Annotated in this window: 47 protein-coding genes and 2 tRNA genes (2 of these 49 cut by a window edge); 28 read left to right on the top strand and 21 right to left on the bottom strand. The window is 44.0% G+C overall.

All coding sequences use genetic code 11. The features are described 5' to 3' along the window. Both ACRD7A_RS06000 and elbB read left to right on the top strand, forming a co-directional pair. Positions 1-2,078, top strand: the 3' portion of a protein-coding gene (locus ACRD7A_RS06000) for a M16 family metallopeptidase (protein WP_430810229.1). Its footprint begins 736 nt before the window's first position; 2,078 of the gene's 2,814 nt are visible here — the last part of the coding sequence; its start codon lies beyond the left edge, outside the window; it ends in the stop codon at positions 2,076-2,078. A 210-nt stretch (positions 2,079-2,288) separates the two neighbouring features. Beyond that, entirely contained in the window at positions 2,289-2,945 is a 657-nt protein-coding gene (gene elbB / locus ACRD7A_RS05995) for an isoprenoid biosynthesis glyoxalase ElbB (protein WP_430810228.1), read from the top strand. 225 nt (positions 2,946-3,170) lie between these two features. Here elbB and ACRD7A_RS05990 read toward each other — a convergent pair whose 3' ends face one another. From ACRD7A_RS05990 to ACRD7A_RS05980, 3 genes are all read right to left on the bottom strand, one after another. Further along, positions 3,171-5,360, bottom strand: coding sequence for a glutamine synthetase III family protein (locus ACRD7A_RS05990; protein WP_430810227.1), 2,190 nt, complete (start codon positions 5,358-5,360; stop codon positions 3,171-3,173). Between the two features lie 301 nt (positions 5,361-5,661). Beyond that, on the bottom strand, positions 5,662-7,032 hold the full coding sequence (locus ACRD7A_RS05985; protein ID WP_430810226.1) for a dipeptidase: 1,371 nt from the start codon (positions 7,030-7,032) through the stop codon (positions 5,662-5,664). 177 nt (positions 7,033-7,209) lie between these two features. Further along, complete coding sequence (locus ACRD7A_RS05980) at positions 7,210-7,983, bottom strand: YebC/PmpR family DNA-binding transcriptional regulator (protein ID WP_430810225.1); 774 nt, start codon at positions 7,981-7,983, stop codon at positions 7,210-7,212. Between the two features lie 111 nt (positions 7,984-8,094). Here ACRD7A_RS05980 and ACRD7A_RS05975 point away from each other — a divergent pair, with 111 nt between their 5' ends. Next, positions 8,095-8,349, top strand: a complete 255-nt coding sequence (locus ACRD7A_RS05975; protein ID WP_430810224.1) for a hypothetical protein — start codon at positions 8,095-8,097, stop codon at positions 8,347-8,349. A 43-nt stretch (positions 8,350-8,392) separates the two neighbouring features. Here the strand turns inward: ACRD7A_RS05975 and ACRD7A_RS05970 are convergent, their stop codons facing one another. The 4 genes from ACRD7A_RS05970 to ACRD7A_RS05955 all read right to left on the bottom strand — a co-directional run bounded on the left by ACRD7A_RS05970 (position 8,393) and on the right by ACRD7A_RS05955 (position 12,418). Next, on the bottom strand, positions 8,393-9,850 hold the full coding sequence (locus ACRD7A_RS05970) for a sensor histidine kinase (protein WP_430810223.1): 1,458 nt from the start codon (positions 9,848-9,850) through the stop codon (positions 8,393-8,395). A 159-nt stretch (positions 9,851-10,009) separates the two neighbouring features. Continuing rightward, complete coding sequence (locus ACRD7A_RS05965; RefSeq protein ID WP_430810222.1) at positions 10,010-10,501, bottom strand: flavodoxin; 492 nt, start codon at positions 10,499-10,501, stop codon at positions 10,010-10,012. 50 nt (positions 10,502-10,551) lie between these two features. After that, entirely contained in the window at positions 10,552-11,196 is a 645-nt protein-coding gene (locus ACRD7A_RS05960) for an O-methyltransferase (RefSeq protein WP_430810221.1), read from the bottom strand. 1 nt (position 11,197) lies between these two features. Then, the gene (locus ACRD7A_RS05955; protein WP_430810220.1) at positions 11,198-12,418 is read right to left on the bottom strand and encodes a M16 family metallopeptidase; all 1,221 of its coding nucleotides are present in this window, start codon (positions 12,416-12,418) and stop codon (positions 11,198-11,200) included. A 179-nt stretch (positions 12,419-12,597) separates the two neighbouring features. Between ACRD7A_RS05955 and ACRD7A_RS05950 the strand changes: the two genes are divergently transcribed. Both ACRD7A_RS05950 and ACRD7A_RS05945 read left to right on the top strand, forming a co-directional pair. Continuing rightward, positions 12,598-12,673 (top strand) — tRNA-Phe (locus ACRD7A_RS05950). Positions 12,674-12,782: 109 nt separating this feature from the next. After that, positions 12,783-12,855, top strand: a tRNA-Phe gene (locus ACRD7A_RS05945). A gap of 115 nt (positions 12,856-12,970) precedes the next feature. Here the strand turns inward: ACRD7A_RS05945 and ACRD7A_RS05940 are convergent. Then, positions 12,971-13,177 (bottom strand): transposase, encoded by a 207-nt coding sequence (locus tag ACRD7A_RS05940; protein WP_430810219.1) that lies wholly within the window; start codon positions 13,175-13,177, stop codon positions 12,971-12,973. A 368-nt stretch (positions 13,178-13,545) separates the two neighbouring features. Next, positions 13,546-15,018, bottom strand: a complete 1,473-nt coding sequence (locus ACRD7A_RS05935) for a cobyric acid synthase (RefSeq protein ID WP_430810218.1) — start codon at positions 15,016-15,018, stop codon at positions 13,546-13,548. 154 nt (positions 15,019-15,172) lie between these two features. Between ACRD7A_RS05935 and ACRD7A_RS05930 the strand changes: the two genes are divergently transcribed. Both ACRD7A_RS05930 and ACRD7A_RS05925 read left to right on the top strand, forming a co-directional pair. Then, positions 15,173-16,153 (top strand): DUF3667 domain-containing protein, encoded by a 981-nt coding sequence (locus ACRD7A_RS05930; protein WP_430810217.1) that lies wholly within the window; start codon positions 15,173-15,175, stop codon positions 16,151-16,153. A gap of 99 nt (positions 16,154-16,252) precedes the next feature. Beyond that, a complete protein-coding gene (locus tag ACRD7A_RS05925) occupies positions 16,253-16,837 on the top strand; it encodes a DUF3109 family protein (protein WP_430810216.1) in 585 nt (194 codons plus the stop codon). Positions 16,838-16,872: 35 nt separating this feature from the next. Here the strand turns inward: ACRD7A_RS05925 and ACRD7A_RS05920 are convergent, their stop codons facing one another. Next, positions 16,873-17,871 carry an SRPBCC family protein gene (locus ACRD7A_RS05920; RefSeq protein WP_430810215.1) on the bottom strand — a complete coding sequence of 333 codons (999 nt, stop codon included), beginning with the start codon at positions 17,869-17,871 and terminating at the stop codon, positions 16,873-16,875. Positions 17,872-17,938: 67 nt separating this feature from the next. Beyond that, a complete protein-coding gene (locus ACRD7A_RS05915; RefSeq protein WP_430810214.1) occupies positions 17,939-19,345 on the bottom strand; it encodes a glycoside hydrolase family 10-like protein in 1,407 nt (468 codons plus the stop codon). Positions 19,346-19,602: 257 nt separating this feature from the next. On the opposite strand from ACRD7A_RS05915, the gene ACRD7A_RS05910 reads away from it, so the two are divergent. The 5 genes from ACRD7A_RS05910 (at position 19,603) to ACRD7A_RS05890 (ending at position 28,728) form a co-directional block, all read left to right on the top strand. Next, entirely contained in the window at positions 19,603-23,931 is a 4,329-nt protein-coding gene (locus ACRD7A_RS05910) for a response regulator (RefSeq protein WP_430810213.1), read from the top strand. A gap of 5 nt (positions 23,932-23,936) precedes the next feature. After that, positions 23,937-25,502 (top strand): LamG-like jellyroll fold domain-containing protein, encoded by a 1,566-nt coding sequence (locus ACRD7A_RS05905; RefSeq protein WP_430810212.1) that lies wholly within the window; start codon positions 23,937-23,939, stop codon positions 25,500-25,502. A 98-nt stretch (positions 25,503-25,600) separates the two neighbouring features. Beyond that, positions 25,601-26,185 carry an RNA polymerase sigma-70 factor gene (locus tag ACRD7A_RS05900; RefSeq protein ID WP_430810211.1) on the top strand — a complete coding sequence of 195 codons (585 nt, stop codon included), beginning with the start codon at positions 25,601-25,603 and terminating at the stop codon, positions 26,183-26,185. A gap of 22 nt (positions 26,186-26,207) precedes the next feature. Next, complete coding sequence (locus ACRD7A_RS05895; protein ID WP_430810210.1) at positions 26,208-27,176, top strand: FecR family protein; 969 nt, start codon at positions 26,208-26,210, stop codon at positions 27,174-27,176. Between the two features lie 178 nt (positions 27,177-27,354). After that, on the top strand, positions 27,355-28,728 hold the full coding sequence (locus tag ACRD7A_RS05890) for a carboxypeptidase-like regulatory domain-containing protein (RefSeq protein WP_430810209.1): 1,374 nt from the start codon (positions 27,355-27,357) through the stop codon (positions 28,726-28,728). A gap of 98 nt (positions 28,729-28,826) precedes the next feature. Here the strand turns inward: ACRD7A_RS05890 and ACRD7A_RS05885 are convergent, their stop codons facing one another. After that, complete coding sequence (locus ACRD7A_RS05885; protein WP_430810208.1) at positions 28,827-29,066, bottom strand: acyl carrier protein; 240 nt, start codon at positions 29,064-29,066, stop codon at positions 28,827-28,829. 198 nt (positions 29,067-29,264) lie between these two features. Between ACRD7A_RS05885 and ACRD7A_RS05880 the strand changes: the two genes are divergently transcribed. Both ACRD7A_RS05880 and ACRD7A_RS05875 read left to right on the top strand, forming a co-directional pair. Continuing rightward, a complete protein-coding gene (locus ACRD7A_RS05880; RefSeq protein ID WP_430810207.1) occupies positions 29,265-30,434 on the top strand; it encodes a BamA/TamA family outer membrane protein in 1,170 nt (389 codons plus the stop codon). 225 nt (positions 30,435-30,659) lie between these two features. After that, the gene (locus ACRD7A_RS05875; protein WP_430810206.1) at positions 30,660-31,193 is read left to right on the top strand and encodes a DUF4494 domain-containing protein; all 534 of its coding nucleotides are present in this window, start codon (positions 30,660-30,662) and stop codon (positions 31,191-31,193) included. 116 nt (positions 31,194-31,309) lie between these two features. Here ACRD7A_RS05875 and ACRD7A_RS05870 read toward each other — a convergent pair whose 3' ends face one another. Continuing rightward, entirely contained in the window at positions 31,310-32,530 is a 1,221-nt protein-coding gene (locus ACRD7A_RS05870; protein ID WP_430810205.1) for a transaldolase family protein, read from the bottom strand. A gap of 162 nt (positions 32,531-32,692) precedes the next feature. Here ACRD7A_RS05870 and ACRD7A_RS05865 point away from each other — a divergent pair, with 162 nt between their 5' ends. The 11 genes from ACRD7A_RS05865 (at position 32,693) to ACRD7A_RS05815 (ending at position 44,755) form a co-directional block, all read left to right on the top strand. Next, positions 32,693-33,919: an L-serine ammonia-lyase gene (locus ACRD7A_RS05865; protein ID WP_430810204.1), complete on the top strand. Its 1,227-nt coding sequence runs from the start codon at positions 32,693-32,695 to the stop codon at positions 33,917-33,919. A gap of 164 nt (positions 33,920-34,083) precedes the next feature. After that, complete coding sequence (locus tag ACRD7A_RS05860; RefSeq protein ID WP_430810203.1) at positions 34,084-34,524, top strand: NfeD family protein; 441 nt, start codon at positions 34,084-34,086, stop codon at positions 34,522-34,524. Positions 34,525-34,556: 32 nt separating this feature from the next. After that, positions 34,557-35,477: an SPFH domain-containing protein gene (locus ACRD7A_RS05855; protein ID WP_430810202.1), complete on the top strand. Its 921-nt coding sequence runs from the start codon at positions 34,557-34,559 to the stop codon at positions 35,475-35,477. A 124-nt stretch (positions 35,478-35,601) separates the two neighbouring features. Then, complete coding sequence (locus tag ACRD7A_RS05850) at positions 35,602-36,891, top strand: SUMF1/EgtB/PvdO family nonheme iron enzyme (RefSeq protein WP_430810201.1); 1,290 nt, start codon at positions 35,602-35,604, stop codon at positions 36,889-36,891. Positions 36,892-36,896: 5 nt separating this feature from the next. Continuing rightward, on the top strand, positions 36,897-38,198 hold the full coding sequence (locus ACRD7A_RS05845; protein WP_430810200.1) for a Gfo/Idh/MocA family protein: 1,302 nt from the start codon (positions 36,897-36,899) through the stop codon (positions 38,196-38,198). Positions 38,199-38,437: 239 nt separating this feature from the next. Then, complete coding sequence (gene gpmI, locus ACRD7A_RS05840) at positions 38,438-39,967, top strand: 2,3-bisphosphoglycerate-independent phosphoglycerate mutase (protein WP_430810199.1); 1,530 nt, start codon at positions 38,438-38,440, stop codon at positions 39,965-39,967. A 112-nt stretch (positions 39,968-40,079) separates the two neighbouring features. Next, positions 40,080-40,745, top strand: coding sequence for a ferredoxin--NADP reductase (locus ACRD7A_RS05835; RefSeq protein ID WP_430810198.1), 666 nt, complete (start codon positions 40,080-40,082; stop codon positions 40,743-40,745). A gap of 2 nt (positions 40,746-40,747) precedes the next feature. Further along, positions 40,748-41,791, top strand: a complete 1,044-nt coding sequence (gene rlmN / locus ACRD7A_RS05830; RefSeq protein ID WP_430810197.1) for a dual-specificity RNA methyltransferase RlmN — start codon at positions 40,748-40,750, stop codon at positions 41,789-41,791. A 316-nt stretch (positions 41,792-42,107) separates the two neighbouring features. Next, on the top strand, positions 42,108-42,428 hold the full coding sequence (locus ACRD7A_RS05825; protein WP_430810196.1) for a single-stranded DNA-binding protein: 321 nt from the start codon (positions 42,108-42,110) through the stop codon (positions 42,426-42,428). 208 nt (positions 42,429-42,636) lie between these two features. Beyond that, a complete protein-coding gene (locus ACRD7A_RS05820) occupies positions 42,637-43,482 on the top strand; it encodes an outer membrane protein assembly factor BamD (protein WP_430810195.1) in 846 nt (281 codons plus the stop codon). A 379-nt stretch (positions 43,483-43,861) separates the two neighbouring features. After that, positions 43,862-44,755 carry a radical SAM protein gene (locus ACRD7A_RS05815; protein ID WP_430810194.1) on the top strand — a complete coding sequence of 298 codons (894 nt, stop codon included), beginning with the start codon at positions 43,862-43,864 and terminating at the stop codon, positions 44,753-44,755. Positions 44,756-44,762: 7 nt separating this feature from the next. Here ACRD7A_RS05815 and ACRD7A_RS05810 read toward each other — a convergent pair whose 3' ends face one another. The 3 genes from ACRD7A_RS05810 to ACRD7A_RS05800 form a co-directional block, all read right to left on the bottom strand. Further along, positions 44,763-45,917, bottom strand: coding sequence for an MFS transporter (locus tag ACRD7A_RS05810; protein WP_430810193.1), 1,155 nt, complete (start codon positions 45,915-45,917; stop codon positions 44,763-44,765). Positions 45,918-45,986: 69 nt separating this feature from the next. Continuing rightward, the gene (locus ACRD7A_RS05805) at positions 45,987-46,361 is read right to left on the bottom strand and encodes a DUF3127 domain-containing protein (RefSeq protein ID WP_430810192.1); all 375 of its coding nucleotides are present in this window, start codon (positions 46,359-46,361) and stop codon (positions 45,987-45,989) included. 11 nt (positions 46,362-46,372) lie between these two features. Further along, positions 46,373-46,828 carry a peptidylprolyl isomerase gene (locus ACRD7A_RS05800; RefSeq protein ID WP_430810191.1) on the bottom strand — a complete coding sequence of 152 codons (456 nt, stop codon included), beginning with the start codon at positions 46,826-46,828 and terminating at the stop codon, positions 46,373-46,375. Positions 46,829-47,146: 318 nt separating this feature from the next. Between ACRD7A_RS05800 and ACRD7A_RS05795 the strand changes: the two genes are divergently transcribed. After that, positions 47,147-47,770, top strand: coding sequence for a hypothetical protein (locus ACRD7A_RS05795; protein ID WP_430810190.1), 624 nt, complete (start codon positions 47,147-47,149; stop codon positions 47,768-47,770). Between the two features lie 70 nt (positions 47,771-47,840). Here ACRD7A_RS05795 and ACRD7A_RS05790 read toward each other — a convergent pair whose 3' ends face one another. The 5 genes from ACRD7A_RS05790 to ACRD7A_RS05770 form a co-directional block, all read right to left on the bottom strand. After that, positions 47,841-48,818 (bottom strand): PorP/SprF family type IX secretion system membrane protein, encoded by a 978-nt coding sequence (locus ACRD7A_RS05790; protein WP_430810189.1) that lies wholly within the window; start codon positions 48,816-48,818, stop codon positions 47,841-47,843. Between the two features lie 19 nt (positions 48,819-48,837). Continuing rightward, a complete protein-coding gene (locus ACRD7A_RS05785) occupies positions 48,838-49,743 on the bottom strand; it encodes a T9SS type B sorting domain-containing protein (protein WP_430810188.1) in 906 nt (301 codons plus the stop codon). Between the two features lie 76 nt (positions 49,744-49,819). Beyond that, positions 49,820-50,827 carry a PorP/SprF family type IX secretion system membrane protein gene (locus ACRD7A_RS05780; protein WP_430810187.1) on the bottom strand — a complete coding sequence of 336 codons (1,008 nt, stop codon included), beginning with the start codon at positions 50,825-50,827 and terminating at the stop codon, positions 49,820-49,822. A 4-nt stretch (positions 50,828-50,831) separates the two neighbouring features. Further along, complete coding sequence (locus ACRD7A_RS05775) at positions 50,832-55,373, bottom strand: T9SS type B sorting domain-containing protein (protein ID WP_430810186.1); 4,542 nt, start codon at positions 55,371-55,373, stop codon at positions 50,832-50,834. A gap of 728 nt (positions 55,374-56,101) precedes the next feature. Next, positions 56,102-56,545 carry a hypothetical protein gene (locus ACRD7A_RS05770; RefSeq protein ID WP_430810185.1) on the bottom strand — a complete coding sequence of 148 codons (444 nt, stop codon included), beginning with the start codon at positions 56,543-56,545 and terminating at the stop codon, positions 56,102-56,104. A gap of 306 nt (positions 56,546-56,851) precedes the next feature. Here ACRD7A_RS05770 and ACRD7A_RS05765 point away from each other — a divergent pair, with 306 nt between their 5' ends. Next, a complete protein-coding gene (locus ACRD7A_RS05765; RefSeq protein WP_430810184.1) occupies positions 56,852-57,130 on the top strand; it encodes a hypothetical protein in 279 nt (92 codons plus the stop codon). Between the two features lie 383 nt (positions 57,131-57,513). Continuing rightward, positions 57,514-57,671, top strand: the start of a protein-coding gene (locus ACRD7A_RS05760; RefSeq protein ID WP_430810183.1) for a porin family protein. Its footprint extends 1,033 nt past the window's final position; 158 of the gene's 1,191 nt are visible here — the first part of the coding sequence; the start codon lies at positions 57,514-57,516; its stop codon lies off the right edge, out of view.

The following is a 57,671-nucleotide window of genomic DNA, read 5'->3' as shown; positions in this document are numbered from 1 at the left end:
TTTCGAAGATACCGGCGATTAGCAACCCCAAGAAACGTTACGAAGTGAACGTGGAACCCAAGGATGAGACGACTTTTCAACTCGCTCTCGACAAGGAAAATCCACAATCAAGCGTAGCCATGTACATCCGCCATAAAGCAGAATCTGCGGACGACAAGAATTACAATACCCTGCTTACCAATTATATGAGGAGCCTCATTCGCAGCATGGCTGCCAACCGCATTAACGAACTACTGCAAAAAGGCAATCCTCCTTTTATCAATGCCTCGATAGGGTTTTCTGACTATCCTCGCACCGTAAGCATGCTGAGCATTAACACAACGGCCAAGGAAAATGAAGAAGCCAAGGCTTTTGAAGCCATATTAACCGAAGTAGAGCGCATCAAACGCTTTGGTTTTACATCCGGAGAACTGGAACGTGCCCAAACAGCGATGCTCCTTAATTTCGAGAATTACTATAAGCAGCGCGATAAAATTAATCACGACAGCTACTGTCGCGAAATTGCAGAATTGTATCTTGAAAACGTACCCACGCCAGGCATCGAATACGAATATGAATTTGCGAAGCAGGTTATCCCTTCCATCACAACGGATGAGCTGAAAGCCTATTTTAATAAGATGTACACGGATGAAAACCGGGTGATCATTGTAAGTGGACCAGAAAAAGAAGGCATTACACATCTTGATAAGGACAAAGCCTTCGCCATAGTAAATGCAGTAGAAAGCAATACTGCCATTGACGCCTATATTGATGAAGTAGTAAACACCTCGCTGGTAGAAGAGTTACCCGTAGAAGGCAAGGTGATATCGGAACGTGAGCTACCCGAGCTGGATGCCGTTGAATGGACCCTTAACAACAACACAAAAGTGGTATATCGCTTTGCCGATTACAATAAAAATCAGGTAGCCATGACCAGCTACAGCAAGGGTGGATCGTCATTGTACGATGTTAAAGACCTACCATCGGCAAGTATGGCAGCTGATTTCATTCCAGCCTCAGGAATTGGCAACTATGATGCCATATCCCTACAAAAAGCCCTGAGTGGCAAGAGTGTGTCTGTTGACTTTAACATTGGAGGCCTCTCTGAGTCAATTAATGGGAAATGTCGCACTCAGGATTTTGAAACCATGATGCAGTTGGCTTATCTGCATTTTGAGCAGCCCCGCTTTGATGAGGAGGCTCACAATGCGCTAATGGCACGTTACAAGGCCTATGTGGCTAATATGGGTGATAATCCTAAAAAAATTATGCAGGATAGCATCAGCCAGATACGCTCTAACTATCACGAGCGCAACCTGATTTTTGATACTGAATACCTGAATAGGGTATCCTTTGATCGCATGCAAGCCATTTACAAGGAGCGCTTTAGTAATGCGGCCGACTTCACTTTTTTCATTGTGGGCGATATCGATAAAGAGACAGCCAAAAGCATAGCATGCAAATATTTGGGTGCCATTAACTCGGAGGAAACACGCGAAAACTGGGTGGATAACAATGTTGAAGGTCCTGAAGGCCTTACGCAAAAAACCATACCGTTAAAGCTTACAGAACCTAAAGCTACCGTATCGATCTTCTATAATAGCGACCTTGACTATACACCACAAAATCGCATTGGCATGTCGGTACTAAGTTCGGTTTTAAGACTGCGCTACACCGAAAGCATCCGCGAAAAGGAAGGTGGCACCTACGGAGTTGCCGTACAATCATCCACCAGTCACTACCCGGATGCTGAAGGCATTTTGGCCATTCAATTCGACTGTGACCCGGAACGTGCTAGCGAACTTATTCCCCTGGTTTATGCCGAAATTGATAAGCTGATGAAGGAGGGGGCTACCCGCGAGGATTTGGATAAGACACGCAAGAACATGCTGAAGAGCCGAGCCGAGAGCAAAGAGCACAATGCCTACTGGATGAATAACATCCGTGGCTATTACATCGATGGTACTAACATGGCGCTGACTGAAAATTACGAAGACGTAATCGAAAGCATCGATGCCAAGAGCACCAAAAAACTGGCCAAGAAATTCTTCAAGAAAGCCGATAAGATAGAGGTGGTATTTGTTCCGCAAGAGGACTAATCACCATCATTGAAATTGGAAAAGGCAGCCGAAGAGGTTGCCTTTTTTTATGGACGCACCTCGCACAAAGCTATCCTATTTTTTGCCATCCTCAATGCTGAAAGGAATTCACCCCTCTGAGGGTAAAGCAGAATAGTAAGCCATGGTGCGAAAATTTATTTAACTCCCGTATTTTTAATAAATTTATTAGCTCAACAAACTACCATTGATATGACAACAAAAAAACAAATTGCCGTCATCCTTTCGGGATGTGGTGTTTACGATGGGGCTGAGATTCACGAATCGGTATTAACCCTGCTTGCCATTGCCAGGCAAGGTGCTGAATACACCCTTTTTGCCCCCGATATAGAGCAGCACCACGTAATCAATCATCTCACGGGCGAACCCACAGATGAAAAACGAAATGTATTGATTGAAGCGGCTCGCATTGCCCGCGGTCAAATCAAGGCTCTAAGTACCTACAAGGCAGGTGACTTTGATGCCCTGATGCTGCCCGGCGGATTCGGAGCCGCCAAAAACCTGAGCACCGTGGCCTTTGATGGCCCCAACTGCACCATCGATGCTGATACAGAACACGCGGTTAAAACCACCCATGCTGCCGGTAAACCCATTGGTGCCCTGTGCATTGCCCCCGCTGTTATCACTAAAATACTTGGAGATATAACTGTAACCATCGGACAGGATGAAGGCACGGCACAAGCGATCGAGGCCATGGGTGGAAATCATGTCACCACCGATCATGGCGAGGTGATTGTGGATGAGTCCAACAAAGTAGCCACCACCCCCTGCTACATGCTGGATGCCAATATACTTCAGATTGCTGAGGGGGCCGAAAAAGTAACACAGGCAGTATTACAAATGGCCTGATGAGAAATCTTTAATTATACCTAATCCCCTTAAAGGATCAGGTACAATTCCCGGATCTAAAAATAAATAATTCAACTGTGCTGCAGTTGTTATTTCGGGATTATGCTACACAATTAGGCAGAAGAGGCATGTTTTAAAGTTTAGACGAAACTTTTGGGTATTATTCAAAAAAAAGGTTGCAGCAGGGCTGCAACCTTTTTTAGTTGTAGATTTTTTTATTTCGATCTATCTAAAGAATAATAGTTCGCGATATTTTGGTAATGGCCACATTTCATTGTCCACAATCAGCTCCAGCTTATCGATGTGATAACGGATATCATCCAGATAAGGACGCACCTCACGATCGTAGGCATAGGCCTTTTCAGTCTCCGACTCAATTACATTACAACGCTTACGAGCCTCAATCATCTCGCTCACCTTTGCTTTGATGGCCGATACATGTGAGGATATTTTTCTAATAAGTACTCTACGTGATCCTGTCAGCTCCTCAAACTCCTGCTCATCGAAGATATCACGCATACCCTGTACATTTTGTATCAATTGGGTTTGGTACTGTATGGCCGTAGGCACAATGTGGTTAATGGCCAAATCACCCAGCACACGCGCCTCAATCTGTACCTTTTTCATAAATTTCTCCATCTCCACCTCAGCACGAGCCTCCAGCTCACGCTCCGTAAGGATTCCTGTATCGACCATGATTTTCTTATTTGCAGGATCCAAATATTTCGAGATGGCCTCAGGTACAGAGGTAATATTGGTCAGACCACGCTTAGCCGCTTCCTCTGTCCAGTTTGTCGAGTATCCATCACCATTAAAGCGCACCGGACTCGATTCAAGAATCAGCTTTTTAAGGGTTTGGAAAATGGCCTCATCCTTTTTAACACCCTCCTCAATCAAGGCATCTACATCTCTTTTAAACTCCTCGAGCTGAGTAGTCATGGCGGCACTTAAAACGGTCAGGGGCGCTGCACAGTTGGTCATAGAGCCTACAGCACGAAACTCAAAACGGTTACCCGTGAAGGCGAAAGGTGAAGTTCGGTTACGATCTGTATTGTCCAATAGAATCTCAGGGATGCGTCCAATACCCAATTTAAGAGCTGTCTTCTCGTCCGGCGTCATCTTCTGATCAGTAATGCGCTCGGCCAGGTTATCGAACATATCCTCAATCTGAGATCCCGTAAAAACAGAAATAATGGCCGGAGGTGCCTCGTGGGCGCCTAATCGGTGACTATTAGAAGCCGTTGAGATAGATGCACGAAGCAGATCCTGGCTGCGATATACCGCAGCGATGGCATTCACCACAAAGGTTAAGAATTGCAAGTTGCTTTTGGGGTTTTTACCCGGTGAAAACAATACTACTCCTTTATCGGTTTGAAGGGACCAGTTATTGTGCTTACCCGATCCATTAATGCCGGCAAATGGCTTTTCATGCAGTATCACTTCAAATTTATGATGACGGGCTACCCGCTTCATCACATCCATCAGCAGTTGATTATGATCGTTGGCAAGGTTGGCTTCTTCGTAAATCGGTGCTAACTCAAACTGATTGGGTGCCACCTCATTATGGCGGGTCTTTACCGGTATACCCAGCTTATGACACTCTATCTCCAACTCAATCATATAATTGGTAACCCGCTCGGGTATCGATCCAAAATAATGATCATCTAACTGCTGATCTTTGGCTGATGAGTGCCCCATCAGGGTGCGGCCGGTCACCATAAGGTCGGGACGCGCCTGAAATAAGGCGGTATCAATCAGGAAATACTCTTGCTCCCAGCCCAGGTTGGTATGCACCTTACGCACATCTTTATCAAAATACTGCGCTACCCCCACAGCTGCCTTATCCACAGCCTGCAGAGCTTTCAGCAAAGGTGTTTTATAATCTAATGCTTCGCCCGTGTAAGAGATAAATACGGTGGGAATACATAAAGTGGTACCGATAATAAAGGCCGGCGATGAAACATCCCACGCCGTATATCCTCGAGCCTCAAAGGTTTGGCGAATCCCTCCTGAGGGGAAAGACGAGGCATCAGGCTCCTGCTGTGCCAACAGTTTGCCCGAAAATGATTCAATCATGCTGCCATTATCACCATAGTCAAGAAAACGGTCGTGCTTTTCGGCAGTACCATCTGTTAATGGCTGAAACCAGTGCGTGTAATGAGTTGCCCCGCGCTCCATGGCCCATGCCTTCATGCCTGAAGCCACACTATCGGCTACCTTACGGTCGATGGTATCTCCCTTATCAATGGCCACCATTACAGCTTTATAGGCATCCTGTGATAAATACCTGGACATCGATTCTTTATTAAATACCAGCTCTCCGTAGTAATCGGTTACTTTTGCCGAGGGAAAACTCACTTCTCTTGCCTCCCTGTTCATCAGTTCAGACAATGCCTGAAATCTTAATTTAGCCATAACGTTTCTGTTTTTATTGAGTTAGCGCTAGCAAAAATATGAATTTTATATTTTAACCGCCACACATTAGGGAGTTAATTGTAAAAATAATTGCTTTTTAACAAAACAACCCTCCAATAATCAGGGTTAACTCAGTATAATAACAAATCAAACGTTTATAACCCCTAAAAACAAGAAGTGATAACAAAAAAAAGACCTTTAAATAAAAAAGAACCTAACTACATAAGCAGAAAGGCTCTTTTTATATCTCACATTCGATCGCCACTCTGTACGATTCAAATGACGCTATGGCGTTCAGTGTTTATTTTCCTAATTCAGCAAAGTACTTATAAAAATAGGGTATGGTGTTGATACCATTATAAAACTGCTCAAGCGGGAAATTTTCATTGGGTGAGTGGATAGCATCAGCCTCCAGACCAAAGCCCATCAACACAGACTTAACACCCAGTATGCGCTCAAAATCAGAGATAATAGGAATAGAACCTCCGCTTCGCACAGGCACCGGACGATCGCCATAAACCGTTTCACAGGCTTTTTCGGCAGCCTTATAGGCCGGTAAATCAATCGGGCAACCATAGGCTTGACCACCATGTAAATGCTTCACCTTCACCTTAACACTCTTAGGCGCAATAGACTCAAAATGCTTGCAGAACAATTCTGCCAGTTTCTTATGATCCTGATCAGGCACCAGGCGCGATGATATTTTCGCATAGGCTTTGGAAGGCAATACGGTTTTTGCACCCTCGCCTGTGTAGCCTCCCCAAATACCACAAACATCGAATGACGGACGAATACCTGTGCGTTCATTGGTGGTGAATCCTTTCTCACCAGCCAGTTCTTCCACATCAAGTGCTTCTTTGTAGGCTTTCTCACTGTAGGGTGCTTTGGCCATTAAGGCACGCTCGTCGGCTGACACTTCCACCACATCATCGTAGAAACCGGGCACAGTAATATGACCGTTCTCATCCACCATTTCGGTAATCATCTTGGCCAGTACATTTATGGGGTTGGCCACAGCACCACCAAACAAACCTGAATGAAGGTCGCGATTAGGTCCGGTCACTTCAACCTCCCAATAGCAAAGACCACGCAAACCAGTCGTAATCGTTGGTACATCAGGGGCAATCATGCCGGTATCTGAAACCAGAATAACATCAGATTTCAGCAATTCCTTATTATCCTGACAGAACTTAGGCAGACTAGGCGAGCCTATTTCTTCTTCGCCTTCTATGAGGAATTTCACATTACATTTTAGCTGATTGGTTTTCACCAGGTATTCAAAAGCCTTGGTATGCATAAATCCCTGTCCTTTATCATCATCAGCACCACGGGCATAAATTTTACCATCGCGTACCTCAGGCTCAAAAGGAGGCGATTTCCACAGCTCCAATGGCTCGGCCGGCTGCACATCGTAATGCGCGTAAACCAAAACAGTGGGATACGAAGGATCGATCATCTTCTCGGCATAAACCACCGGATTACCCTCGGTCTCCATAATCTCAGCCTTATCAGCCCCTCCTGCCAAAATCAATTTCTTCCATGCCTCAGCACAACGGTACATATCATCTTTATGTTCGGGCTTAGAGCTAATGGAAGGAATACGAATTAACTCAAACAACTCATCCAGAAAACGCTGTTTATTGTCTTCTATGTATTGTTTTAAATCTTGCATAATATTTGGTTATTTATTGTGTTTCTGATTGAAAAATACACATCTCATCGGCCATAAGCAAGGATATATCTCATACTTTACAGCATTACTATCATTTATTGATGAAACTCATTACAATAAAAAACGCGACAACCCGAATTGTTCAGATTGCCGCGCTATATAACTTAGAGTAATATCTTATTTAATGTTATTAAAAACATTGGTCACATCATCGTCCTCTTCAAATTTAGCCAACAGCTTATCGATTTCAACCATCTGCTCCGGACTAAGCTCCTTCGTATCCTGCGGAATGCGCTCAAACTCAGCATTCTCAATTTTGAAATCATTATCTTCCAGATACTTCTGAATAGGTCCAAAACCTTCAAAATCACCGTAGATCATAATAAAGCCATCCTCTTCAAAGATCTCCTGCACACCCAAATCAATAAGCTCCAGCTCCAGCTCCTCCAGGTCAAGGCCCTCCTTCATTTCCACTTTGAAGTTGCACTTATGCTCAAACATATAGTCCACACAACCACTGGTTCCCAGCGATCCGCCATACTTATTAAAATAAGATCTTACATTGGCCACGGTACGTGTGGTATTATCTGTTGCCGTTTCTACCATAAAAGCCGTTCCAAAGGGTCCGTAGCCTTCATACACTACCTCCTTATAATCCGCTGTATCTTTGCTGGTTGCTTTTTTTATGGCGCGTTCAACATTATCTTTAGGCATATTAGCTGCCTTGGCATTTTGGATTAACACACGTAAACGTGAGTTACTCGCCGGGTCGGGACCACTTTCTTTCACACACATGGTTATTTGCTTCCCGATCTTTGTAAATGTTTTGGCCATTGTACCCCAACGCTTCAGCTTGGTGGCCTTTCTGTATTCAAATGCGCGTCCCATTTCTTTATTTAATTCATTATAATATCCCACAAATTTATAAGGGATTTTTGATTTATCTATCATTCGTCCTATTTTATCCTAAAAATTGCCGGCAAAAAAGGACGATGAGCGGCATGTAAAATTTTTAATACACTATTATTTATTATTTTTGTACCCGGTAATCACTGGGCGTAAATGGCAAAAAAACAAAAGAAAAGCAAACAAAAAGTTATCTCACGCGAACAGGCCTTACTACGTAAACACAAGGCCACTTTTCTGCTTAATGATAAAGAAAATGATGCGGTAAATATTTATTGCAAAAAGTATAAAATTGCCAATAAATCGAAATTTATGCGCGAAGCAGTGATGCGTGTGGTAATGGAGCAGTTTCTGGATGATTATCCTACACTTTTTGGCAAGCGCGACCTGGATCGTTTAATTTCTGATTAAAAAACAAAGTACCATTGCTTAATCCCTACTCACCCCTGCCCGACTAATCTGCCAGGGGGAAGCCAAGTTTTGTTTCAAAATACTTACCGGGCATTGAGTCCACGATCACCCAACCTTCCATCTTACGCATGAGATTATTAACAACAAACAGGCCCAATCCAGAGCCTCCCAAAGCTTTACGGGTGGTATAAAAAGGCTTAAGCACCTGCTTCAGAACCTTAGTTGATGCTCCCAATCCATTATCCCAAAAGCTAATATGCACCATTGCCCCTTTTTGCTCAATATTAATCTTTATACGGGGTGTAAAATCTCTTTCCTGCATACTCTTAGCCTGCAAAGACTGAATACTATTAATGAGAATATTAACAAATATCTGCTCCAACTCATAAGACCTGCCCATAACCAACACATCGGCTTGCTGATTAAGCACCAGCACCAGCCCTGTAAGTTCCTGATAGCTCACATCCTCAAGCACAATATTCAACACCTTTTTAAGCTCCAGACATTCATAAGGAGTTTCCGAAAAGGTAGAAAATTCCATAATCTCATTAACAACATCCTGCATGCGTACTATCTGACACTGTATCTCTTCTGACTTCTGTACAAAATCATCATTCGTCAAAACTCCCTTCTTCCCCCGGTCAAAAAACTCATTAAGCTCGCTGCTAAGTTGCAACAAAGGCTGGTTTAACTCATAAAAGATACCGGAGGCGATATCACCCAGGGATTCAAGCCGGGTCTTACGAAGAAGCCTTAACTCAAGCGATCGGCTTGTGGCGAACTCTTCTTGCATCTGTTTTTGAAGATTCTGCTTCTGATCTTCAAGGCTTTGCTGCACGTCAATAAACTGTGTCAAATCCTTTACTACTATCAGATAAACCTTCCTACTGCGATAATCAACAGGAATCAGATTCAGCAGGAAAGTATGGTTTTTATCGCCCTTAAATTGACATAGCACAGCTCGCGTATTAACCCCAGAGTTAATCATCTTACTGTACTCAAATTCTTCGGGCGACAGCTCATTGGTTTTAATGACATCCTGAATAAGGATGGGCTTGGCTATAATTCTGTGATCGAGAAAAAAATCTATAAAAGAACGGTTGAGCTGCAGTATCTCCCCTTCTTTATTAGCCATTGCCACAGGGTAGGGCAACTTATCGATGGGAACCATAGCCCCTTCAACCTGCCCAAGGGGCAAAAAACCTGTAAACTCAATATCCTCTTCGCTACGTTTAAATCGACAATTTACGACCCAAACGCCCTCATCGCCACATACCATCATGTCTATGAAATGACGCTCCCGGCTTGATATTACAAACTGATGAAACGCAGAAACAACGGCTGCCGGCAATAAATCCATCAGTTCATCGCCCGACGGCATAAGCCCCTGAGCAACAAACCTACCCTTTGACTGAAGCACCTCACCTTTGCCAGTCAGGCAATAACTAAAGGCCTCATGCTGCGATGAAACTTCATTGAAGACCTGCTCATCAAGATACATAATAGCACCTGTTAATTCGTTGTACTATTAAATGTAAGGCAAAATGAACAATCACACTTAAAAAATTGACTTAGAGCTGATTTGATAAGACCATCGCCACGATATTAATGACAAAGCGCTTGCTTACACTCGAAAGATGCACTCTTTCAGCATGATACTTCATGATAAACTTAATTGCGCTACCCATTTCTCAATCCGTGCATCACTTAAATCCGGCTCATTATCCTCATCGAGTGCGAGGCCAACAAGCTGGTCACCAACCTGCGCCTCCGACTCAGAAAAGTCATACCCCTCAACGGAAGTATGACCAATCACCTTCCAGCCCTTTCCTTTGAGCAGATGATACAACTTTCCCATACCATTACAAAAAGTATCGGGGTAAGTATGCTGATCGCCAAGGCCAAAGAGTGCAAATGTTTTATCGGACATATCCAGCGATAACAGAAGGTCGACAAATAGCTCGAAATCATCCTGCAAGTTACCCACCCCCCACGTGGAGGTGCCCAAAATAATATGATCGTATTTCATTATCTGCTCAATACTCAGATCATTAACTGCCAAACAATCAGCACCCGGCAGCGCACGATGTATTTTATCGGCCACAAATTGTGTATTACCTGTAGACGAACCATAGAAAATAGCTGTTTTCATACCTATCAATTTCGTTGATGAGAAGTAAACACGGCTTAGTTTAAAAAGTTTTATTTCTTACGAATCACGGATATACCATCCCGAAACGGCAGAATAACCGTCTCTACCCGATCATCAGCCTTTACCCTATCGTTAAAAGCCTGAATTTCCTTTGTATAAGTGTCATTTTCCGGCACACCCCCCACTACTTTACCGTCCCAAAGGATGTTATCGGCCAGGATGTAAGCACCCCGATTCAGCTTATCAAACACCAAATCGTAATAACGGCAATATTGCCGCTTATCACCATCCATAAATACCAGGTCATATTTCGTATCTAGCTGCGGTATAATATCCAGGGCGTTACCAATGTGCAGCTTTATCTTGTCGGCCATGCCTGCCTTATCGATAAACGACTGAATAAACTCTTCATTCTCATCATTAATCTCAATGGTATCAATCGTCGCATCCTCCCTGCTCAAACCCATACACATACTCAGCGCTGAGTAACCAGTGAAAGCACCAATCTCCAAAATGCGACGGGGGTTGATCATCCTACAGAACATCTTCAGTATTTGTCCCTGCAGATGACCACTTAACATACGGGGCTGCAACATTTTAATATGGGTCTGCCGATTCAGCTCCTTCAATACAGCCGGTTCATCGTCAATATGATTAAGAATATATTGTTCAAGATCGATTGAAATATTAGTCATGCTACTGATAAATTAGGTACGATAGTTGATTGGGGTTAAGAATCTCATTGGCCACTTCCAGTATGTCGGTGGCTGTTATCTCGTCAATTTTCTGATAGATGGTCTCCAGCGGATCCACCTGATTGTACAGCATAAAACTCTTACCCATCGACAGCATTAAATTTTCACGATTATCTGACGAAATAGTAATCTGCCCTTTGAGCTGACGGGCTGCCTTATGTAATTGCAGGGCTCCTAAAGATTTGTTTCGCAATACCCGCATTTCCTTATCGATAATATCAAAAGAGCGTATCAGATTCTCTTCGTCGGTTCCAAAATAGATAGTAAAAATACCGGTCCCATAGTAAGGTGTATAACTCGATTCTACATTATAAGCAATCCCATTCTTCTCCCGAAGCGCCATGTTAAGGCGGGAATTCATGCCCGGGCCACCTAACAGATTATTCAACAGATGCAGATGCAGCCGCTTATTGCTATTAAAATCATAAGCTACATTGCCGATGATCACATGGCTCTGATGCGTATCTTTTTCGATAGTTTGTGACTCGGGTAAATATCCAACCACCGCAGGACGAGTATAAGAGCGTCGGTTTTCCGGCACATCACCAAAGTACTTTTCGGCCCACTTTACAATTTTCTTAAACGAAGCATTTCCCACTGAGCAAAACACCATTTGATCTGTATTATAGTTGGTGTGCATAAACTGACGTATCATTTTTTCGTCAAAAGTTTTCAGCTTCTGTTCGGTGCCAAGAATATTGCGCCCCATCGGATCGTTTTTGAAGAGCATCTCCTCAAACTCATCGAAAATAAACTCGGCCGGACTGTCTTTATACGAGTTTATCTCATCCACAATCACCTCTTTTTCCTTAGCCAACTCTTTGGGCGGAAAGGTGGAGTTAAAGGTAATATCATGGATCAACTCTATGGCACGCTCATAGTCCTGCTTCAGAAAAGAGGCATATATACATGTTTCTTCTTTGGTGGTGTAGGCATTTAACTCCCCGCCCACATCATCAAGACGACTTAGCACGTGATAAGCCTTCCGCTTTTTAGTACCCTTAAAAATGACATGCTCGATAAAATGTGCCATGCCATGTTCTTCCTCCTTCTCGTCGCGTGAACCGGTATTTATAATCAGGCCACAGTATCCAACTGCTGACTTATCCTGTTTATGAATGACGCGAATACCATTTGACAAAGTGAATATCTGATAATCCATTATTTTTTTTTGAAGCTGCAAAAATACTAAACATCAGGCAAATTAACACTGCTCACAAAAAAAAGCGTCATTAAAATTTGAAAAATGTTTTTGCAGTCTAAAATCTTTGCCTATATTTGCAACCGCAATTCGGAAGGATTGCTGCTAAAAGTCCCGATACGCGGGGTGTTGCGAAGATTGGTGCCATAGCTCAGTTGGTAGAGCAACGGACTGAAAATCCGTGTGTCCCTGGTTCGATTCCAGGTGGCACCACCAGTCGTAAGGCTGATTTTAGGGTTTAGTAATAACCTGTGGGGACAGGTTATTCATCTAAAAGGGTAAAGGGTTATTGTTTATGTTATTTTTACTCCGGTAAAAGTAACTCGGTGCCATAGCTCAGTTGGTAGAGCAACGGACTGAAAATCCGTGTGTCCCTGGTTCGATTCCAGGTGGCACCACAAAAAGGGAAGGATGAAAATCTTTCCCTTTTTTTATGCCTTAATTTTACCGCATGCATCTTAATTCTGAACCCAATTCTGAACCCGAAGGGTGGATCAGGTGCAAATTCTGGGTCTACGCATAAATTTTACAGAGACGGTAGAGGAAAAAGTTGACATCTTTAACACCTCTGAATTGTCTTCTGAAGTCTTTGATTTTAGCATTAAATGATTCAGCCGCCGCATTGGTGCTTCTTCCATTGAAGTAGTTGATGATTGTTTCATGATGCGTTTCAAAGGTGCGGCGTATGGTAGCAAAGGCGTCAAATCGGATCAGATGCAAATTCTGGGTCTACGCATAAATTTTGCAGAGACGGTAGAGGAAAAAGTTGACATCCTTAACACCTCTGAATTGATCCCCATCCCACCGCCTATGGCAGCGTACTTCCCCTTGCCTTCAAGGGCAAAGGGAAGAATGTATACAGCGCTTATGAAGTAAATGCTTTTCTTAGACCTAGATGGACTTAAAAGTGAATAAGGAACAGTTCATGTATCAATTAATGAGAACCTTGAGTATGCGTCAGTAGATCTTAATTCTGAACCCGAAGGGTTCAAATATCTATAGCCACAGGTGACAACCTGTGGGTTCATTTAACAACATTCACCAATCCCGGAGTGGGTTGAATATCAGGCATAGGATCAGGTGCAAATTCATCCTATCCCCGCCTCCCTGCAAATGGCGTCCACATTAATATATTTACGCAAATGATCGGCCAAACGATTGTAAGATTGCTCTTTAAAATCACTATAGCCAAGTTTACTGCCCGACTTGTTAGTGTAGGGCGCTAGCAAATGATCAATGACTACCTGATTATCGAGGATTCCATGCATATAAGTACCCCAGCAGTGTACATTTAAGTAGGTTCCCTCAAAATGCCCGTCAAGCGTTTTCACCAGAGGTGTACTCACCAATCCTATATCACTTTGCCCCATGTGTATCTCATAGCCCTTACAGAGCTCAATATTATCCAGAAAGTAAAATTCTTGCTGCACTGTTTTCTTATGCACCTCTATGGTAGTTTCAATGGGCAACAAACCCATTCCGTTAGCCTCCTTATCACCCCCCTCAAGCTGATTTGGGTCATGAATACAGGTTCCCATCATTTGATAACCGCCGCAAATACCGATCACACTCTTTCCTTGCGCAATCAATTGATGTAAAAGATCCGGGATGCCTCGCTGAGCAATAAACTGTAAATCATGAATAGTACTTTTGGTTCCGGGCAATATCACAATATCAGCCTTTGCCAGCTCATGCTTACCGAGAGAGTAATAAAGATGAACACGCTCATCAAACTCTAAAGCATCAAAATCAGTAAAGTTAGAAATGTGGGGCAGCTGAACCACGGCCACATTCACCTTATCATCCACCGCCCTAGCATTACGCCCATCCAGGCTTACGGCATCTTCATCTTCTATGTAAATATCTGTAAAAAAGGGAACAACACCCACAACCGGAATACCACATAGCTCTTCTATCATACGTCGTCCATCAGCAAACAGGCGCGTATCACCCCTAAATTTATTAATAATAACACCCTTTATCAGCTTACGCTCATCAGGAGGCAATAACATAAGCGCTCCATACACACTGGCAAAAACACCACCCCGGTCAATGTCGGCCACCAGATAAACATCGGCACCCACACGCTTGGCCATGCGCATATTCACAATATCGCGCTGCTGCAGATTAAGCTCGGCAATGGCACCTGCCCCTTCCAACACAATGGGTGCATAACTTTTTGCCAAACGCCGAAAGGCAGCATAAGCCTCCTCGAACAAAAGCGCATTGCTGGGCTGCCGGTAATAATCAAGCGCCGCAAGCTTATCCACAGGCTTACCGTGAAGAACCAGCTGAGCCATGCCCTCTCCTCCCGGTTTCAGCAAAACAGGATTCATATCCACATGCGGAGTAATGCCGCAGGCCTCGGCCTGAGTAGCCTGAGCACGCCCAATTTCCAATCCCTCCGGTGTGGCATAGCTGTTCAGTGATAAGTTTTGTGCTTTGAAAGGTGCCGGCCGGTAGCCATCCTGCAACAGGATACGGCAGAATCCGGTATTGATAACACTCTTGCCCACATCGGAGCAAGTGCCTACAAACATAATGGGCTTGAGCTTTTTCATAAGCGAAAGGTGAAAATTTGACCAAATTTAGTAATTAATAGAAGGTGCAATACACTTTGGCAATGCTTAATATTTGAATTGCAAACACAACAGGATATTTGATAAAGTGTCAATAAGATTTATTTTTGCTTCAATTATAATCCTACCGAAAACTATGACTGAACCTAATCAACCCGTTGATGCCCCACTCATCACTTGCAAAAACTGTTATCAACAGTTTAACGGCAAGTTTTGCTCCAACTGCGGGCAATCAGTTAAAGAACTGGAGCGCCCCATTCGTTTTATGATTGCCGACTTTATGGGAACTGTTATCACTTTCGATACACGGTTGCTAAAAACCCTGGTAACTGTACTTTTTAAGCCCGGTCAACTTACGCTTGATTTTTTAGCTGGTAAACGTGCACGCTACATGCCTCCGTTTCGCTTTTATGTATTCATCAGCTTTGTTATGTTTTTGCTAATGTCGGTCGTAACCAACAATTCCATCAACAAAAACTACAAACAAACTAAAAACGCTAACCCTTTACCTACCAACAAAAAAGAATTATCAGCACTTGTAGACTCAGTCAAAACAGGTAAGGACTCAATATATGTGGCAGCACGAAAAAACATAAAGGCAGAGATGGATAGTTCCAGGCTGGACTCAGCTGATATTGATCAACTAATCGACAATGTTAAAAACACCATGGAGAATGATCAATCTAAGTATGCCCAAACAGCAAAGATGATCAAGGACTATCCTGAAGTGTATATCAACAAACTATATCAGTTCACTTCATGGTCCCTTTTCTTGTTCATGCCTATTTTTGCCTTCTTTTTGTGGATTAGCTTTTTCAGAACCCGAAAACTTTTCATTGGTCACTTGATCTTTGCCTTAAATATTCATTCATTCATCTTCACCGTCACTGCCATTGTAATTGCCGCTAACCTCATTTTCAAAAATCAATCACTAAGCTGGCTCGGATATCTATACATACTGGTTCCAGCCTACCAGATTGTGGGAGCAAAAAAACTTTACGATCGAAAATGGGTGAACACTTTTTTTAAAATGACGCTGGTTTGGATCATGTATAGTTTTGTATGGTTAATAGGCCTTATCGCACTGATAGCACTTACCTTTATGGGGCTTGTTTAGCCATAAACAAACAGTCAACATACTGTTACCTCAAAACGAATTGAAATGCCTTTCAGCTATTTTTCTATCTTTGCACCACTTTAATTATAATATGGGCCGATGATTCAAATTGATGATAAGATAATTAGCACTGATATATTTGAGAAACGCTTTGTCTGTAACCTCGACAAGTGCAAAGGAGACTGTTGTGTAGAAGGTGAATCGGGGGCTCCTCTGGAAGACGATGAGACCCAAATTCTAGAAGACATTTATCACATTGTTAAACCCTATCTGAGCGAAAAAGCGATTGCCGAAATTGAAAAGCACGGCAAATGGGTAGTGGATACGGATGGCGACAAGGTAACCCCCATCATCAATGGTCGCGAATGTGTTTATACATATTTTGACGAAAAAGGAATTTGTAAATGTGCCATCGATAAAGCCCATCAGGAAGGACTCATCGACTTTAAAAAGCCGGTTTCATGTCATCTCTACCCCATTCGTGTTGCCAAATATCCCGATTTCGAAGGCCTTAACTACCACACATGGCCCATCTGTCATCCGGCCCGTGAGTTGGGAAGTCATTTAGGAGTACCTGTTTATAAGTTTCTTAAAGAGCCTATCATACGCAAATACGGCGAAGCCTTCTACCGCGAAATGGAGGATGTTGAAAAAACATTAAAAGAACAAGGACTGCTCAAATAAGAGAGGCCGGGCTTTAGAGGCGGTAAAATACATTTTTACTTGATGGGGATGTAAATGGCCGTCTCCCAGTTGGCCGGGTCGGGTTCCTGACTGGGATCGTTCAGATAAATTTCAATGGGATCAACCTTTTTATTGAGCTTTAATTTTTGCGTACGCAAATACATAAAGGCGGCTGCCCATCCATTACCCAAATGCTCATAATCCCCTTTAAATGTAACCTTAACTGCCTTTATTTCAGGATAACGATCAGTATAAAAGCCCTCACCCGGGCGTATCACTGACGAAAGGGGAACGCCGGATGAGTAGGTACATTCCGGATCGCTAAAGTCAAACTTATGATAGATCGAAAAGGCACTGTCTACATTCAAAGCCTTGTCATCGCAGAAAGTGCTAATACGAGCAAAGGTAGCCTTCATTGATTCCCCCACATTGGCCATAGGGCAGGAAGCTTTAATAGCCAGAAAGTCAAAGGCATCTAGCGAGGTAACACCATCAATACGAACAGATGATGCAATATGCCCCTTCTCCAGCAAGTCTTTGAGCATTTTTAGGCCCCGCTCATAATCCATACCAATCCACGGCGCCACTTTTTTTGCCATAAATTTAAACAGAAAAGGCATTTTTCCTCTCATGCCCCAGGTCACTTCGCAACCCTCGCCCACAACATTAAAGCGCCAATACACTTCTGACCTGGATTTGAAAGGTTTCACAAAGCGTATTTCCTGATCGATAGACTCCGACTCGTTAAGATTCAAATGCTCAATCTCACCAATGCCTACCAGCTTACCTTCCCAGCGATTAACAGCGCCCACTCCTTTGCCGTCCTGCGTTACTTCCACTCGCGCACCCGGCTCCATGCACAACCATGGCGACCACAAAGGCCAGCTTGTAAAATCGGCAATCTGGGCATAGGCCTTTTGACGACTCACATTAATCTCAATTGATTTTTTTACATGATACGAGCCATCAATACTCATCAGCCAGATAATAATCAACAACACAATAATACCTATTACCAGCAACACAACACCCATAACCAATATCCTTTAAATTACTAAAAAACAAAAGGTAGTTAAGTTTAAACTAGCATTCAAGTAAAGATTAAAAGTTAATGCGCACCGGCTCACTGATGGGTCCTTCATTATTGTAGGCATCCACAGCCGCCACACGCACTAAAAAGACTTTTCTGCTGCCGGATGATTCACGTGGCAACTTATAACGATCGTCATACACCACATCGAAGATAAAGGATGGATCATCAATATTGAAGGCATCGAAGGGGCGATAACGGTAAATAATGTATTTGCGTACTGATGCATCTTTATCGCTACGCCATTTTAGCTTTCGCCGTCCGGCTCTCAGGCGCGTGATGGTCGCTTCATTGCGGGTTCCTTCAAGGGCTGTGCTCGATGGCACCAGCGCTTTTGCCCTGTAGTAGCGGTTAGCAAGACTATCCTGCAAGCCCATCAGATCGCGCTTAAAATGCTTATAGCTGAAATAAACACTTCCATTAAGGTTAGGATGGCTGCGCACCCTTTGCAGCTGACGGGGTATTTGATAGCGATCCTGCCAATCGGGCCTATCACTGCCAATTTTATAAATACCATGACCAATGTATACGGGCACTTCGCTATGGTTGGCACCCCACCAGGCTGACAAACTGTTGTAGTTGGCTGCCGTGTGAGAGGTTCCCCAATACAGCTGTGGTACCACATAATCAATCCATTTGCGCTCCATCCACAGAAGAATATCCGCATGCAAGCCATCGTAATTACTTGTGCCCGCCATCGACTCCGAGCCCCTTGGATCATCGGACTTATTGCGCCACACCCCAAACGGACTGATGCCAAAGGCCAGCCAGGGCTTGCTGGTTTTTATTGTGCTCCTGATGGATTGTACTGTTTCATTCACATTATGACGACGCCAGGCATTGATATCCTCAAAAGACTGTCCATATTTTTCAAAACAAACTGAATCAGGAAATACTTCTCCCTGAATAGGGTAAGGATAAAAATAATCATCCATGTGAATGCCATCAATATCATAATTTTCGATCAGCTCCTTCACCACCCGATTAATGTGCACATTGGCCTGAGGGTGCCCGGGATTGTAATACAGCTTACCTCCGTACTCCACAAACATATCCGGCCTTTGATGGTAGGGGTGCATCGGTGGCAGCGGATCCTTCTGGTTCAAAGCAGCACGATAGGGATTAATCCACGCATGGAGTTCAAGCCCCTGCTGATGAGCCTGCTCCAGCCAGTATTGCAAGGGATCATAACCCGGTCTTTTACCGGCCTCACCCGTCAGCACTTTCGACCAGGGCTCCAAACGTGATCGGTACAACACATCAGATGCCGGACGTACTTGTAAAAATATCGTATTTAGCCCCAATGCTTTGCAATGATTAATAATATTCCTAACCTCTTGCTTTTGCTCCTTAACCTTAAGGCCGGGTCTGCTGGGCCAGTCAATATTAGCCACGGTGGCCACCCAAACACCTCGCATTTCATGTTTTTCATACTGTGCAACGGACGTATGAAATACCATCATAAAAAGCCAAAGCATAATTGGGAATGAACGAAAATAAACCGGGCTTGAAGTGCTAATTGACATGATTAATTAAAATGTTTGTCAAATGTAATAAAGCATCCCCAAATAATATCACACAGCAGCACACGAATTTTTTAAAAAAAGCTCCGTTTTTTGAGGCGCTCAAAATGTTCTTATCTTTAATGCCCAATAATTGCGAAAACATACACTTCATGGCGCCATCCAAACTACGGGGAATGACCAATACTATTCAGAAAAAGGTTGTTGTTGCATTTGTCATTATTATCTTAATGATGTCGGTTGTATCCTTCCTGAGCATACGGGGCATTCGCCGCTTATCATTTGTTGTTGACAGCACAGAACAGGTAAATGCATTACAAAACCACATATACCATCTTCGTCTGAACGAAAAGCGCGCTATCATAGCGAGCGACACAGCCCTGATCCGTCAGGTAGACTCGTTAACCCTTCGCATCGGCAATCTACTGATGCAAATAGCACAGTCGAAAGCTAATCCGGAAACGAAGCGGCTACTAGCACCAATGACCGACCTAATCACCGCCTTTAATAAAGACTTTAAGCTGTATGCTTCCATGCAGCATTATTACAATCAACTAAATATTAAAACAGATAGCATATACACCTCCATTGAGGAAGAAGAGACAAAGCAACAGGCATTAATTGAGAAATGGCTCCTGGGAAACCGGAAAACACGAATGCTGGCATTAGATAATTACAAACGACTTCAAAACAACCTAAATGCCATACGGTCGCTCCAAAATAATATGGGTGCCACTAACGTAAGCAAGGCGCAGCGCGACTCCTTGGGAACCTGGTTCGACAACACCCTCAACCTCACTTTTACAGTGGAGAATAGAGCCAATAATATTGAGGCACGTGCCTACATGAAACAGTTTAGGGCCAAGCTACGGCAATATGAACACGCCATACTCCGTACCATTGATTTAGTAAATAATTCAGGTAATCTCCAACAAACACTGAGGCACTCAGCCATCACCCTCCAGTCAAATGCTGAGCGGGCCTCGGCCATCCAATCACAGATGCTTAGCAAGTGGGGCGAGTTGAGCCTGCAAATACTCATTATACTGGTCATAGTAGCCATACTTTCAGGCTTACTGGTACTGCGTTTCTTCGTTTTTACCATCACCTCCGACGAGCGAAAGCGTCTTCATGCAGAGAATGCCATTGAAGACAATCGCCGCCTGCTGGATGATATCATCAACAACTCCAAAGCCCTCATCTATGTAAAAGATTTGGAGGGGCGCTATTCAATGGTCAACCAAAACTGGTGCGATCAAGTGGGCCTAAAAGAGGAAGAAGTAATCGGCCAGAAAGCCGACAAGCTGTTTGCTCAAAAACCAGTGGAGCAGTGGCGCGAAGTAGATCTGCAGGTGATCAACAGCGGTACCCCGATCCATTATGAAGAGGAGATTGAGCTGCGTAATGGGAAACGCTATTTTTTATCAAATAAATTTCCCATACGCAACAAACGGGGTGAAATAAAAGCCATCTGTGGCATTTCAACTGACATAACAGAACTAAATAAAGCACTGCGCGAGCTGGAAAAAAGCCGCGAGAACTACCGTAATATTGTTACCAATGTGCCGGGAATTGTTTACACCGGGCTGATTGACGACAGTCGCACCATGCTTTTTTTAAGCAGTGGTTTTAGTAAGGTAACCGGCTTCGAAGCCGAAAATTTCCTCGACGGGGTACAATCGTTTACCAACCTCATCTGCGAAAATGATCGCGAGCGAGTGCTTGACACCATTAAACAGGCCGTTACGCGCAACCACTCTTACGAAGTGGAATATCGCATTGCCGACGTGCGGGGAGAAATGCGCTGGTTACACGAAAAGGGTATGTCGGTAAAGCAAAGCGATGGAGGCCATTATTTGCAAGGTGTGATGATTGATGTGACCGCCACAAAAGATGCCATATCGGAGGTGATGATGCGTGACCGCTTTCTGGAAGGCGTGGCTGAAGCCGTTAAGGAGCTGATTGCCAACCGTGATTCACAGGAGGCCATCCGTAAGTCGCTGCGCATTGTGGCTCAAAGTTCCATGGTCGACTTATCTTTTATCTTTCAAAATAATACAGTACTTGGCAATGAACCACCCCGTGCCACTCACATGTACGAATGGCAAAAAGATAAAATTCATCCTGTGGTGCGCGAAGGCCTGAAAGATATCCCATACAGCCAAATTGGATCCCGCTGGTTTCACTACCTGGCCGATAAAAAGGATGTTTACGGCTATCGCGATGAATTTGCAGAGGACGAACAATTTCTTTTTGAACAATTGGGACTGGAAAGCCTGCTGGTAGTTCCGGTATTTGCACGGGATACTTTTTGGGGCTTCATTGGCTTTGGGAACACCAATAAAGGTATGCCCTGGCTGGAATCTCATCGGGCCATCTTTAGGGCCTATACGGTAACACTGGGAATTGCCATTGCGAAAGAAAAGGATGCGGCACTGCTGAAAGAAGCCAAGGATGATGCAGAGGCGGCCACCCGGGCCAAGAGTGATTTCCTGGCGCGCATGAGCCACGAAATAAGAACACCCATGAATGCAATCGTCGGCTGGACACATCTGGCCATTGAAAAGGAGGTGAACCCCGGGCAAACCGACTATCTGCGAAAAATACAAGGCAGCTCTAAATCACTACTGGGCATTATCAACGACATACTGGATTTTTCCAAGATTGAAGCAGGTAAGCTGGGACTCGAAAAAATAAACTTTGACCTGGAGCAGGTATTCGACGATCTAAGTAATATGGTGGCTTATAAAGCCCACGAGAAAGGCCTAAATTTTATCTATGCGCTGCACGCCGATGTGCCACTCAATCTCATAGGCGATCCCTTGCGTGTATCCCAAATACTGGTTAACCTGGTTAATAACGCCATTAAATTTACCAATAGTGGTGAGATTATCACCAGCGTATTGGTGCTGCAAGAAGACGACCACGAGGTGGAACTCCTCTTTGAGGTAAAAGATACGGGCATTGGCATCAAAAAAGATCTGCAGGAATATCTCTTTGACTCATTCTCGCAGGCCGATGTATCAACCACCCGTAAGTATGGCGGCACCGGCCTGGGGCTGGCCATCTGCAAGCGACTGTCGGAACTGATGGGCGGCCGTATATGGGTCGAGAGCGAATATGGGCAGGGTAGCTCCTTCTTCTTTACCATGAAAGCCGGAAAGCAGAAGGTGCAAAAGCGCGACTTGCTGATACCACCGAGCGACCTGGAAAACAAACACGTACTGGTGCTCGATAATCATCCGGCTACTTCATCGACCATAAAAGACATGCTGGAGTTGCTCAAATTCAGGGTTTCACTGGTAAGACGCAATGATACTGCTGTCCTTCGGCTGCTCGAGAGTCAGCCATCCAAACCCATCGACCTGATAATAGCCGACTGGAGCATTCAGGGCAGTAAATTTAAACACGCAGCTCAGGAACTGTATGTTAACAACTCGCAAAAGATACCAATGCTGGTAATGGTAGGCGCCTTCGAGCAAGATGCAGAGCTACAGTCTTTCATCAGCAACGATGCCATAGGCTCCATTATCAAACCGATAAACATGTCCACTTTACACGATGCCTGCCTCGAAGCCTTTGGCAAGGAAAAGACAAAGGCGGCCTGGCGCAAGAAAGAGCCGGGTGTCTATCTCAATGAGTTAAGAGCACAACAGAATGTGAAAATATTATTGGTGGAAGACAACGAAACCAACAAGCAAATCGGCATTGAGCTACTGGAACTGGCTGGCGTTAGCGTGGATGTTGTATCAAACGGGAAAGAGGCCATTGCTGCCGTGAAAGATAGCGGCGCTAATTATTTCGACCTGGTGCTAATGGATATTCAAATGCCCATTATGGATGGATTTGACGCTACTAAGGGCATACAAGCCATGCCCGAGCACGCTGCATTACCCATCATTGCCATGACAGCCGATGCCATTGGTGGCATTAAGAAGAAATATCTTAATGCCGGCATGGTGGATATGATAGCCAAACCCATTGACCCCGAACAGGTGTATAAAAAAATTCTGAAATGGGTAGAAAAACGCCGGGGGACAAAAAGAAAAAAGCGAAAACCCATTGTTATTAATGAAACCGCCAAAATTGAGATTGGCCCCGTTAACCATACCTTGCCTAATATCAGAGGCATTGATGTGCATGACGGGGTGAAACGTTTTGCCAACCGGTGGGATTTTTTCAAACGCCTGCTACAACGCTTTTACTACGACCACCTCAATTTTGTATCGGAATTCAACAGCATGCGCGAAAATGAAAGGGAAGTGGCAGAACGAATGCTTCACTCCTTTAAAGGCATATCGGGCACCATATCGGCACCCCGCTTATACGACCTGGCCATTAAAACCGAACATGCGTTTAAGAACGAAGAGTCGGAATTTAATGAGCTATTTAAAGATTTATGCACTGAATTGGAAACTATTTTAAAGGAATTAAGTACAAATAAAGCAGTTGATGTTGAGGGATTTGAGAAACCAAAATAAATGGTATGAATGTTATAACAAAGCTACTGCTCACAGCCTTCCTGCTCACAATCCTGGCTGCCTGTGAGAATAAAGTATCGGTTAGTAAGCCTTTAATTGCTTATGCCTTTAACAATTCGTTAAAGAACACGGGAATGGTCAAAACGGCCATCTATGGCCCGCAAGCAGTAGCTTATGCACACTCATCAAAAGACACCTGCCTCGACCTGTCGCTTACAGCTCGTCACCGTCAGGCATTATCCATTAAGCTGAAAGATAATTTTTCACTCAACGACTATGCCGGCTACACCCTTGCATTTTGGGTACAAAAGCACCCTGAAGACCCGGAGGCCTACACCATCCTGTCGCATACTCGTTCTGACTCAACAGGCACTAGAGGCTGGACCATAGAAACACAAAGCAATGGAGCATGGGCTTGGATTCATAGTGACGGCGACAACACCTGGGAGTACAAACCCACAGCAAAACAGCGCATTAACGACGAACAGTGGCACCTTTTAGCTTTGACCAATGATTTTGCCAGACGCGAAACACGCCTTTACTACGATGGTAAAAACGTAGCTATCTACCATCTACCTGAAAGTGCATTACACATTAATACGCCTTTTATACACATTGGCACCAATGGACGGCAGCGTACACCCAAAGACCTTTTTAATGGTCGGATTGACGAGCTAAATATCTGGTCTAAAGTACTTGATGAAAACACAATACGATCACTATACAAGCAGCGCATTAATAAACCCTTCAGGCACAATAAAATAAAGAAGGAACTGAAGGTGATGAGCTGGAATCTTTGGGAGGGTGGTACACACGACGGACGCTACGTGGGACCGCAGCGCATCATCACACTCATTAAACAAGCCAACCCCGACCTGATTTTTCTTCAGGAGAGCGGCAGCACCGGCGTGCTCATTGCTGATGCGATCAACTACCGACTGTATCAGTGCAGCAATAACCTGTGTGTGCTCAGCCGTTTTCCCTTTGGCAACAGCCACCCATTATTTCAGGCCGATAAAAGCGGATGCATTGAACTACTGCTGGACGCTGACCACACCCTATTGGCATGCCCTATCAGCCTCAGCGAAGAACCGGATATGTCGGAATATATACAATCAGGATCAGCCCATGCCGACTCCATTGTGCTTAAAGAAACGGAGACTCGCGGCCGTGAGGCACAATTTATACTCAGCGAGCTGAAGCATCGGATTAAAGAGGCCAATAGCACGCCCATCATCATGGGGGGTAACTTCAGCAGTGGCTCCCACCTAGACTGGACAAGCGCCAATGCGCGTCACAACTACGGACTGAGTATAGCCTATCCCGTAAGCAAAATGATGGAAGAACAAGGCTTTAGTGACGCCTTCAGACTGCTCCACCCCGATGAAACTACACACTTTGGTTATACCCACTCGCCAAGGTTAAGTACCATTATGAAGAACAGAACCAGCTATATATACTTCAAGGGCGATAAGCTGCAGGCAAAAGATGCTGCCATCATCGACCAACACCCCAAAGGCTTCCCTTCTGACCACGCCGCTCTAATCACTACTTTCAAATGGCTGGATTAGATACTATTACACCACCAACACTAGGCAGCTCATAAAAAATATGTAAATTGGGTAAGGGAAAAATTCTTTCGAAATGTCCTTTAATAAACCCATTGCAGATGACCACACAGTCTGGCGGTAACATACAGGATGCAGTGCTTTTATCCAAGATTAAAGAAGGCGATGAACAGGCTTTCGAATTAGTCTTTAAGAATTACTATGCCCACCTGGTGCTGCTGGCCCAAAAGTACCTAATTGACAGAGACCTGTCGGAGAGCGTTGTACAAAGTGTTTTTGTTCAGATGTGGGAAAAAAGAAAAAAGTTAGATATTAGGTCTTTACGCGGCTTTTTGGTGGTAACAGTGCGCAATAGGTGTACCAACGAACTAAAACACCGGCAAGTAGTAAGAGCCTTTGAGAAAGAACAGGCCCATAATAACGATGCGATATTAATGTCTTTTAGCGAAAACGTATATCTGCAGCGCATCAACAAGGTAATTGACGAACTGCCCGAGCAGCGTCAAAAAATATTTAAGATGAGTCGTATGGATGGTCTCAAATACAGAGAGATTGCTGAAAAACTCAACATTTCGCCCAAAACAGTAGAAGTACAAATGGGCAAGGCGCTAAAATATTTACGCGAACAGTTACAGCCTTTAAAAAAGCAGCTGCTGGCAGGCATTACCCTGCTGTTATTGCTTTAATGTAACACTGAAGAAACGAGCCATGAAGAAGAACGATAACAATATTAACTGGCACCTATTGGCCAAAGATGTATCAGGGGAGCTGAGCAAGGCCGAACACGAGCAGCTACAGGATCAACTGGCGGACAATCCTAACATTGAGAAACAGATGAGAAAGCTGTGGGGTGATGCCCATTATGCCCAGGCACTACAAAGCATCGACACCAATGGCGCATGGGATAAGGTAAAGCCACAGCTAAGTTCAAAACAACCTCTGTTTCGCCGCATGACTATGGTGTCGGCTGCCGCCGCTGTGATAGTTTTATTGGTGGGCACCTTCTTTTTTACCCTGTACAACAACAGGCATACCATGAGCATTACTACAGCGCAGGCTACACAAACAATTACCCTGCCCGATGGCAGCAAGGTAGATCTGAACTATGGCAGCACATTGACTTACCCCAAAAAATTCAAGCGCACATCACGCATTGTTCAACTTGAGGGTGAGGCTTTCTTTGATGTGACACCCAACCCCAAACAGCCGTTTATCATCGAAACGAAACAGCTTAATATTCGAGTATTAGGTACTTCCTTTAATGTGAAAGCCTACAAAGGAGCCAATAACAGCGAGGTGTCGGTAGCCAGTGGTACAGTCCGTGTAGACTCGCGCATTAACGATGACAATATAATATTAACCGCCGGTGATGCCGTTAATTATTCAAACCACTCGAAAATTTTAACTAAACACAAACTGAAATCAGACAATTATCAAGCCTGGAAAACGCAAAAGCTCGAGTTTGACAATACAACCCTGCACGAGGTATTTCGCACCATAGAGTCTAGCTATCACATTACAATTCAGCTCAACGACGGCATTGATGCTGATGAAAAACTATTTAACGGTAACTTTAGTCAGCACTCGCTGGAGCACGTCTTGCAATCGGTTTGTACGACCTTTAATCTGGAATACACCAAACAAAACAAGGTATATTATATTCATCGTATGCACTAAATTAGTATCGTATATGCCTACAATTATTAAAAGAAAAAGGCTACCTTGTATAGCCTGAAATTATAGCTGATAACAACCCTATTCTATCCTGCGAATGAAAAAGCATATCATAAGTAAAACGTGTTGGTGCCTTTACTTCTTATGCTTTCTGCCCCTGTGTAAAGCACAAATAACTAGTGTGAGGATCGACTCTATTTCCATCGAAGCGCTCTTTGACACCCTCAGCAATAGAACCAATATTGCCATTGCCTATGATGTAAATGCCATTGCACACGATAGCCTGGTTAATGTAAATATTACGAATAAACATGCCCTGCACATAGTGCAAGAAGTACTTAAGCATCACAAGGTAGAGATCAGCTTTCTAAATGGACAAATCATCATTGGTGAAAAAGAAGCGCCGGAAATACAGAAAAAGTCACTGGTAATTACGGGTACCGTTTATGATGCACAGGATCATCAGCCATTGCCACTGGTCAACATAGCCGTTGCCGGCAAGCCGCTTGGATCGATTACTAACAGCCAGGGGCAGTACGAATTTAAGCTGCCACCCTCCTACACCGGGGAGGAGCTCACCTTTTCCTTTCTGGGCTACAACTCGCATACACTGACTATCCCCGGTAATGACTCACTTATTGAGGTTCATATGCACCCTACCTCCATCAGGCTGGCAGAAGTTGAAGTAAGCTATAAAGATCCCAATATCATAATTGACAAGGTACGCAGCCATCAGAGCCTTAATTACTTCGATGAACAAACCCTGCTGGAAGGATTTTTCCGTGAGACAATACAGCAGGATGGCCACTACGTTCAGGTATCAGAAGCCATTGTCCACATCCTGAAACCCGGATATATGCGCCCGGCCAACCTGGAACGTGTAAAGTTTATTAAAGGGCGTAAAAAGAACGACTTGCAGCAAATGAACTTCGTTGATTTTAAACTCGAAGGGGGTCCTTTTCAATTTTCACGCATCGATATTGCACGCTATCAGGACTTTTACCCAGATGATAATCAGTTATACAAATATGTCTACGATGGTATGGCAGTGTTAAACGACGAACTGGTTTATAAGATAAGATTCCGCCCTATCAACGATAATGGCGACTTGCTTTATAGTGGTATATTATATGTTCATACCCAACACTTCACCCTGCTCCGCAGTGAATTTCAACTCACACGAAAAGCGCTTAAAAGCAGTGGAAAAACACTCATCCGAAAAACATCAGGAAAAATAAAGGTAAAACCCCTACAAGCCACTTACTTCATTGACTATCGATCCCTTAACACAAAGTGGATTGTGAACCGTGTGAGAGGTGAAGTGGTGATTAAAATAAACGATAAAAGACAGCGTATTAACTCAGTGTTTACAGCAGTGAGCGAATTACTTATAAGCGATTGCGAAATCAATAAACAGTATAAGTTCAAGCCCTCTGAGCGCTACAAATCAAATTATGTGCTGTCCGATCAAATCACAGAAACTGACCAGGAGTTCTGGAAAGACTATAATATCATCCGGCCGGATGAAGCATTGGAAAGTGTATTCAAAAAATAAAAGGCTGTTTCCAAAAATTGTTGATGGGACGATAAAATGAGTGGTTTTAAAGTCTTCGTTTTGGAAACAACCTTGTGGGATTGGTCATTGAAAAAATCCTATGCACAGTGCTTCTGTAAGTAGTCTATGGTAGACTTAACAGAAGTTAATTGTGGTAACTCATCATTTTGGATGGCCACGTCAAAGCGTGTCTCTAGATAAAACAAGAAACAATTCATGTCCAACTCATCAACAAATAGTTCATCACGCAGCGAAGCCTCTTCACTAATCCGGTTCTTAGGCACGCCGGTTCTTCTTAAAACCTTGTATAAATTACGCCTAATCGCTTTAGCATTCATATCTATTTTGTTTTTGTTTCTCCTATGACAACTCTGAGTTTGTTCATACGTATTAAAAAATTGAATTTTTTTAAAAAAAGTTCAAGCCTAGAAAAACAAAAGCCTTAATCAACTGATCAGTAGACGATTAAAAAAGTGAGAATCTTTTCTTTTTTCTCACTAACTTTGACGCAGATAACGCCACTGAAATATTTAACTGTGAGAAAGCTGCTTTTTATTACCCTTATATTTATTACAGCTGCCCCGCTCAGCATCGCCCAGAAAGACACAATTGGCAATATCATACTCAACAATATTGATTCACTGCGCTTTGCCAAAGTAGAAAAACGGTCCTTCAAACTGTTACCCTATCTGGGGCCGTCTTACTCTCCCGAAACGCAGTTTTTACTATCAGGAGGCGGCTTAATTACTTTCAAGACCCATCAGGATAAACTGCTTAACCTATCGTCAGTGCCCTTCTCGGTGGGCTATAGCTCCAACGGCTCCTTTTCGGTGCGAGCCCTTAATGTAATCTACTGGAAAAAAGATAAAATACGTACAATTGGTGAGTTTCAGTTACGTAACATGCCCGATAATTACTTTGGCGTTGGATACAATAACGGCAATACCATTCCCAAATCAGACAGCACCACAGCATACACCCGCAATTACTGGCGCTTCTTCCAACGTGTGATGTTTCGCACAAGCCAACAACTCTTTGTAGGCGCTGTTATCGATATCAATCGCACACGAGCCTTCGACCTAAACCAAGGGATGCAGCAGGATGATGATGTGCTGCAGGATGGAACCGACATTTTTAACACGGGACTGGGTATTGAACTGAGTTACGACACACGTGATTTTGTACAAAATCCTTATAAAGGAATGTTTATCAGTGCTATTTTCACCGCCTACTCGCGCTTTTTGGGAGGCGACACGCGCTATAGTACTGTTGACCTGGATTACAGACAGTACAAGACCATTAAACGCGAACGCCGTACGCTGGCCTGGCAGGTGAAAGGCTGCTTTGCCCTTAGCGGCAGCATTCCATGGACCGATAAGTCAATGCTGGGCGGATTGGATAATATGCGTGGTTATACCATGGGACGCTTTAGGGATGATAACATGCTATTATCCACAGTTGAATACCGTCATATGTTTAAGCGAAAGAAACTAAATAAACGCGGAAACTACGACAGCCGCTGGGGCTATGCGCTATGGCTGGGTGCCGCATCGGTGGCGCCCTCTGTCAATGATTTTGAAAACTGGCTGCCCAATGCCGGCATTGGCCTGCGCACAGAACTACAACCCCGAATGAATGTGCGCGTTGACTATGGATGGGCGAAGGGAGAAAATGGGTTTTACGTTACTTTCACCGAGGTATTTTAAATAGCCAACAAGGCTAGCCCTAAAGTAGCTTATATTGAAGTATTCAGTATTAGGAGGATTCAAATCTCGTTAAAAAACCCCTCTCCTTACACTCATTAATAAACACTTAGGGGCAATTACATCGCCATCGATACAGCAACCCTTATTCTTTTCCATCGAATTAAACGATATGATTTTGGCAACAGGCTTTCTGTTTTATCTTTGTCCCATAAAAAATAAAATATCATGCAGAATTTATTTGAGTGCAAAGTAAAATACGAGAAAATAGATGAACAATCGGGCAAAGAAAAAAAGGTAAGTGAAACTTATCTTATTGATGCCGTCTCGTTTACCGAAGCCGAATCGCGCATCTACAAGGAGATGGAATCAATGATTCGGGGTGAGTTTATTGTCACCAATATACGCAAAGCCAATTATACCGAGATATTTGAAAACGAGGATGGAGATATGTGGTATAAGAGCAAAATATCTTATGCTTCGGTGGATGAGAAATCGGGTAAGGAAAAGAAAGTGAGTAACCAGATTTTAGTATTAGCCAGCAACGTTAAGGATGCTTTTGACAAAATACATGAGGGCATGCAAGGAATGACTGTTGATTTTGATATCAATATGATTGCCGAAAGCCCCATCCTTGATTTCTTCCCATATTTTAAAGGCGATGAAGTAAATGAGGAAATACCTGCTCACCTGAAACCCATGGGCACAAGTAACGAGGCGGCCACCGAAACTACTGATGAGACAGAGGAATACGAGGCCTAACTCGTAACCCGAAAGAGTTAGATGAAATTTAAGATTCACGCCAAGACCATAAAGTTCTGAGCCCTATTTTTCAGCACCTTATAGTCTTGGCATCTCATTTCAAAACTCCGCCCCTGTTAACTTAGCGCCTCCCTTATTTTAGCATCCAGCTGCATTTGATCTTCCATAAAAGCATAAAGACCAGCCATATTCAATAAGCTGTCAATACCCACCTGATACTGCTCCATTTTATCTGCCCAACGGCTATGAACAGGTATTTTACCATCCTGCCGCAAAAAGGCGTGTTCATTAGCACTCAGTACAGGAAAAATATCATGACAGCCGTAGTGATGAAACATATCAATCAGATTGGCCGGGCTATCAGGTACTTTTTTATGGGCATGTAAAGCCACTTCCTTCTCCCGGTTATGAATCTGCCACAGGTGCTTCAAGTTAAAGCGTTTAGTCAAATCCTTATCTGGCCCAAGGTCATTACTTTGAGTAAGCTGCACGTTGGGCTGTTTACATTCCTCTGCTGCTGCCTTCACCACAACACTTGGTACAGTAAGCACATCACAGCCACTCAATGTCAGCAACTGTTCAACCGTGCGGATGCTTGCGGCTATTAAACGGGTAGTAGCATAACCCCGGTCATTTACTTTTCGCATGCACAGCTGCGTTTCACGTGTTATCTTCTCACCAATTGTGCCTCCATCTCCAAGCTTATTATTCTCGAAATAGGCTCCAATACGCCCCACAAAAACATTGCAATAGGCAGGTCGTGCCACAAGGCTTGCGATCACATTTTGACGCACACTAAAACCAAGTGTCAGGTTAACAGGCACCCCGGCCTCGTGCAGTCGACGTGCCGCTATTAAACCTGCCGCAGTAAAAGGTACCTTTACAATAAAATGACTTGGGCATACTTTATGAAGACGCATACCGCCCTGATAGGTCCCCTCCACATCGTGCGCATAATCGGTGTGCAACTCCACACTTACTTTACTACCAAATATGTGCACCAACCGAAGACCATGAATCGCATTGATGGCAAAAGCAATCTCCCGCACCTGCGCTTCTCTGTCAAGATGCTTAGCGGCTTCAGCCAAAGGGACAAAAAGATGATCGTAGTCTCCCTTTTGCACCTCCTTATTTAAGAGGGTATTATTGGTGGTAAGAGCAGAAAACTCTGAACTCCACAAGGCCAGTGCCTGCGCGATATCGCCCGTATCCATCCACAGGTGACTGCCCTTTGACAAAAAGGCAGACCAATAAGCCGAGGGCTTGGCAACAGCATCCTCATCTTTAAACGTAGCGGCCAAATCGCAAATCAATAGATTGCTTATCAGATCATTCATAGTGCAAGGGTTTAATACTTATAAATGTATAGCATTATCTTAATGATTTCAAGCTGAGTGACGGGCAGTAAATAATGGTAAATATCTGTTAATTATGCTACTTTTGCTGATTGGTAGTCGTTTACCTCAACTAAGGTACACGACCCTTAAACAGTCATAGTTATGATGGAATCGATAAGAGAAATATTTAAGATCGGTAGTGGCCCATCGAGCAGCCACACCATGGGACCCAAAAAGGCCGCTGAAATGTTTATTGCGCGACAGCCCGGTGCCGCCGCCTATAAAGTAACTTTATTTGGCAGCCTGGCCGCCACAGGCAAAGGTCACCTTACCGATTATGCCATTGAGCAGGTATTTCAAAAGAAAAACCTGCCTCTGAGCGTTGAGTGGAAGCCCGACCAATTTTTGCCCCGGCATTCCAATGCGCTTACTTTTTATGCGTATAACGAGGAAGGAAAAGAGTTTGATCGCTGGACAGCCTACAGCATTGGTGGCGGAACCGTTATTGATGACTTTATTCAGGAAGAAACAAAAACGATTTACGAACTAACCACACTGAGCGACATACTGCTGTGGTGCGAGGAGAATGGCAAACAGCTGTGGGAATATGTTGAAGAAGTAGAAGGCCCCGAGATATGGCCTTTCCTGGCCAAGGTGTGGAAAGTAATGCGTGCAGCCATTAAAAAAGGACTTGACGAGGAAGGGGTACTGCCCGGCGCACTCAAGCTGCCGCGCAAAGCCGCATCGTACTACACCAAGGCTAAAACATTTAGCGGACGCATGGAACGACGCTCCATGATATTTGCCTATGCGCTGGCCGTATCGGAACAGAATGCTGCCGGAGGCACCATTGTAACAGCACCCACCTGCGGGGCAAGCGGAGTGCTACCGGCTGTTCTTAAGTTTGTTGAAAGCTATTATGCTACCTCAGACAAGAAAATTTTGAGAGCCCTGGCTACGGCCGGCTTAATTGGTAACCTGGTAAAGTACAACGCCTCCATATCGGGTGCTGAAGTGGGTTGCCAAGGTGAGGTGGGAACGGCCTGTGCCATGGCCTCAGCAGCGGCCACCCAACTATTTGGAGGTACTATTTACCAGGTTGAGTACTCGGCCGAAATGGGTCTTGAACACCATCTGGGACTGACCTGCGACCCCATTGCCGGGCTGGTGCAGATACCCTGCATCGAACGAAATGCCTTTGCTGCTGCACGCGCCCTTAACCACAACACTTATGTGCTTTTATCCGATGGACGCCATCGCATTACCTTTGATGAAGTGGTGAAAGCCATGAAGCAAACGGGGCATGACTTACCCAATATTTATAAGGAGACATCCACCGGCGGACTGGCAGTCTTTCACCAGGCACGCAATATCATGAAAAACTCCTAGCCTTTGAACTAATAAATAGGTTTTACTGGATAACTGAGTACATAAGTAATTACTCAGTTATCCGATAGCCACCGCAAAAAATATGGTGCTTTTTTATTACCGGCATTGGTTATGCAAGCAATAATCGCTACTTTTATTTCACCAAATCCATTACTTATTAACCCATGGAAGTACTATCCAATGTAGCGGTTATCTGGTTTATCGCCGGCGCCGCCCTGCTGCTCCTCGAATTTGTAATCCCCGGGGTATTCATCATATTCTTCGGAATTGGAGCATGGATTACAGCGCTATGTGTCTATCTCTTCGAGCCCTCTCTGGCTGTACAGTTTATCATTTTCAGTATGTCCTCGGTATTATCTCTTATCTTTCTGCGCTCCTACCTGCTCAAGAAGCTTTATCAAACAAGCCCTACGGTAGAAGACCCCGATGAAGAGTTTATAGGACATACCGGCGAATGTGTCGCAAAGATCGCTCCGGATGCCGATGGCAAAGTGGAATTTAAAGGCACTACCTGGTCTGCATCGGCCACCACCGAAATTGCAGCCGGCACCAAAGTGAAAATCATCAAAAAAGAAGGGCTCCTGCTATGTGTAGAGCCTTACTAAAAATCAAATAACCCCTAATTCAATTTCATCCTATGGAAGCACAAAGTATCGTTTTCATCATCATTGGCATTATTGTTTTTATCATCCTCTTGTCGTGTATAAAAATAGTGCCACAGCGCTCGGCCTATATCGTTGAGCGACTGGGAAAATACAACGGCACCCTCACGGCCGGTTTTCATTTTTTAATGCCCATCGTCGACAAGGTATCCTACAAACACACCCTAAAGGAAGCTGCTATTGATGTGGCCTCACAATCATGCATCACCAAAGACAACATCGCAGTTGAAGTAGACGGTGTACTCTACCTGCAAATCATCGATCCCAAAAAGGCATCGTATGGCATCGATAACTACGGCTTTGCGGCCATACAAATAGCCCAGACCACTATGCGTAGTGTTATTGGCCGCCTCGACCTGGATAAGACATTTGAAGAACGCGAAACTATTAACACCAGCATTGTTGAAGCGGTTGACAAAGCAAGTGATCCATGGGGCGTTAAAATAACCCGCTACGAGGTAAAGAACATCACGCCTCCGCAAAGCATTAAGGATGCCATGGAAAAGCAAATGCGTGCCGAGCGCGAGAAAAGAGCGATGATTGCCGAGTCGGAAGGTCAAAAACAAGCCAAAATAAATGTAGCTGAGGGTGATAAACAAGAACTTATTGCACGCTCGGAAGGTGAAAAGCAAAAACGCATAAACGAAGCAGAAGGTAAGGCGGCCGAGATTGAATTTGTTGCCAAAGCAACTGCCAAAGGTATTCGGGAGATAGCCTCTTCCATTAACGAAAAGGGTGGTATTGATGCCGTCAACCTGCGCGTAGCCGAGCAATACCTGAGTGAGTTTGGTAAACTGGCTCAAACTAACAACACCATGATTATTCCCTCAAATATGTCGGATATATCCAGCATCATTGCTACGGCAACATCCGTTTTAGATCAGACTAAAAAATAAATTTAACACTTTAGGTGATACCATGCGAGCTCTTCCGGGCTCGCTTTTTTGTTTCCACCAGAATAATAAAAGTTTTTGAAAGCTCAATTTCTTTCTTATCATTGCGCTAAAATTTCCACTGGATATGAAAAAGGGTGTCAGCTTCCTTATAATGCTAAGCATACTTGGCGTATTGCTTCGGTTTTTATTTATTAAAGCCGACCAATACACATCGACCGATACCTATTGTAACAGTTGCCATGCGCACGAGCATGCTCACCAGAGCTGGCGCGGATCCATGCACAACGACACCCTTCAATGCGCCCATGCCTCATGCGTAGACTGCCATCTTCCACCCAAGGGACAGAGGCATTATGCCGAAAAGGTAAAAGCAGGACTGCGCGACCTATACGCCTATCATTTTAAAGACACCAGCGAATACAGCTGGAAGCAACGCCGGGCAGATGATACCCATCCCTATACTTTTAAAACTTCGTGCATCGCCTGTCATCCCGAATTATTCCCGGCTGGGCTGAGTAAAAGTGGAGAACAGGCTCACTGGCATTACATGCAGCATCAAGATGAAATGCACTGCATACGCTGCCATACAAATACCGGACACGGCAAGCCGCAAAAGCCGGGAAGCAACCTGACCTTTATCACAAATCCGGAAAAAAAAGATACACTCTACCAGCAGGCAGCCACCATTACCGGCTTTACTGCCTTTACAGAAACCCTACCGGGCAGTGGCATTGCTTTTGACATGATTGCAGTGGACAGTCTGCAGGATGAAAGCCCTAATACCATTAAGCCCTTTTATATGGGTGCCAATGAAGTCAGCTGGGATGAATATCTCCTATTTTTATCCGAAACAGAGGCGGAAGGGCGAAGCGAAAATACAAAACTGGACGGTATTTCGGGCGCCACACCTCCCTGGGGTAATCCCGATCAAGGATGGGGACTTGGCCAGCGCCCTGCCATTACCATGACACACCATGCTGCTACAGTCTATTGCCAATGGCTATCAGCAAAAACAGGTAAAAAATACCGCTTACCCACCGAAGCCGAATGGGAATACGCTGCCACCAAAGCATTTGCCCAACTTAAACCAGACACGCAATATGTGAATACCAACGGTACATCAACCCTACCCCCACAGGCGGTGGAAGCCGATGGCATTGGTGCCCGCCACCTGTTTGGCAACGTCAAGGAATTCTGTAGCGATGTTTACAGTAAGGGCAGCAACGAATTTGTTATCAAAGGCGGATCGTTCAAGTCAGATCCAAATACCTTATCGCCCTCCATGCGAGAGCCAACCCAACATGATAACTGGCTAAAGACCGATCCGCAGATACCCAAAAGCATCTGGTGGTATTCCGACTGTAACGATGTGGGATTTAGGGTAGTATTAAGTTATCCGACAAACGTAAAATAATCATTATGAACAAGCATAATCGTCGCGATTTTATCAATAAAGGTCTGCTGGCCACCGGATTTAGCCTGGCTGCCGGCGCCCTCAGCTGTCGTCAATCTAACCGGGCAACGCCCCTGCCCTCATCGGCACCCGATGGCCCTGTACTGAAGGCCGGACTTATTGGCTGTGGTGCGAGGGGAACAGGCGCTGCCATAAATTTTCTGGATGCCGGACCTTCACTGGAACTGGTGGCTCTGGGCGATGTGTTTGAGGATAAACTACAGAACTGCCGCACCAACCTGAAAAAAGAAAGGGGTATTGAGATCGATTCAGAGAAATGCTTTGTGGGCTTTGATGCTTATGAAAAAGTGATTGATGCAGGCGTTGATATTGTGCTAATGGCGACACCTCCCTTTTTCAGGCCACAGCACTTTGAAGCAGCGGTGAAAGCCGGTAAGCATATTTTTATGGAAAAACCCATAGCTGTTGATCCTGCCGGTGTGCGTAGCATCCTCATTAACGGCATACGCTCGCAGGAGATGGGACTATCGGTAGTTACCGGCACCATCAAGCGGCACCAGGAAGATTATCTGGCCACCTATCAAAAAATACAGCAAGGAGCCATTGGCGAAATTACCGCAGGCAACTGCTATTATAACCAAGGCAAGCTATGGCATGTAAATCCCCATGCTGAATGGAGCGAAATGGAAGCCATGCTGCGCAATTGGGTCAATTGGTGTTGGCTATCGGGCGATCACATTGTAGAGCAGCATATTCACAATCTGGATCTGATGAACTGGTACATTGGCGCAACACCCGAAAAAGCAACGGGTTTTGGCAGCCGGCAACGACGAACAACGGGCGATCAATACGATAATTTCAGCGTAGATTATGTGTATCCCAACCGGGTGCATGTACACAGTATGTGCCGTCAGATTAACGGGTGCGACACCAATGTGAGCGACCATTTGCGGGGCACCAATGGCTACACCAATTGCGAAAACACCATCTTCAATCCGCAGGGTGAGGTGAGATGGAAATATCCACTGACGGAAGCACAGGAAAAAGATCGTTGGCACTTCTTCTGGCGCGCCTTTACTCAGGAACACATCGATCTGGTAAGTGCTATACGCAACAAAAAACCCATCAACGAAACCAAGCATATTGCCGAAGCCACCTTAACTGCAATCATGGGACGTGTATCGGCCTACAGTGGTAAAACAGTCAGTTGGGACGAAATGCTCAACAGTGACCTGAAGCTAGGGCCAAAGCACTTTGTGATGGGTGACATAGACATAGACAAGTCGGTACCCACACCGGGTAAGTAATAAACCAAAGAGCCGTTTCGCCTCACTTTGGCACGAAGCCTTGTTAACATTAGACTTTTTTAACGTTTCTCACTTTATGCCCCATAAACCATACGAGCCATTGCTTGTTTACTTTTAGATAGTTGAATAAGGTCAGACGACGCAGTCATTCCTTTTCATTTCCTGTTAAATTAGTTATTTTTGCGCCGTTTTAACAGACCATAATTGAGTCAATACACAAAAGTTTAAAATATTATCAGATGAGCAAGAAAACGATTTTGATTATCCTCGATGGATGGGGATACGGAGATCACTCTAAGGCAGACGGTATCTTCACCGGTGAAACACCCTATTTTGATAGCCTCGTAAAAAATTACCCTAACTCAAAGCTGCAAGCTTCGGGTGAGAACGTAGGATTGCCCGACGGTCAAATGGGAAATAGTGAGGTGGGACACCTGAATATTGGTGCCGGACGTGTTGTTTATCAGGATTTGGTTAAGATTAACCGTGCCTGTGCAGATGGCAGCATCGCTCAAAACCCCGAAGTGGTTAAGGCCTATTCTTATGCCAAAGAAAACGGTAAAAACATTCACTTCCTGGGCTTGCTCTCTAAAGGTGGCGTTCACTCCAGCCAGGAGCACCTGTATAAATTGCTGGACATCGCTAAAGAATATGGCATTGAAGAGCGTGCCTTTGTGCATGCTTTTATGGACGGACGCGACACCGACCCCAAGAGCGGGAAAGGCTTTATGGGAGAGTTACTTGAACACATGAAGCAGTCAGGTGGTCAGGTGGCATCAGTAATTGGTCGCTACTACGCCATGGATCGCGATAAGCGCTGGGAGCGTGTAAAAGAAGCCTATGACCTAATGGTAAAAGGCACCGGCACCGCTACTACCGACGTACTTTCTGCCATTGAGGCATCTTACAACGAAGGGGTAACTGACGAATTCATCAAGGCCATCAGCCATGTTGATGCCAATGGCAAGCAGGTAGGCACCATTCAGGAGGGCGATGTGGTGGTATTCTTTAACTTCCGCAACGACCGTGCCCGCGAAATCACGCAGGTGCTAACACAGCAGGATATGCCCGAAGAAGGTATGCACACCATTCCTTTGCATTACTGCACCATGACACCTTACGATGCCACTTTCAAAGGCATGCACATATTATTTGACAAGGATAATGTATCCAATACTATTGGTGAGGTGGTGGCCAACAACGGCCTTAAGCAGCTGCGCATTGCCGAAACTGAAAAATATGCACACGTTACCTTCTTCTTCTCCGGGGGTCGCGAAGCCGTTTACGAAGGCGAAGACCGCATTCTGGTGAACTCACCCAAGGTAGCTACCTATGACTTACAACCCGAGATGAGCGCCTATGAGGTGAAAGATAAGATCGTGGCTGAACTGAATCAGAACAAATATGATTTTATCGCACTTAACTATGCCAATGGCGATATGGTGGGACACACCGGCGAGTACGATGCCATTATGAAAGCGGTAAAGGCGGTTGATGAGTGCCTGGAGGCAACTGTTGAAGCGGCCAAGGCCAACGGTTACGAAGCCATTATTATTGCCGACCACGGAAATGCAGATAATGCCATTAATGCAGATGGATCGCCCAACACGGCACACTCTCTTAACCCGGTTCCGTTTATTTGGGTAACAGAGCGTGAAGGAACCGTAAAAGATGGTATCCTGGCCGATGTAGCCCCTTCATTGTTGCGTTTAATGGATGTTGAAAAACCCGCTGATATGACGGGTGAAGCATTGATCGAACTGAAATAAGCAGACAAGCATATTAATTTGAAACAAGGCAACTCTGACAAGGGTTGCCTTTGTTTTTTCGTGGCATGGCAAACAATCATCAGCAAGCGATGTTTCATACAAAACCAATACAATGAAGACGCAAAAACGCAGAACATTAAAAGCCACTAAAGTAATCAGCAACACCGTGCTAAACGATGGCGTACACTGCATTAAACTGGAACGTAACTTTAATTTTCAGGCCGGACAAGTAATCGCGCTGGCCTTGCATACCGATGATGAGCCTCGCCTCTACTCCATAGCCTCCGGACAAAATGATCCTTATTTGAGCATATTATTTGATGTGAAACCCATGGGAGAACTAACACCTCCCCTGTCGCAGATAGAAGCTGGCCAAACGGTTTACAGATCGGATCCTTTCGGCAAGTTTTTGTGCCAGGAAAAACCCGCTACCTGGATTGCCACAGGCACCGGCATCGCTCCGTTTATTGCCCTGGCCAAATCAGGCATGGCCAATGATATAACCTTGCTGCACGGCGCACGCACCCTTGATAAATTTTACTTTCAAGACTATTTTGAGCAAGAGCTGGGCGAGAACTACCTGCGTTTCTGCACCACAGAAAGCAGTGAGAAAGTAAACAGCGGTCGCCTCACCAATTATCTGCAGACGGCTGAAAACCTACCGACCAATAATAAATACTATCTTTGCGGTGGTTCAGAGATGGTGATTGATGTGCGGGAGATATTAATTGCCCGGGGCGTACCATTTGATAACATTGTAGCTGAAATATATTTTTAGAGATGAGCAAAGCGGCATTATACGGGAAAACACTCAGTGAGTTAAAAACGGTTGTGAGTGAATTGGGGCTACCGGCCTTCACAGCCAAGCAGATAGCCAACTGGCTGTATCAAAAACATGTGAGCACCATTGATGAGATGAGCAACCTATCGAAAAAAGCCCGCATACTGCTCAATGAAAAATATGAAATGGGCTTAACGCCGCCCCAATCTTATCAGGAATCGGTGGATGGCACCAAAAAATACCTGTTTCAGACCAACGACAAACAATTTATCGAGGCAGCCTATCTGCCCGAAGAGAAGCGCAATACACTGTGCTTATCATCGCAGGTGGGTTGCAAAATGGGCTGTCTCTTCTGCATGACTGCACGACAAGGCTTTCAGAAAAACCTGAGCACCGGCGAAATTCTAAATCAAATTGCCAGTCTGCCTGAACGTGATACCTTGACCAACCTGGTGTACATGGGCATGGGCGAACCCATGGATAACATCGATAATGTGATGAAAAGTCTGGAAATCATCACCTCCGACTGGGGTTATGGCTGGAGTCCGCGACGTATCAATGTATCCACCATTGGCGTAGTACCTGCCATGCGCCGCTTCATCGAAGAGTCAGAAGCCCACCTTGCCATCAGCCTGCACTCGCCCTTTAATGAAGAGCGAAAACAGTTAATGCCCATCGAAAATGTGTACACGGCCGAAAAAGTAGTAGCCGCACTGAAAGATTATGATTTTGGCCGCCAGCGTCGCATATCCTTCGAATACATCATGTTTAAAGGCGTGAACGATAGCCCACAGCACGTTAAAGGGATGTTACAATTGCTCAATGGCATAAAATGCCGTGTTAACCTGATTCATTTTCATCCCATACCCAACTCACCTCTGCAGGGCAGCGACTACAAGACCATGGAAATGTTCCGCGACAAGCTATCGCAGAAAGGGATTACCACCACCATCCGCAAATCGCGTGGTGAAGACATTTACGCGGCCTGCGGTCTGCTGTCTACAAAAAAACTAATAGCCGAAGAAGGACAAAAGGATCATTAGTAGAGCCTTCATGATATTTTACGGAACGGTTCTCTATTATAAGGCACTTATCTATGAACCGCTCCGTAAAGAGCTTATTAATAGGAAGCTTTCAAAACATACTACTATACGTCGAATGTATTCTTGAGCCTTATCGAATGACAAAATGATCAGTTGTCTACGCTGTCATCCGATAAGCATTGGAGTAAGGCCCAATAGAAAAGCCACCTTCACTACAACACTGATTATCACCAATCAACATCCTCATTTAGTTGACTTTAATTACAGCACTCAGTAACTTTATTGGAAATATTATTCCTAATTAAATCTGAGAAAGATGTTAAAATTATTTTTAAATGGCACAGTAGGCAACGATGCCAAAATAAAAGATGTGGGAAACCGAAAAGCCATCAATTTTGATGTGGCCGTTTCCATGGATTACAAAAACTCCAAGGGCGAAAAGGTAGAGCGCACTGAGTGGATCAGAGCCACGATGTGGCGTAACGAAAACCAGAGCACAAAAATCGCTGAGTTCCTGAAAAAAGGCAAAAAAGTACTGATTGAGGGAATACCCGGCAGCGAGGGTTATCAGTCGAAAGATGGCAGCATTAAAGCATCTACCCACGTTACCGTAAAAGATCTGGAGCTACTCAATTGACTTTACATTAAACACCCGTTACAAACAACGCGAAACACAGGCGACTTTGGGAAAATAGACCCAAATAGCTTTGGTACCCTCTACGAAACTCAGCTGCATTACTGTTATCAACTACCCAAAGTATAGCTTGTGTCTTTAGTGTAGTAGCCTTCATCGTGCGATAAGCTCAAAATTTCTTCTTATTTTTGAGTAGCAAATACTAATTACAATGAAGGCACTACTTGTTTTTACAACCTTAATCATTTTCACAGCAACAGCTTGTGGCCCCAACAAAGAAGAATTGGCTCGGGAAAAACTTGAAAGAGCCGAGCAACTGTTTGCCGGTAAAAAATTTAATGATGCGAAGCTGGAAATCGACTCCATAGAAGAGCTCTATCCTGGTCAAATTGAGTTTATCACAAGGGGGCAGGATCTGCTGCGACAGATTCGCATAGAAGAACAAAAGCAAAGCATGGCCTTCCTCGATAGCATGCTTCACCTAAAAGAAGCCGAGTTAAATCCGCTAATGAAAAATTTTATTATCTCGGATGATTACGGCAAGAAAAAGATCCTGATTCATAAGCGTCAGAAACCCGAGAACTCCTATGCACGCACCTACTTGCGGGCTCACCTTGATTTGGAGGGTAACTTTTATATATCAAGTCGTTATACCGGCACCGAGCGCATTTATCACGATCAAATAAAAGTATATTTTAGCGGTAACAATGTCTTAAGTGAAGTAGTACCTGAGGATGGTTTTAACAACCGCCATTTCGAAGACGGCGAAAACCATTGGGAGGTAATTAATTTTAAAGATGGCAAAGACAATGGGGTCATCGATTTTATTGCCAGCAATGCCGACCAGTCACTGAAAGTGCAGTTTCGCGGTAAAAAATACTACTACATCGTCATGGAGAAATTCGACAAAGAAGCCATCCGCGACGGCTATGAAATTTCTTTTGTACTGAAAGAAATTCAACACATTAAAGATGAGATAGAAAAAGTAAAGGCTGCCGCCTCGACCGATGGCATTTTGCACGAGCGAAAACGGGGAGGCGCATTGAATACTAAGTAATATAACTCATTTAAAGCATACTGAAGCATAACGGTTACCCAGTAAAAAACGGATATTTATTATTGCGCTCAATCAAACACGAAACTTTACCAACTGAGAAAGCATGGGAATTCAAGGTTTGATTAAGAGTTTAGGTAAACTAAATGCTCAAAATAAGCGAGAGTTTCAATTTTAAACATTGAAGGACAAATTAACTGCTTCATCTTCTTTTTTGAAAAAATTGTGAAATCATTGTGCCTTGCTAAATAAAAATTGTGAGCTGACTCTAAAGGACTTCGAAGCATCTATTTTGCCGTATCTGTTCACCAACCCAAGTTAAAAAGGACGAGCCCATAAAAACGTGCTCCTTTATCGCCTTTGTTTTATTACTTTTGTACTGATGAACGAGTCTTTTTTAGTTTATAACGAACCCGTATTCCGCCCCCCTTCGGAGGCGAATTCAGTTATTTTGCAGATCACGCATGGCTGCAAATGGAATCAGTGTAACTTTTGCGAAATGTACACCAGCAAGTCGTATTCTGTTAAATCATTGAGTACCATCAAGAAGGAGATCATTCTTTTATCCGGTATGTATCCTGCCACCAAGCGGGTTTTTATTGGCGATGGCGATCTCTTTACAGTTGATTACCACACCATGCTAAAGGCTATTAAGCTCATCAAGGAAGGTTTTCCGGCCCTACAACGCATCTCTACTTACGCTTCCTCGCGTGAATTAATGCGTTTCTCGCCCGAACAACTTAATGAAATTAAAGCCACCGGACTAGATCTACTATACATCGGCTTGGAGTCAGGCGATGATGCAGTGCTAAAACTCATGAACAAAGGTGTATCAGCAGAGATACAAGCCAAGGCGTGCATCAAAGCCAAAGCGGCAGGCTTTAGGCTATCGGTAATGATTTTGAATGGGCTGGGTGGCAAGCAACACACATTGAATCATGCCCTTTCGTCGGCCGCCTTATTAAACAAGATACAGCCCGACATACTGGCCTTGCTGGTGATCTCTTTCCCGTATGGATATGAGCACTTTAGAGCACGGGTAAATGCCAATTTTGAACCTTTATCGCAGCTAGAAATGCTCAAGGAGATGCGGCTGCTTCTGAGTAAGCTCGAACTGGAGCAAACCGTATTCAGGAGTGACCATGCCTCTAACTATTTGGTTTTTAAAGGCGGACTAAACCGTGATAAGGATCGCTTTATCAAGCAACTGGATCATATCATAGAGCACACCATTCACGTGCCCAGTCCCCATCTGAACGAAAGTAAGCGCCTTTAATAGGAGCTTACTTCTTTGGCATACGAAGCACTACTGGAACCGACAGAAAAGCAAGTGCACCGGCAATTTTATAAGTCAGCTCAAGACTAAGATAATCGCCCATTAAGCCAACCAGCATAACCATTACCGCCCCAATCAAAAAGGTTGTAGACATATACACGGCATTAACAAAGTTATTGTGCTGCGTTTTATATTCATTAACAATGGCCAGAAACACCGGGCCGGTAGAAAATACAAATAGCCCGGTGATTATCAGCATGACTATTTGCAGCCATCCTCCACTGTATAAAAAGGCGTAAAAAAATACGGGTGCCCCCACACATGCTATCAGTAAAGTGCTACGACGACCTATTTTATCAGATATGGTACCGGCAAAAAAAGTACCTACCACCCCTGCTGCTTGCAATATGGACAAAGCAATACCGGCAAACCATAAGGATTCGCCCCTACTCTTCAAAAATATGGGCAGATAGAAAGTAAGCGCCGACTTCATGGCTGCCCGGAAAGCTATAATCAGCGCAATACTGGCCACCAGTGGAAATACATTACGAAAAGTTTTTAAGTACTCCAGTCGCCCGGCACTATGTACATCCTCAGCAATAGCAATATCTTTCAACCTGAAGTAAAGCAAAGTAGAAGCCAATATGCCGGTGGGGATAAAATAGGTGACACCCTGCAAGCCCCATAGCTCAACGGCACCCAGCACTGCTACGGGACCTGCCGAACGTGCCAGCTCTCCACCCACCATATAAAAGCTCATACCCATACCCACACGCTTGCCGGATACCTTGCGCATCATCACTGGTGAGGGCACATGAAAAAAAGAGCTACTAACACCACTCAACAGCACTAAAAACACCAGGGTAATTTTGTTGGGTGCCACTGGCACTAAACTCATGGCTATGGCTGTGAGAGCCGGTGTGAAGATAACAAAATAGCGGGCCCGGGTGCGTTCGGCAAGCATACCCACTAGTGGATTAAACAGTGTAGGCAAACGTTGCACAACGGATAACAAACCCGCGAAAGTAAGACTGATGCCCATCGTGTCGCGCAGTAACGGTAAGAGTGGTGCTAAAAAAGCGGTGTAAACATCGTGAAAAAAATGAGCCAAGGTAAGCAGGCTCACCTTTCCCATCTGAAACTTCTCATTGCTTCGTGTCATTTCCGGTATATTAATCCATAATTGGGAATAAAAAAATCCTGAACCGGACGGCTCAGGATTTGTATGTTATTAGAAGGGCAAGTCTTCTTCGGGGCTTGCCGGCGGTATATCGGCTTCACTGAATGAAGGCGCAGGAGCATCGGGTGGCAAAGCTGCCTCCTCCTTCTCGATACGCCATGCTTCCAGGTTAGAGAAATAATTCACACGACCATTCTTTTCCCACTTACGACCACGAATATTGAAGTTTACTTTAATTTGGTCGCCCAACTGAATGGGATCCAATAAGCTGCATCGATCCTGAGTCAGCTGAAACTTAACAAAGTCATTCCAATCTGAATTGCGCTCATTCACAACTTCTATCACAAACTCACGTTTTTTAAAGCTGGCACTTATTTCCTGTATGTCATCCTTAACGATGACGCTTCCTGATATTTCAAAATTCATACTACGGGCTACTATTCGTTTACTACAATTTTAATTATCTCATCTCCCTGACGAATATCGTCTATCACATCCAAACCATCAACCACTTTACCAAAGCAAGTGTGCTGACGATCGAGATGTTGGGTATTTTCACGTCCGTGACATATAAAAAACTGCGATCCACCAGTGTTACGTCCTGCATGTGCCATGGACAAAACACCGCGATCGTGATATTGATTATCACCATCCAGCTCACAATCAATGCTATATCCGGGACCTCCTGTTCCGGCTCTTGGACTACTCTTATCGCGTGAATGAGGACAACCTCCCTGAATCACAAAATCAGGTATCACCCGGTGAAAAGATAAGCCATCGTAAAATCCTTCCTTGGCAAGCTTAATAAAATTATCTACTGTTTTGGGTGCATCATTCTCATAGAATTCCACCTTCATGATGCCCTTTTCCGTATGAATTTCTGCTGTTTTCATATCTACTATTTATTTACTGCTTTAATTGTTTTTTGCATCAATACATACGCCAATATGCATTTACAACAAGCAAAAGTACGATAAATTGTTGAAGCATCACAACCCAAATAAAGTCCATTCGACATCCGGTGTCCATAAATTCCTGTTTACAAATGCATCCCTGTTCACTTTCGAACACCCTACTGTTACGCATGCGGTCAATAATAAAAGATTAATTCATCTCTTATTACACCCTAGTTGCTATCTATTAGGCACTTACAAATTTCGGCACATCAATTGAAGTACTTGAAGCGTTGTTAATTACTAAAAAACATTGTCATGAAAACTTTAAGTAGAGTAAACCGCGCAGTAGTTGTTTCAAGTGTATTCTTTCTTGTTCTTACCATGAGCTTTAACCTGAATGCCAATCCAATAGCTGTTGATATACCCGATTACGAAATGGAATTAAGTATTGAGGCATGGATGACCGATATGCAGAGCTTTGCCGCTGAAGAACCCCAACTGGAAACAGAAGCCTGGATGACAGACTTAGAAAACTACATTACATTGGAAGAAAATGAAGAAATTGCCTTGGAAGAGTGGATGATGGACTTGTCGTCGTACAACACTGAAGATTACGATACAGCAGTTGAGGATTGGATGACAAGCATGGACAGCTATCAGTTTGAAGAAAAGGAATTATTGGCCTCTAATGACAAAAACGCACCAAGAGCCAGCAATGTGGTTGAAGAGTATCCGCTTGACATTGAACCATGGATGACCAGTCTGGATGAATTTTTTAGCACCTCGCCCGAATACCTGATGGCCGCAACTGATGAGACACTTGAGCTGGAAGGATGGATGACCAGCCTCTATAAATACAGCATGGAGCTTAGTATTGTAGAAGGTATTAAAACCATTGAATTAGAAATTGATAATAACATATTGATGGCGCTAAGATAGTACACGCTCAAACAATAAATTCATGACAACTCAATAACTCAATGCCGGCAACCCCGGCATTTTTTTTTATCTAAAAATAACGTATGGAATGCAGGGCTTTGTTCTCCTCCTTTTTTGCCACTTTTTTACGCCTGAATTGTCGGTCACGGTTACGCTTAATTAATTTATGGCTGTCGAAAACAAGCGCCACCTCATGAGTGCCACTCCCAAACCGAGGACTATTGCCAATGGCAAAATCATAAGAATAACACACGCTTAAAGCCTCACCCAGTTGAATATTTGCCAGGGCTGCCATGGTATCGTTAGTGCGATAAGATGTGCCCAGCCAAAATATATTTTTATACATAAACTGAATATTCATATCCCCCAGGGGGCTTGCCTGGCTGCGATAACGAACAACAAAAGAAGGCTTTAGATAAGCACTCTTATTGATACTAAAAGCATAACCCGATGTGAGATATGCCGTGTGTACTGACTCCAGCACCAGGGCATCATTTTCTTTCAATTTCAGTCTGCTATTCATGACCTTAGGCATTGAAAGACCTAAATAAAAGTGTGGGGAAAACAAAAACACTCCCACACCAAAATTAGGCTTCACGCCATTACCAAACTTGTGCATAAAGCTTGGGTCATTCTCCTCTATTAACTCAAGCGATGAAAGACCAAGATGGTAATAGTTACATTGCGCACTCAGGCCCAAAGAGAGGAACAGCTGATGATTAATACGCAGCATATAGCTGTACATGGCACTGAACTCACTGTGGTTGATGGGACCACTCTGATAGTGGAGCAAACTTGCACCTAGCGAGGCCATACGATCGTTCAGGGGCGTATGCATGCTGATGGAATACGTTGCAGGGGCTCCCTCCATGCCTACCCACTGCTGACGGGCGAGCAGATGCACACTAAAGGCATTGCGCACCCCGGCATAGGCCGGATTAATCATTAATTGTGAATTCATATATTGCGTGGTGATCCCATCCCCTTGCGCAAATATATTCAGAGACATGAGCAGCACACAGAACAAACAAAATTGCCTGCTATGCATCAAAACTTTATATATGCAATTACCTGGCCACATATACAAAGCCTGTTATTGTTTCTGAAACACCCTCGATATTAATGCAGTAGTAATAAGTACCCGCTGGTACGTGTTGCCCTTTATTTCGGCCCTGGTTCGCCACGCCATTCCAATCATTCTGATAATCATCTTGCTGATAAACAAGGCTACCCCATGCATCGGCTATGCTGATACTAATCCCCCGGTAGGTAGTGAAATCGGGCACGAAAAAGGTATCATTAATACCATCGCCATTGGGTGAAAATCCTTCGGGAAGGTAAAAAGCCACATCGCCACTATGGCGCACATCAATCATAATACGTGCCCGGCTACAATCATTATCGGCATCACAAAGAATATAGTCAAGGGAGTCGGTACCCACAAATCGGCGCTCGAAGGATAACTCCATAGTGTTATCCTCATTCAGAATATAATTGCCTTGCCATAGCTTGCCTTCGATACTTATAGAAATGGGCTCATCCCCTTCTATCAGGTCGTTAGCTATAAAATCAACAAGCAGAACACTACCATGCAGGTATGTAAAAGTATCATTATGCGCTTCAGGAATAAAGTCCACATCTTCAATTTCCACAAAAACAATGGCCTCATCGCAGCTGCCATCCGTGTTGCACACCTCGTAGATAAACTCATCCTTACCGGCAAAAGAACGATCGGGAATAAAGGTGATGGTGTTATCATCCTCTATAATGGCCGCTCCGTTCACAGCTGGCTCGCTTATGCGAAAGCCGGCAATGCCCTTCGTCAAGCCAAAATCATTATTTAAAACGGGGATGTTAACAGCCCTGTTTTCAAAGCCCTTAATCATATCATCATAGGCATACACCTTATCCTGTCCTTGGGCAGTGAAGGAAAAGAAAAGAATACATACGACTATGGCCTGGCCAATTTGCATAAGGTTTAAGTGTGCGTAGGACTATCAAAAATAGCATTAATAAGTCACTAAACAATAAAAAACACCCTCCCCGTTCCTATCGTCGCTTCGACGGCCTGCTCCTTTCGAGTCGGCTTGCTTCAGAACAAGGAATTGCTCCCTTAGATTTATCACGACAGAGACGGTATTTCAAGATCAACTGATAGGCACTTCCATAATCGCGCTGTGCACCTGTTAAACCCGCCTGAAACTCAAGTCCAACAATAATGTTATTAAACTGAACGCCAGCGGTAGTTCCCAATCCAAGACTTTTACCAAACTGATCGTCCATGGTACGGCGGTAAGCAATCAATCCCCAAAATGAAAAATCGGGATCAGGCGTTGGAAAAGTGGCCTTGGCCGTTAAATCGAGCTTACTGTTCACCTGCATATTGCGGCGGTACATGACCAATGGCTCCAGAAAAATATCTCGATCGGCAATTTTATAGGTTGTCCCCGCATGCAAATGAATATCGGAAGTAAGTTCGGGTTCATATTCATTTTGGTACATCTTGTTGTTTTGTGGCAGGATATTGGTCACTGCAAAACCAAGATGATAATCGTTGTATTTAAACAGCATACCGGCATTGCCATTAAAGCCCCATCCGCTTTCGTTGGCGCCACTCAGCGCCGGATCATCAAAGGCGCCCTCCGTAAGATCACCCTGATCAACAGCACTCTGCTCCACATTCAGCGACATACCGAAGGTCATGGATGCCGTGCGCTTACGGTCTTTTATCAACATCACCTCGTAGGACAGGGAGGCCTGCAAACCCAACTCGCTATAAAAACCATTGCGATCGTTATAAAAATAACTACCGATACCCAGCTTTTGAGTTAAAGGCCCCTGAAAACTGAGAACCTGTGTGGTAGGTGCCTGCTCCATGCCAAACCACTGCTTTTGGTAATAACCACTAAACTCATAGCATCCCTTGTAGAAACCTGCAGCTGCCGGATTCATTAAATACAAATCGTAAACATACTGATTAGTAATATAGTACTTTTGAGCCCCCACTGAAGTAAAAGCTACTACACAACTTATGAGCAACAATAATCGCTTCATCATACCGCTATCGCTTAAGAGTTATATGACCTTTCAACATTTTTTTTAACGGCACTACTTCTATTACATACCAATAAGCATCGGAAGGAGCCGGCCGTCCCAGGTACTCACCGTTCCAGCCCTCCTCCGAGGCTTTGTACTCAACTAACAGTTTACCAAAGCGATCATAAATTTTTATCACAGAATCAGGAAATTTATCCAGCCCATCAATCTCCCAGCGATCATTAAAGCCATCGTTGTTAGGCGTAACAAAGTTAGGAACGGTAATATCAACTAGATCATTTAACATTACAGTGTCTACTGCCATACAAGTATTAGCATCCTGCACCTGCAATATATAACTTCCATTATCAAGATCTTTAAATACATTACTCTCCTGCCAGTTATCCTCATTAATGGCGTAACGATAGGGCTCAGTACCTCCTTGGGCAAGCACTCCCACCTGTCCGTATATGGTAGTATCCAGCTGCGCGATAATGGGGGATTCGTTAAACAATATCGCTGTTGTATCCTGCAACCAAAAGCAGCCATCGAGCACACGCACCCAATATTCTCCGGGCTCCTTCACATGATAGGTCGGAAATGGACTACCATCAAACCAACGATATGCCAGATAGTCATAGCCTGCATCAAGCATAATAGAGTCTCCCTCGCACAATGCGGTATCGGGGCACAGTTCATAGTCGGGCGCCGGCAGGGTATATACCATTCGGGTATCAAAGCCCCAGCAGCCATGTTCATCACGCACCTTTACCACATTAACCGTATCGGCAATGTTTGCCATTGAAACGGGGCCCGTATCGCCATTGTGCCATTCGTAATAATCGAAATTACCGTTGGCAGTTAAGAGAAGCGTATCAACGGGGCAGATGGCGGTGTCCGGCCCAATATACACATCGGGCACCGGATACCAATTTACGCGGGCGTTTGTTTCACCAACGCAGCCTCTGTCAGACTTGGCGGTGAGAGTATAAAGACCGCGGGTAACGGTGATGGAAGGTGTTGTGGCACCATTGGACCAGTAAAAATTACTAAGTCCGGCAGGCACTGTCAGTGTGCCCAACTCACCACTACACGTTGAAACATCATTAACATGCAAAACAGGCAATGGATTCACTACAACCTGAACGGCATCCTGGGCCTTACAGCCGTGCTCATTAGTCACTTCCACCGAGTAATTATTGCTAACTGTCACTGCCAGGTAAGGCTTATTAAGGTTGTCATTACCATTCCAACGATAGCCGGCATAAGCATCATCAATTTCTAATACGATGGTATCGCCGGCACACATCTCACGGTCGACACCTAACTCAATGGCCGGCACCGGCAGAGCCCTCACCACTGCCGTATCAGAATTCATGCAGCCATTAGCATCCTCTACAACAAGGCGATAAGAACCTGATTCTGTTGTTAACAAAGCGGTGTTGCTTGCCACAAGCTGATCACTTTCAGCTGTAATTTTATACCAATCATAGCTGCGTGCTGTGGCAACGGGGTTGGACAGAACAAGTGCCACGTTTTCGCAGGTTGATGATTGCTCCGGTAGTTCTATTGAAGTAGTCGCGTAAGTTCCCACATCCACGGAAGCAATTGCTGAACAGCCATACTCGTCGAAAGCTTCTACCCTGTAGGTACCGGCTTGCTCTATTTCCAGCTCCGCAGTCTTCCAATCGGTGTAGCGGCGTAAGCCACCATCAAACACCAAATAATCGAAGGCACCGCTACCAGGCGTAAAACTATCGACACTTACAATTGCAGTCGTCTCGGAACACTTATTATCCGGGGCTACCAACGAGACGCTAGGATTAGCATGCTCCAGTACTTTAATTTCATTCACTTTTTGACAACCGCCTATCACCGCTTCCACTTCGTATTTCCCATCCTGAGAAACTAATATTTTTGATGCATCATTAAAGGTGCTTAACGCTGTTCTATCACCCGTAATTAAATCTTCGCGCCACCATCTGTAATTCTCATATCCACTTGATACAGAAACCGTGATCTCCTTTCCTTCACAAAGTGCCTGATCGATCCAAACCGTAGGATCGGGCGCGTCAACAAATGAAACACGTACATCAGACGCCAATGCACAACCATCTCTATCAATAGCCGTTACATAATAGCGGCCGCTATTTTCAGGGGTGGCATTTTCAATTTTATACATCGAATCGGTTGCTCCCGGAATCTCGCTGATATCTCCAACACCCTCCTTCTGAAAACTCCACTTATAATCGCTATAATCACTTCCTTGATTGATCGTTAATGTAATGCCGGCACACTCTTCACGGTCTTCGCCTAAATCAAAGGGTTTGGGAGGTAAAAAATCAAAGTGAAAATCATCACTTGCAGCACATCCATTGGCATCAGTTATTTCGAGGCTGTAATCACCGGCTACGTTTACATCCAGGTTACTGCCGGTACTACCATCGGACCACTTGTAGGAATAGCCAGCCCCCTTAAGTGGTGATTCAATAGTGGTAGTGCCTGCCAAACATCCCAATTGATCGGCCATGGTAAAGGATGGTAAAGGATGTACCGTGATGTCAAATGTTTCGCTTACAGAACAACCCTCGGCACCCCAGACAGTAAGTTGATAGCTTCCTGATACTTTGGGCTCAATGAAATTCTGTGTTTGATCAATATTTAACACCGTGCCGTTTAACGACCACTCAAAACGTTCAATATTAGTGGTATCGGCCACGACACGCTCACCCATGCAAACAGCATTTGAATACAGTGAAATATTAGGTAAGGAATGGGTAGCAACCTGCTTACGGTCGGTATTGGCACAGTTTAGCTCGTCGGTCACGGTTAGCCACACCTCTTTTGTTTCATTTTCGGCCACGCTAACAGCATTGGTATTATCCGATGAGCCATCGGACCATTCGTAACTACCCAATCCATCGGGAACTGTTATATTAACAGTTTCTCCAGGGCATACGATGGTATCAGGTCCCAAATCAAATTCCGGCATCTTAAATTCCACGGCAATACTGTCAGTCTGTTTACATCCGCCAAAATTTACCTCGGCAGTTACCCAATAGCGCCCCGATTGTGTTACACTTAACGTAGCTTCGTCGGACAACACCGTGTTGGGACTATAATCAGAGAACCAGTTATAGCTTTTCATGGGTGTAGTTGTACTCAGCACAATTGCATCGCCCTGACAGCCCTGATTAAGTCCTTCGACCCTTAGCTGACCAAAGGAAGAAAAATAACCATAGCTCACACTGCCCTGATTTTCGTCCAGCACACTCATGTGAAACAGCCCCCCGGTATTTTCAATGGTGTGAGGCGATCCGGTGGTTATATCAAGCTTTATAATAGCACTATACCAGGTTTCATTGGCACCATCTGCCCCCGTACCCTCTACCTTTTCCCACGCAAGGCTGTTTAAGTCATTGAGGACGGTACCACTCTGATTACGTAACACAAAATTATTCAAGTCCTTTTGTTGCGCTAGCAACTGCACCCAAAAGTCGAGGGTAAAGGTACGCACGAAACTAACTGTACGAGAGCCCGTACAGCTGGCACTGGGCAGTACAGCACTTCCCATCTCATTTCCACTCTTGTTCCACAAACTGGCCAGCTGATAGGCGTATACCGGCTTATCTGCCTCCACATACAATGCATTTCCTTCAATATCCAAATCCAGTTGCTCGCCCATATTTAAGTGCTTCACCATGCGTTGGGACTGATAGATAACACTAACATAAGTATCGTCCTGAGTGGCCAATACATACAATTTATTGATGGTACGGTCATCAGGATTCGTATTAACAGCAATGTATTCAGTACCGATGACAGCCGTTGGAATTAACTGATCCCCAATCAAATCGTAGGGACCAAAACCGTTACCTTGCCATACACTGTCATCACTTATGGTAACAGCAATGCTTTTATCGGAAGAAATATGAGTGCCTGCCAATGAAGAGGAAGCGTCACTATCATTGATATTTTCAATACAATAAGTCTGAGCTCTATTTAAGACGATAGTATAAGGCTTATTGGCAGGATGGCCAACTACAGCAACTGTTGGTATAATGGTAATGGTTGTGTTATCCATTGTGGCCACAATATCTACCTTTTCATCACCAATTGGATTCAACGGCTTATTTCGAAAGGTATTTTGAGAAGGTATAAAGAACTCGTTACCTATACCATTGTGTCCTTTCAGGGTAAACTTATCGGGATTAACTCCGTTGGCCACCTCATAATAGGCCGTTATATCGGCATCGGAGGTAATAAGAATACCCTTGTTATTGACCTGATCAGAAGGATGATTCTCTACCATATCCTTATCCAGGTCAATGCGCTGTTGTGTTTTGGCAGCAACACGCACCTGACTGATAATGCGACCTCCGTCGGCCGGCATACTAACAGTTATGTTAGCATCCTGCTCAATGGCCGTGATACGAAATACGATAGGATCATCGCCATGCCCCGAGCTCACATCGGGTGCCGCAAACCAAAACTCTCTGCCCACCTGCGCCTGGGCACAAGCAAACAGCATTATCAAATAACAAGTAACAAAAAGCTTCTTTCGCATAGAACTTATATTAGGTCACTATCATTATCTGCATCTTATTATAAGAGTGCACAATAATTCTTCAATGGCATCTATATAAATATCCCAACTCAATCAACATTAGCTACTTGTAATTAACAGCCCGCCCCAATGAGCCGCAGAGGAGAAATACTACATCCTCATCATTCTTACTTCCAGCTATACTATAATACTGACTATGTTACTAGAATGTTGCAAAAAAGACGTACTTAATTAAGGATTTTTCAATTATGCACTACAGGTCATTGCTAATCACTGAATTAGCATAGCGTAAACATATTCCGAAATATTAATGCTAACATTAAACAACCTAGCGCTCAACTTATGCCGAATAACAATCAAATACCTAACATTTTCATGTATTAAGGCATAAAAAAAAGGCTTCCGATCGAAAGCCTTTTACTTACTACGTGTTTCTACAATTTGGGTTAGGTAGTAACGGATATCTTTAATTAATGAAATATTCTTTTCTTTTAACTTTGTAAGTCCAAAGATAACAAAGGCCTGCTAAACAACTTCTGCCAGTGACACTTATTACTTACACATTTGGCAAACGCCGGTTTTTTGATGATTAACGACAATATTTAATAGATAACAATATTGATGCGACTAACATTTTAGCTTTCAGCCGCCATCAATATACCGTGCAATGACCAAAAAAGGCTCACCACAACGTGATGAGCCCCATGTCATACTAAATACCAAATCTCTTACTTACCAAAAGCCCAACGAATGTTAAGCCCAAACGAATCAACACCCAAATGTGTATCATCAATCACCCAGAAGGTGGGGCGCCAATCAATACCCAATACAAGGGGAACCTCCTTAAATCCATATTCTAAACCCACTTCACCGGAAACACCCAACCAAAAGTCATCACCAACAAGCAACGAGGGTCCTACTCCAACATACCAGTTGAACGCTTCTTCTCCTAATGGGCGGTAGATAAAATCCCACAGACCATCAATACCCATATAACCATCCCAAAAGGCCAAATCGGCATGAACACGACTAAATTGACCCATGGAGAAAACACCATCGATTGCAACACCGCCTAAACCATTGGAACCACCAAAACGTAAACCTACCTCTTGCGCATTACTATGCGACACAATACCCACCAATAATGCAATAAGTAAAACTACCTTTTTCATACATCAATATTTATTATTATAAATTAAAAACCTACAAAGATAAGCAAATCAAAAAGTATTAACCAATTTCAATAGATCCATACAATACTAATGAAAACAAAACTATTGTTTGACAACAAAAAGAAATGTAGGATTGTTTAGGTGCATTATCAATTTGCTTATAACACAAAGCCATTAAAGCACAAATAATTAACCACACCTTTTTGAGATTAAAAAGATTTAAAATACAGAAAGAAGACTCCTATTTCGTTTCTTCCAATTAATATTTACATTTGCATGGTATTTAATACATTAAATCATAATAATATGGCAAATGTTAGAGAATTAAAAAAAGACATCAACTTTTTAGCCTCCGAATTAGTTACGGAGGCCTATGTAAAACAATTGGTTAAGGAAGATGTCGATAATGATAAGATTGCCGAAGTGATGGTAAAAGCCATTGAATTCAGAAACAACCTGGTGGCCAAAGCCAATCACCCCGATGGCAAGGACAATCCCAAGTTGGTAAAAGCGTTCTATCGCAAACTGAGAAAGGACATGATGGAATCATTTCTGAGCATCTCAGAAGAGACCAACGCATTGTAAAAAGCACAAGAGATTAAATTTAAGCTTCCATCGATTACGGTGGAAGTTTTTTTATCCCTACTAATAGGGATGTGCACATCCCCCAGTAGAGCGTTTAATAAGTTTTTGAGAACAGTTATCCAGCGTAAATTGCTTATAAAGAACTGTTGCGAATATGCTTAATTAATATAGAACTTTCAGAACTAACTGCTAGTAACCAAGCCTCTAGGATAAATTAACCGCAGATTAAAAGTACAGGCTGACACTGTGTCAAACCATAATTTCCCAATATCTGGGGATATTACAGCATCACTCCATCACGTATTTTTGTACCGAAATATAAAATTCACTATCCATATTCTTTTTAGATAAAAGAGAAGGGTATTTAATAACGCGAAGGAAAGATGAAGAAGATTTTACTTTTAATGATCATTGCAAGCGCCACGCTGATTGGCACAAAAGCACAGGAAAACGAAATTGGTGAACCGCATTTGAACGCTGCTCAGCGCATGCTGAAAACATCGCAGGGGCTGACCATTGGCGGATATGGTGAGGTACATTA

It is taken from the genome of Carboxylicivirga longa, assembly GCF_050589825.1.
Classification (GTDB): domain Bacteria; phylum Bacteroidota; class Bacteroidia; order Bacteroidales; family Marinilabiliaceae; genus Carboxylicivirga; species Carboxylicivirga longa.
The sequence above is the reverse complement of the archived record's forward strand: the minus strand, read 5'-3'. Positions and strand labels throughout refer to the sequence as shown.

Bases quoted from the DNA above. Each gene is read 5' to 3' on its own strand.
- rlmN (WP_430810197.1), top strand. From the start codon at position 40,748: ATGAGCAAAGCGGCATTATACGGGAAAACACTCAGTGAGTTAAAAACG.
- ACRD7A_RS05870 (WP_430810205.1), bottom strand. From the start codon at position 32,530: ATGAATGATCTGATAAGCAATCTATTGATTTGCGATTTGGCCGCTACG.
- ACRD7A_RS05900 (WP_430810211.1), top strand. From the start codon at position 25,601: ATGACCACACAGTCTGGCGGTAACATACAGGATGCAGTGCTTTTATCC.
- ACRD7A_RS05770 (WP_430810185.1), bottom strand. From the start codon at position 56,545: ATGAAAAAGGTAGTTTTACTTATTGCATTATTGGTGGGTATTGTGTCG.
- ACRD7A_RS05910 (WP_430810213.1), top strand. From the start codon at position 19,603: ATGGCGCCATCCAAACTACGGGGAATGACCAATACTATTCAGAAAAAG.
- ACRD7A_RS05780 (WP_430810187.1), bottom strand. From the start codon at position 50,827: ATGATGAAGCGATTATTGTTGCTCATAAGTTGTGTAGTAGCTTTTACT.
- ACRD7A_RS05765 (WP_430810184.1), top strand. From the start codon at position 56,852: ATGGCAAATGTTAGAGAATTAAAAAAAGACATCAACTTTTTAGCCTCC.
- ACRD7A_RS05860 (WP_430810203.1), top strand. From the start codon at position 34,084: ATGGAAGTACTATCCAATGTAGCGGTTATCTGGTTTATCGCCGGCGCC.
- ACRD7A_RS05985 (WP_430810226.1), bottom strand. From the start codon at position 7,032: ATGCAAGATTTAAAACAATACATAGAAGACAATAAACAGCGTTTTCTG.
- ACRD7A_RS05925 (WP_430810216.1), top strand. From the start codon at position 16,253: ATGATTCAAATTGATGATAAGATAATTAGCACTGATATATTTGAGAAA.
- ACRD7A_RS05895 (WP_430810210.1), top strand. From the start codon at position 26,208: ATGAAGAAGAACGATAACAATATTAACTGGCACCTATTGGCCAAAGAT.
- ACRD7A_RS05775 (WP_430810186.1), bottom strand. From the start codon at position 55,373: ATGCGAAAGAAGCTTTTTGTTACTTGTTATTTGATAATGCTGTTTGCT.
- ACRD7A_RS05975 (WP_430810224.1), top strand. From the start codon at position 8,095: ATGGCAAAAAAACAAAAGAAAAGCAAACAAAAAGTTATCTCACGCGAA.
- ACRD7A_RS05810 (WP_430810193.1), bottom strand. From the start codon at position 45,917: ATGACACGAAGCAATGAGAAGTTTCAGATGGGAAAGGTGAGCCTGCTT.
- ACRD7A_RS05845 (WP_430810200.1), top strand. From the start codon at position 36,897: ATGAACAAGCATAATCGTCGCGATTTTATCAATAAAGGTCTGCTGGCC.
- ACRD7A_RS05820 (WP_430810195.1), top strand. From the start codon at position 42,637: ATGAAGGCACTACTTGTTTTTACAACCTTAATCATTTTCACAGCAACA.
- elbB (WP_430810228.1), top strand. From the start codon at position 2,289: ATGACAACAAAAAAACAAATTGCCGTCATCCTTTCGGGATGTGGTGTT.
- gpmI (WP_430810199.1), top strand. From the start codon at position 38,438: ATGAGCAAGAAAACGATTTTGATTATCCTCGATGGATGGGGATACGGA.
- ACRD7A_RS05885 (WP_430810208.1), bottom strand. From the start codon at position 29,066: ATGAATGCTAAAGCGATTAGGCGTAATTTATACAAGGTTTTAAGAAGA.
- ACRD7A_RS05825 (WP_430810196.1), top strand. From the start codon at position 42,108: ATGTTAAAATTATTTTTAAATGGCACAGTAGGCAACGATGCCAAAATA.
- ACRD7A_RS05980 (WP_430810225.1), bottom strand. From the start codon at position 7,983: ATGATAGATAAATCAAAAATCCCTTATAAATTTGTGGGATATTATAAT.
- ACRD7A_RS05905 (WP_430810212.1), top strand. From the start codon at position 23,937: ATGAATGTTATAACAAAGCTACTGCTCACAGCCTTCCTGCTCACAATC.
- ACRD7A_RS05805 (WP_430810192.1), bottom strand. From the start codon at position 46,361: ATGAATTTTGAAATATCAGGAAGCGTCATCGTTAAGGATGACATACAG.
- ACRD7A_RS05790 (WP_430810189.1), bottom strand. From the start codon at position 48,818: ATGCATAGCAGGCAATTTTGTTTGTTCTGTGTGCTGCTCATGTCTCTG.
- ACRD7A_RS05795 (WP_430810190.1), top strand. From the start codon at position 47,147: ATGAAAACTTTAAGTAGAGTAAACCGCGCAGTAGTTGTTTCAAGTGTA.
- ACRD7A_RS05815 (WP_430810194.1), top strand. From the start codon at position 43,862: ATGAACGAGTCTTTTTTAGTTTATAACGAACCCGTATTCCGCCCCCCT.
- ACRD7A_RS05990 (WP_430810227.1), bottom strand. From the start codon at position 5,360: ATGGCTAAATTAAGATTTCAGGCATTGTCTGAACTGATGAACAGGGAG.
- ACRD7A_RS05930 (WP_430810217.1), top strand. From the start codon at position 15,173: ATGACTGAACCTAATCAACCCGTTGATGCCCCACTCATCACTTGCAAA.
- ACRD7A_RS05785 (WP_430810188.1), bottom strand. From the start codon at position 49,743: ATGCAAATTGGCCAGGCCATAGTCGTATGTATTCTTTTCTTTTCCTTC.
- ACRD7A_RS05935 (WP_430810218.1), bottom strand. From the start codon at position 15,018: ATGAAAAAGCTCAAGCCCATTATGTTTGTAGGCACTTGCTCCGATGTG.
- ACRD7A_RS05915 (WP_430810214.1), bottom strand. From the start codon at position 19,345: ATGCGAGGTGTTTGGGTGGCCACCGTGGCTAATATTGACTGGCCCAGC.
- ACRD7A_RS05875 (WP_430810206.1), top strand. From the start codon at position 30,660: ATGCAGAATTTATTTGAGTGCAAAGTAAAATACGAGAAAATAGATGAA.
- ACRD7A_RS05835 (WP_430810198.1), top strand. From the start codon at position 40,080: ATGAAGACGCAAAAACGCAGAACATTAAAAGCCACTAAAGTAATCAGC.
- ACRD7A_RS05955 (WP_430810220.1), bottom strand. From the start codon at position 12,418: ATGGATTATCAGATATTCACTTTGTCAAATGGTATTCGCGTCATTCAT.
- ACRD7A_RS05800 (WP_430810191.1), bottom strand. From the start codon at position 46,828: ATGAAAACAGCAGAAATTCATACGGAAAAGGGCATCATGAAGGTGGAA.
- ACRD7A_RS05920 (WP_430810215.1), bottom strand. From the start codon at position 17,871: ATGGGTGTTGTGTTGCTGGTAATAGGTATTATTGTGTTGTTGATTATT.
- ACRD7A_RS05865 (WP_430810204.1), top strand. From the start codon at position 32,693: ATGATGGAATCGATAAGAGAAATATTTAAGATCGGTAGTGGCCCATCG.
- ACRD7A_RS05970 (WP_430810223.1), bottom strand. From the start codon at position 9,850: ATGTATCTTGATGAGCAGGTCTTCAATGAAGTTTCATCGCAGCATGAG.
- ACRD7A_RS05855 (WP_430810202.1), top strand. From the start codon at position 34,557: ATGGAAGCACAAAGTATCGTTTTCATCATCATTGGCATTATTGTTTTT.
- ACRD7A_RS05960 (WP_430810221.1), bottom strand. From the start codon at position 11,196: ATGACTAATATTTCAATCGATCTTGAACAATATATTCTTAATCATATT.
- ACRD7A_RS05965 (WP_430810222.1), bottom strand. From the start codon at position 10,501: ATGAAAACAGCTATTTTCTATGGTTCGTCTACAGGTAATACACAATTT.
- ACRD7A_RS05850 (WP_430810201.1), top strand. From the start codon at position 35,602: ATGAAAAAGGGTGTCAGCTTCCTTATAATGCTAAGCATACTTGGCGTA.